The sequence below is a fragment of the Pedobacter sp. UYP1 genome, from assembly GCF_040547305.1.
Taxonomy (GTDB): Bacteria; Bacteroidota; Bacteroidia; order Sphingobacteriales; family Sphingobacteriaceae; genus Pedobacter.
This window is the reverse complement of the sequence record NZ_JBEPPL010000001.1, coordinates 288,358-346,028: the sequence shown is the minus strand read 5'-3', so window position 1 is coordinate 346,028 and position 57,671 is coordinate 288,358. Positions and strand designations below refer to the sequence as shown.

At 39.2% G+C, this 57,671-nt stretch carries 53 protein-coding genes (1 of these 53 running past the window's edge); 32 read left to right on the top strand and 21 right to left on the bottom strand.

The features are described from left to right. A protein-coding gene (locus ABIB30_RS01475; RefSeq protein WP_354298972.1) for an aminotransferase-like domain-containing protein crosses the window boundary here: on the bottom strand, positions 1–568 show its 5' end (the start). Its footprint begins 851 nt before the window's first position; only the first 568 of its 1,419 coding nucleotides appear in the window; its start codon is at positions 566–568; its stop codon lies off the left edge, out of view. Between the two features lie 93 nt (positions 569–661). Between ABIB30_RS01475 and ABIB30_RS01470 the strand changes: the two genes are divergently transcribed. Beyond that, positions 662–1,558, top strand: a complete 897-nt coding sequence (locus ABIB30_RS01470) for a DMT family transporter (RefSeq protein ID WP_354298971.1) — start codon at positions 662–664, stop codon at positions 1,556–1,558. Between the two features lies 1 nt (position 1,559). On the opposite strand, the gene ABIB30_RS01465 is transcribed toward ABIB30_RS01470, so the two are convergent. Continuing rightward, the gene (locus ABIB30_RS01465; RefSeq protein ID WP_354298970.1) at positions 1,560–2,285 is read right to left on the bottom strand and encodes a LytR/AlgR family response regulator transcription factor; all 726 of its coding nucleotides are present in this window, start codon (positions 2,283–2,285) and stop codon (positions 1,560–1,562) included. After that, positions 2,282–3,325: a sensor histidine kinase gene (locus tag ABIB30_RS01460; RefSeq protein WP_354298969.1), complete on the bottom strand. Its 1,044-nt coding sequence runs from the start codon at positions 3,323–3,325 to the stop codon at positions 2,282–2,284. Before ABIB30_RS01460 ends, ABIB30_RS01465 begins: the two co-directional genes overlap by 4 nt. Positions 3,326–3,512: 187 nt before the next feature. Here ABIB30_RS01460 and ABIB30_RS01455 point away from each other — a divergent pair, with 187 nt between their 5' ends. The 4 genes from ABIB30_RS01455 (at position 3,513) to ABIB30_RS01440 (ending at position 7,635) form a co-directional block, all read left to right on the top strand. Next, positions 3,513–5,375 (top strand): M1 family metallopeptidase, encoded by a 1,863-nt coding sequence (locus ABIB30_RS01455; RefSeq protein WP_354298968.1) that lies wholly within the window; start codon positions 3,513–3,515, stop codon positions 5,373–5,375. Further along, on the top strand, positions 5,372–6,874 hold the full coding sequence (gene mqo, locus ABIB30_RS01450) for a malate dehydrogenase (quinone) (RefSeq protein ID WP_354298967.1): 1,503 nt from the start codon (positions 5,372–5,374) through the stop codon (positions 6,872–6,874). The genes ABIB30_RS01455 and mqo overlap by 4 nt, the downstream gene beginning before the upstream one ends. Continuing rightward, a complete protein-coding gene (locus tag ABIB30_RS01445; protein WP_354298966.1) occupies positions 6,871–7,233 on the top strand; it encodes a cupin domain-containing protein in 363 nt (120 codons plus the stop codon). Before mqo ends, ABIB30_RS01445 begins: the two co-directional genes overlap by 4 nt. A gap of 138 nt (positions 7,234–7,371) precedes the next feature. After that, the gene (locus ABIB30_RS01440; protein ID WP_354298965.1) at positions 7,372–7,635 is read left to right on the top strand and encodes a GNAT family N-acetyltransferase; all 264 of its coding nucleotides are present in this window, start codon (positions 7,372–7,374) and stop codon (positions 7,633–7,635) included. Here the strand turns inward: ABIB30_RS01440 and ABIB30_RS01435 are convergent. Both ABIB30_RS01435 and ABIB30_RS01430 read right to left on the bottom strand, forming a co-directional pair. Further along, positions 7,603–8,238 carry a Crp/Fnr family transcriptional regulator gene (locus tag ABIB30_RS01435; RefSeq protein WP_354298964.1) on the bottom strand — a complete coding sequence of 212 codons (636 nt, stop codon included), beginning with the start codon at positions 8,236–8,238 and terminating at the stop codon, positions 7,603–7,605. The genes ABIB30_RS01440 and ABIB30_RS01435 overlap by 33 nt on opposite strands. A gap of 108 nt (positions 8,239–8,346) precedes the next feature. Continuing rightward, a complete protein-coding gene (locus tag ABIB30_RS01430) occupies positions 8,347–9,366 on the bottom strand; it encodes a DUF4236 domain-containing protein (RefSeq protein WP_354298963.1) in 1,020 nt (339 codons plus the stop codon). Positions 9,367–9,569: 203 nt separating this feature from the next. Between ABIB30_RS01430 and ABIB30_RS01425 the strand changes: the two genes are divergently transcribed. Next, on the top strand, positions 9,570–9,938 hold the full coding sequence (locus tag ABIB30_RS01425; protein ID WP_354298962.1) for a hypothetical protein: 369 nt from the start codon (positions 9,570–9,572) through the stop codon (positions 9,936–9,938). A gap of 7 nt (positions 9,939–9,945) precedes the next feature. Here the strand turns inward: ABIB30_RS01425 and ABIB30_RS01420 are convergent, their stop codons facing one another. Further along, positions 9,946–12,150 (bottom strand): hypothetical protein, encoded by a 2,205-nt coding sequence (locus ABIB30_RS01420; protein WP_354298961.1) that lies wholly within the window; start codon positions 12,148–12,150, stop codon positions 9,946–9,948. A gap of 145 nt (positions 12,151–12,295) precedes the next feature. Here ABIB30_RS01420 and ABIB30_RS01415 point away from each other — a divergent pair, with 145 nt between their 5' ends. The 3 genes from ABIB30_RS01415 (at position 12,296) to ABIB30_RS01405 (ending at position 16,216) form a co-directional block, all read left to right on the top strand. Further along, positions 12,296–13,189: a DMT family transporter gene (locus ABIB30_RS01415; RefSeq protein WP_354298960.1), complete on the top strand. Its 894-nt coding sequence runs from the start codon at positions 12,296–12,298 to the stop codon at positions 13,187–13,189. Positions 13,190–13,194: 5 nt separating this feature from the next. After that, positions 13,195–14,253: a glycoside hydrolase family 130 protein gene (locus ABIB30_RS01410; RefSeq protein ID WP_354298959.1), complete on the top strand. Its 1,059-nt coding sequence runs from the start codon at positions 13,195–13,197 to the stop codon at positions 14,251–14,253. Between the two features lie 82 nt (positions 14,254–14,335). Next, positions 14,336–16,216 (top strand): PAS domain S-box protein, encoded by a 1,881-nt coding sequence (locus ABIB30_RS01405; protein ID WP_354298958.1) that lies wholly within the window; start codon positions 14,336–14,338, stop codon positions 16,214–16,216. On the opposite strand, the gene ABIB30_RS01400 is transcribed toward ABIB30_RS01405, so the two are convergent. After that, the gene (locus ABIB30_RS01400) at positions 16,209–18,170 is read right to left on the bottom strand and encodes an ATP-binding protein (RefSeq protein ID WP_354298957.1); all 1,962 of its coding nucleotides are present in this window, start codon (positions 18,168–18,170) and stop codon (positions 16,209–16,211) included. The two genes, ABIB30_RS01405 and ABIB30_RS01400, sit on opposite strands and share 8 nt — an antisense overlap. A gap of 248 nt (positions 18,171–18,418) precedes the next feature. Here ABIB30_RS01400 and ABIB30_RS01395 point away from each other — a divergent pair, with 248 nt between their 5' ends. Further along, entirely contained in the window at positions 18,419–19,027 is a 609-nt protein-coding gene (locus tag ABIB30_RS01395) for an alpha-ketoglutarate-dependent dioxygenase AlkB family protein (RefSeq protein ID WP_354298956.1), read from the top strand. Between the two features lie 25 nt (positions 19,028–19,052). Here the strand turns inward: ABIB30_RS01395 and ABIB30_RS01390 are convergent, their stop codons facing one another. Continuing rightward, on the bottom strand, positions 19,053–19,481 hold the full coding sequence (locus tag ABIB30_RS01390) for a DUF1810 domain-containing protein (protein ID WP_354298955.1): 429 nt from the start codon (positions 19,479–19,481) through the stop codon (positions 19,053–19,055). 142 nt (positions 19,482–19,623) lie between these two features. On the opposite strand from ABIB30_RS01390, the gene ABIB30_RS01385 reads away from it, so the two are divergent. Beyond that, positions 19,624–20,550, top strand: coding sequence for an SDR family oxidoreductase (locus ABIB30_RS01385; protein WP_354298954.1), 927 nt, complete (start codon positions 19,624–19,626; stop codon positions 20,548–20,550). Positions 20,551–20,595: 45 nt separating this feature from the next. On the opposite strand, the gene ABIB30_RS01380 is transcribed toward ABIB30_RS01385, so the two are convergent. Further along, complete coding sequence (locus tag ABIB30_RS01380) at positions 20,596–21,471, bottom strand: alpha/beta fold hydrolase (RefSeq protein WP_354298953.1); 876 nt, start codon at positions 21,469–21,471, stop codon at positions 20,596–20,598. Positions 21,472–21,583: 112 nt separating this feature from the next. On the opposite strand from ABIB30_RS01380, the gene ABIB30_RS01375 reads away from it, so the two are divergent. The 7 genes from ABIB30_RS01375 to ABIB30_RS01345 all read left to right on the top strand — a co-directional run bounded on the left by ABIB30_RS01375 (position 21,584) and on the right by ABIB30_RS01345 (position 27,134). Beyond that, entirely contained in the window at positions 21,584–21,961 is a 378-nt protein-coding gene (locus tag ABIB30_RS01375; RefSeq protein WP_354298952.1) for a MerR family transcriptional regulator, read from the top strand. A gap of 205 nt (positions 21,962–22,166) precedes the next feature. Further along, positions 22,167–23,306 (top strand): epoxide hydrolase family protein, encoded by a 1,140-nt coding sequence (locus ABIB30_RS01370; protein ID WP_354298951.1) that lies wholly within the window; start codon positions 22,167–22,169, stop codon positions 23,304–23,306. Positions 23,307–23,335: 29 nt separating this feature from the next. After that, entirely contained in the window at positions 23,336–24,289 is a 954-nt protein-coding gene (locus ABIB30_RS01365) for a helix-turn-helix transcriptional regulator (RefSeq protein WP_354298950.1), read from the top strand. 70 nt (positions 24,290–24,359) lie between these two features. After that, complete coding sequence (locus ABIB30_RS01360; RefSeq protein WP_354298949.1) at positions 24,360–25,286, top strand: alpha/beta fold hydrolase; 927 nt, start codon at positions 24,360–24,362, stop codon at positions 25,284–25,286. Between the two features lie 85 nt (positions 25,287–25,371). Beyond that, on the top strand, positions 25,372–26,583 hold the full coding sequence (locus ABIB30_RS01355) for a TCR/Tet family MFS transporter (protein ID WP_354298948.1): 1,212 nt from the start codon (positions 25,372–25,374) through the stop codon (positions 26,581–26,583). 95 nt (positions 26,584–26,678) lie between these two features. Then, a complete protein-coding gene (locus ABIB30_RS01350; RefSeq protein WP_354298947.1) occupies positions 26,679–26,828 on the top strand; it encodes a hypothetical protein in 150 nt (49 codons plus the stop codon). 63 nt (positions 26,829–26,891) lie between these two features. Beyond that, positions 26,892–27,134, top strand: coding sequence for a cyclic nucleotide-binding domain-containing protein (locus tag ABIB30_RS01345; RefSeq protein WP_354298946.1), 243 nt, complete (start codon positions 26,892–26,894; stop codon positions 27,132–27,134). 361 nt (positions 27,135–27,495) lie between these two features. Here the strand turns inward: ABIB30_RS01345 and ABIB30_RS01340 are convergent, their stop codons facing one another. Continuing rightward, on the bottom strand, positions 27,496–27,921 hold the full coding sequence (locus ABIB30_RS01340) for a hypothetical protein (RefSeq protein WP_354298945.1): 426 nt from the start codon (positions 27,919–27,921) through the stop codon (positions 27,496–27,498). Between the two features lie 94 nt (positions 27,922–28,015). Beyond that, positions 28,016–28,840, bottom strand: a complete 825-nt coding sequence (locus ABIB30_RS01335; RefSeq protein ID WP_354298944.1) for a hypothetical protein — start codon at positions 28,838–28,840, stop codon at positions 28,016–28,018. Positions 28,841–29,268: 428 nt separating this feature from the next. Between ABIB30_RS01335 and ABIB30_RS01330 the strand changes: the two genes are divergently transcribed. From ABIB30_RS01330 to ABIB30_RS01320, 3 genes are all read left to right on the top strand, one after another. Next, positions 29,269–29,841 carry an HmuY family protein gene (locus ABIB30_RS01330; RefSeq protein ID WP_354298943.1) on the top strand — a complete coding sequence of 191 codons (573 nt, stop codon included), beginning with the start codon at positions 29,269–29,271 and terminating at the stop codon, positions 29,839–29,841. Between the two features lie 17 nt (positions 29,842–29,858). Continuing rightward, the gene (locus tag ABIB30_RS01325; RefSeq protein ID WP_354298942.1) at positions 29,859–30,818 is read left to right on the top strand and encodes an SGBP N-terminal domain-containing protein; all 960 of its coding nucleotides are present in this window, start codon (positions 29,859–29,861) and stop codon (positions 30,816–30,818) included. A 154-nt stretch (positions 30,819–30,972) separates the two neighbouring features. Next, on the top strand, positions 30,973–31,602 hold the full coding sequence (locus ABIB30_RS01320; protein WP_354298941.1) for an SGBP N-terminal domain-containing protein: 630 nt from the start codon (positions 30,973–30,975) through the stop codon (positions 31,600–31,602). A gap of 64 nt (positions 31,603–31,666) precedes the next feature. Here ABIB30_RS01320 and ABIB30_RS01315 read toward each other — a convergent pair whose 3' ends face one another. The 4 genes from ABIB30_RS01315 to ABIB30_RS01300 all read right to left on the bottom strand — a co-directional run bounded on the left by ABIB30_RS01315 (position 31,667) and on the right by ABIB30_RS01300 (position 34,916). Then, positions 31,667–32,434 carry a LytR/AlgR family response regulator transcription factor gene (locus ABIB30_RS01315; RefSeq protein WP_354298940.1) on the bottom strand — a complete coding sequence of 256 codons (768 nt, stop codon included), beginning with the start codon at positions 32,432–32,434 and terminating at the stop codon, positions 31,667–31,669. Further along, on the bottom strand, positions 32,431–33,375 hold the full coding sequence (locus ABIB30_RS01310) for a sensor histidine kinase (protein WP_354298939.1): 945 nt from the start codon (positions 33,373–33,375) through the stop codon (positions 32,431–32,433). Before ABIB30_RS01310 ends, ABIB30_RS01315 begins: the two co-directional genes overlap by 4 nt. Before the next feature lie 110 nt (positions 33,376–33,485). Next, positions 33,486–33,962, bottom strand: coding sequence for a hypothetical protein (locus ABIB30_RS01305; RefSeq protein WP_354298938.1), 477 nt, complete (start codon positions 33,960–33,962; stop codon positions 33,486–33,488). A gap of 3 nt (positions 33,963–33,965) precedes the next feature. Continuing rightward, entirely contained in the window at positions 33,966–34,916 is a 951-nt protein-coding gene (locus ABIB30_RS01300) for a heme-binding domain-containing protein (protein WP_354298937.1), read from the bottom strand. Between the two features lie 206 nt (positions 34,917–35,122). Here ABIB30_RS01300 and treZ point away from each other — a divergent pair, with 206 nt between their 5' ends. From treZ to ABIB30_RS01275, 5 genes are all read left to right on the top strand, one after another. Further along, entirely contained in the window at positions 35,123–36,949 is a 1,827-nt protein-coding gene (treZ, locus tag ABIB30_RS01295; RefSeq protein ID WP_354298936.1) for a malto-oligosyltrehalose trehalohydrolase, read from the top strand. Continuing rightward, a complete protein-coding gene (gene treY / locus ABIB30_RS01290; protein WP_354298935.1) occupies positions 36,942–40,901 on the top strand; it encodes a malto-oligosyltrehalose synthase in 3,960 nt (1,319 codons plus the stop codon). Before treZ ends, treY begins: the two co-directional genes overlap by 8 nt. Positions 40,902–40,904: 3 nt before the next feature. Further along, entirely contained in the window at positions 40,905–41,429 is a 525-nt protein-coding gene (locus tag ABIB30_RS01285) for a hypothetical protein (protein WP_354298934.1), read from the top strand. 174 nt (positions 41,430–41,603) lie between these two features. Next, complete coding sequence (locus ABIB30_RS01280) at positions 41,604–42,368, top strand: SDR family NAD(P)-dependent oxidoreductase (RefSeq protein WP_354298933.1); 765 nt, start codon at positions 41,604–41,606, stop codon at positions 42,366–42,368. A 52-nt stretch (positions 42,369–42,420) separates the two neighbouring features. Beyond that, on the top strand, positions 42,421–43,347 hold the full coding sequence (locus ABIB30_RS01275) for a helix-turn-helix domain-containing protein (RefSeq protein WP_354298932.1): 927 nt from the start codon (positions 42,421–42,423) through the stop codon (positions 43,345–43,347). 2 nt (positions 43,348–43,349) lie between these two features. Here ABIB30_RS01275 and ABIB30_RS01270 read toward each other — a convergent pair whose 3' ends face one another. The 4 genes from ABIB30_RS01270 to ABIB30_RS01255 form a co-directional block, all read right to left on the bottom strand. Further along, positions 43,350–43,643, bottom strand: coding sequence for a hypothetical protein (locus ABIB30_RS01270; RefSeq protein WP_354298931.1), 294 nt, complete (start codon positions 43,641–43,643; stop codon positions 43,350–43,352). 111 nt (positions 43,644–43,754) lie between these two features. Continuing rightward, complete coding sequence (locus tag ABIB30_RS01265) at positions 43,755–44,648, bottom strand: helix-turn-helix domain-containing protein (RefSeq protein ID WP_354298930.1); 894 nt, start codon at positions 44,646–44,648, stop codon at positions 43,755–43,757. Positions 44,649–44,708: 60 nt separating this feature from the next. Continuing rightward, positions 44,709–45,527, bottom strand: a complete 819-nt coding sequence (locus tag ABIB30_RS01260) for an SDR family NAD(P)-dependent oxidoreductase (protein WP_354298929.1) — start codon at positions 45,525–45,527, stop codon at positions 44,709–44,711. A 136-nt stretch (positions 45,528–45,663) separates the two neighbouring features. Next, positions 45,664–46,731, bottom strand: a complete 1,068-nt coding sequence (locus tag ABIB30_RS01255; protein WP_354298928.1) for a DUF6588 family protein — start codon at positions 46,729–46,731, stop codon at positions 45,664–45,666. A gap of 378 nt (positions 46,732–47,109) precedes the next feature. Here ABIB30_RS01255 and ABIB30_RS01250 point away from each other — a divergent pair, with 378 nt between their 5' ends. The 6 genes from ABIB30_RS01250 to ABIB30_RS01225 all read left to right on the top strand — a co-directional run bounded on the left by ABIB30_RS01250 (position 47,110) and on the right by ABIB30_RS01225 (position 55,666). Continuing rightward, positions 47,110–48,123: a sensor histidine kinase gene (locus ABIB30_RS01250; RefSeq protein WP_354298927.1), complete on the top strand. Its 1,014-nt coding sequence runs from the start codon at positions 47,110–47,112 to the stop codon at positions 48,121–48,123. After that, complete coding sequence (locus tag ABIB30_RS01245; protein WP_354298926.1) at positions 48,120–48,881, top strand: LytR/AlgR family response regulator transcription factor; 762 nt, start codon at positions 48,120–48,122, stop codon at positions 48,879–48,881. Before ABIB30_RS01250 ends, ABIB30_RS01245 begins: the two co-directional genes overlap by 4 nt. 162 nt (positions 48,882–49,043) lie before the next feature. Further along, complete coding sequence (locus tag ABIB30_RS01240) at positions 49,044–50,381, top strand: TolC family protein (RefSeq protein WP_354298925.1); 1,338 nt, start codon at positions 49,044–49,046, stop codon at positions 50,379–50,381. 52 nt (positions 50,382–50,433) lie between these two features. Further along, positions 50,434–51,498: an efflux RND transporter periplasmic adaptor subunit gene (locus tag ABIB30_RS01235; RefSeq protein WP_354298924.1), complete on the top strand. Its 1,065-nt coding sequence runs from the start codon at positions 50,434–50,436 to the stop codon at positions 51,496–51,498. A 9-nt stretch (positions 51,499–51,507) separates the two neighbouring features. Continuing rightward, complete coding sequence (locus tag ABIB30_RS01230; RefSeq protein ID WP_354298923.1) at positions 51,508–54,636, top strand: efflux RND transporter permease subunit; 3,129 nt, start codon at positions 51,508–51,510, stop codon at positions 54,634–54,636. 7 nt (positions 54,637–54,643) lie between these two features. Then, complete coding sequence (locus tag ABIB30_RS01225; protein WP_354298922.1) at positions 54,644–55,666, top strand: hypothetical protein; 1,023 nt, start codon at positions 54,644–54,646, stop codon at positions 55,664–55,666. Positions 55,667–55,670: 4 nt separating this feature from the next. Here the strand turns inward: ABIB30_RS01225 and ABIB30_RS01220 are convergent, their stop codons facing one another. Then, a complete protein-coding gene (locus ABIB30_RS01220) occupies positions 55,671–56,537 on the bottom strand; it encodes a cation diffusion facilitator family transporter (protein WP_354298921.1) in 867 nt (288 codons plus the stop codon). Between the two features lie 175 nt (positions 56,538–56,712). Next, positions 56,713–57,624, bottom strand: coding sequence for a metallophosphoesterase family protein (locus ABIB30_RS01215; RefSeq protein ID WP_354298920.1), 912 nt, complete (start codon positions 57,622–57,624; stop codon positions 56,713–56,715). Positions 57,625–57,671 lie beyond the last annotated feature (47 nt).

The following is a 57,671-nucleotide window of genomic DNA, read 5'->3' as shown; positions in this document are numbered from 1 at the left end:
TTAGACAAAGGGATACCGCGTTCATTGCACCATTGGTAGTGATCAACTCATTTTCATGTAGATTCCCTCCCCAGGACAGGGAGCGGATGGCGACCATTCTTCTTAACTTTATATTGCCCTGTAAAGGCTCGTATCCCGTACCACCTTCTTTTAGCTCTCTTGTAGCCATCATGATTTCCTTTTTTAGTTTAGCCAATGGCAGCAGGTCACCAGAGGGCGCACTGATAGAAAAAAGCGTAAGGTCATCATTACCCATATTGGCATAGACCTGACTGATCAATTCGTCTGGTTCATTGTCATTAGCAAGGGCTGATGGCTGGCTAACCTCCGGAAGCGGAAGCTTTAAATAAGCTACCCGGCTTACAAAATAGCCTGATTGTGGTTTTGAGTCAATTAACGATTGTGCCTCCAGTTCCAGAAATACTCTCTTTGCAGTATTCATGCTGATGGTATGTTCTTTACATAACATTCTTACAGAAGGTAATTTGTCTCCGGGTTTTAAAACCCCACCCGTAATTTGTCTGGCAATTCTTTTCGCGATGTCACTATAGAGAAAATCTTTACTCATGTCACAAATATAACTGTGTCCATTGAAATACACAAAACTGAGACTGTGTTTATAATTCCACCTTCTCTACTTTTGTCTTATAACCTCAACAGCATGAATACTAGTAAATCAATTTTTGACAAATCAACCGAAAATACCAGGAGTGGATGGATAAACGGAGCAATCGGCGTATTGATCTTCAGTGGTTCAATGCCAGCGACAAAAGTGGCAGTACTGGACTTTGGGCCCATTTTCGTAACCGTTGCCCGGGCAACTATTGCGGGAATCCTTGCCCTTTGTATATTGTTGATTTTTAAAGAAAAACGACCAGAAAAGGAGCATTTTTTCTCCTTAACTATTGTAGCCATAGGTGTTGTAATTGGATTCCCATTACTTTCAGCACTCGCCTTACAATACATGACTTCAGCACATTCGATGGTCTTTCTGGGTATGCTTCCATTAGCCACAGCGATATTTGGTGTAATTCGTGGAGGTGAACATCCCCATCCCTTATTCTGGCTCTTTTCGGGTTTAGGAAGCTTATTGGTTATCGCTTTTGCAATTGCCCAGGGCGTTTCAGCCTCACCCATAGGTGACCTACTTATGTTGCTTTCCATAATCTTATGCGGACTCGGTTATGCAGAAGGAGCGAAGTTATCAAAAACTCTGGGAGGGTGGCAGGTGATCTGCTGGGCACTGCTGCTGTCGCTACCCTTAATGGTTCCTATATTGTTTTTTCAGCTTCCTGCTACATTTGATGGGATCGGTACACCAGCCTGGACAGGTCTGGCTTATATCTCGATCTTCAGCATGCTGGTTGGTTTTATATTCTGGTATCGTGGATTAGCGCAGGGAGGTATAGCGGCTGTAGGTCAATTACAACTCTTACAACCATTTTTTGGCTTAACATTGGCGGCTACCTTACTTCATGAACAGGTGAGTTTAGGAATGCTAGCTGTTACAGTTGGTGTAATTCTCTGTGTTGCAGGGTCAAAGAAATTTGCGAAATAACTTAGCTCAAGTTTAATTTTCGCAAAACATCCTTTAAATAAGTTCTGCCTATCGGGATAATTGCTGTACCCATCCGAAGTTCCGAACCAGAGAAAGAGCTAATATGATCAAAAGCCACAATAAATGAGCGGTGAACCCGGGTAAACCGGTTATCTGCTAATTTCTCTTCAAAGTAAGTTAAAGTCTGATAGGTAATAATTTGCTGCGCTGTAGTATTTATCTTGACATAATCTTTCAGCCCTTCTAAATAAAGAATATTTTTCAACAAGATTTTTACCATTCTTTTTTCAGATTTCACATAAATAAAAGGCTCAGCTGAACTTAAACTTCCTTGTGGAGAATGCTGTAACTGAGGGAGAAGCTCAGGATTCATCCAATTCTCATACTTATCGACGGCCTTTAAAAAACGCTCGAATGCTATAGGCTTTAACAAATAGTCAATCACATTCAGTTCATAACCTCCTACCGCATATTCACTATAGGCAGTTGTAATAATTACTGCAGGAGGCTTTTTTAGCGTCCTTAGTAGTTCAATTCCGGAAAGGTGCGGCATTTGTATATCCAGGAAAATCAGATCTGCATTGGTTTCCTTAATTGCTTTGTAAACCTCTATGCCATCTTTGCATAAGGCAACTACATTCAGTTGTGGTAATTTAAACGCATAATTTCTGATCCCATTCCGGGCAATCGGTTCGTCGTCGGCAATAATGCAATTAATCTTCCTCATAAATCTATTTTCAGGTCTACCTGATAAACGTTATTATCCAGTTTTATAGTCAGCTCATGGCGCGAAGGATATATTAACTTCATTCTTCTTTTTACATTTTTCAGCCCTATCCCTTGATGTTCCTGATCAGAGATCTCCACAAAACTATTTTCCACCTTTAAATATAAACGTTTTTCACTAACCTTAAGGTCGATGGTTACCCAACCACCATTGCTTTCAATTCCATGTTTAAATGCATTTTCTACGAAAGGGAGTAACAGTAGCGGAGCAATCCACTGGCCATCAATCTCTCCAGAGTACTGAAAAGACAATTCCATACGTTCGCCAAAACGTATTTGTTCAATTGCAATATAATTTTCCAGATGTGCTAACTCATCTTTTAATAAAACCTGGCTGGTGCTGGTTTCATAAAGCATGTAGCGCATTAATTTAGACAAATGCATAATCAGCTCCGGTGATTTAGAAGAACCTGCTATTGTCAAAAAATAGAGGCTGTTCAGTGTATTAAAAAAGAAATGAGGATTGATTTGTCCTTTTAATAAACCGATTTCAGCTTTAAACTTTTCTCTTTCAAGAGCCCTTAACCTTCTTTCCTGGCGGTAGGTATTGCTCATTAATTTAAACATCATAGTCACAGCGACTACTGGAAATATTCTGGAAAGGCCTTTTATTATTCTTGCCAGAATCCAGAAAGCAGTAGGGTGCAAGTTGGCTGGGTTATTCAGGTGGTCCAGAGGAAGCCAGACCCAAAATGCAAAGAAACGTTTTGCAAGTGCCCCTGCTAAGAGTAATAAAAACAAACAGCAAATATACGCCCCGTACTTACGTTTGCTATAAAGTGCCGGCATCAGCACGTAAAGGTTGAGATATACAACTGGTATAATGATTAGCATATCCGTTGCAAGCTGTGGATATAGGCAGAGTGTCCAGGAGTCGGTTTCAGTCCATCCATCATTTATAACGGTATACAGGATATACGAAAACCAAAAAAGCAGGTGTCTGCCAACAGACTTATAATTCTTTTGAACCAGGGCGCTCATCCTATAAAGTTGCTTATTTTACTGCTTTTCTGCTAATTTTTACGACGAATAACTGCTAACTTACCGTAGACAACACAATTCGCCGCTAAAGCTGCAAATCGCTGCCAGAGTTTGTTTTTCAAGGTCCATAAAGCTATGGTAGTCTAATAAAGATAAGACAAACTGAAATAATTCATCTTATTGTAGCATGAAGATTTTAAGTATAGTTCTGTTGACCTGGTTTTCAATTCAATTTTGTTGCGCACAAGAATTACCTGTTGCACGCAGTTTCGAAAAAGCTTATCTCCAACAAACCAGGAATATTAAAGGTCCGCCAGGCCCTTTATATTGGCAAAATACAGCCAACTATGAAATCAAAGTCGATTTTAATCCCGGCTCAAGACAGCTCACCGGAATTGTTGATATCAACTATAAGAATAACAGTCCGGATACCTTAAAAAGCTTGTTGTTTAAGCTCTATCCAAATTTATATAAAACAGATGCAGTTCGTAATCAATACATTGCGGCAGCCGATATGACTACAGGTGTTCACATTAATTCATGCACCATCGATAACAATAAATTAGATAGTACAAAATTGCTGATCCGGGAAACTAATATGAATGTAAAGGGAAAACCTATTTTACCGGGTCAGCAAGTACATATCCGGATCAGCTATAATTATGTACTGAATAAAACCTCTTTTATTCGCACAGGACAGATAGACAGTGGTGCTTTTTTTATTGCTTATTTCTTTCCAAGAATTGCAGTTTATGATGATATCGATGGCTGGAATAAATACCCCTATGCTGGTAAAGAAGAATTTTACAACGATTACGGAAACTTTCATGCTGAAATAACAGTACCTGGTGATTACCAGATCTGGGCGACAGGAGAGCTGAAAAATGGACAGGAAGTTTATGAACCCAAAATTCTGCGAAGAATTGAAAAGGCAGAAAACAATGATGAAGCGGTTGATATTATAACAAATGATGACCTTAAAAAAGGAAAGTATACTACAACAAACACCTGGAAATTTGAAGCTGACCATGTCATTGATTTCGCGTTCGCTATCAGCAACCATTATTTATGGAAATCTACCAGTGTATTAGTTGATTCTGTGACTAAAAGGCGAACTAGAGTAGATGCTGTTTTTAATCCGGATCACAACGCTTATTTGCCCATAATTGATTATGCAAGGAAAACTGTGGACCTGATTAGTCATTACTTTCCCAAAGTGCCGTTTCCATATTCGCATGAAACTATATTTGACGGCCTTGATGCCATGGAATACCCGATGATGGTTAACAATCTCCCATTTCCAGATAAAAAAGAAGCTATTCAGTTGACCGCTCATGAGATTTTTCATACCCTTTTTCCCTTTTATGTAGGAACGAATGAAACTAAATACTCTTTTATGGACGAAGGGTGGGCAACCATGGCAGAGTTTTATCTATATCCCAAAATTGATACGGCTTCAGCTGCAGTAAACTATGATTTGAGCAGTTTCAATAACAGTGCAGGTACAGCTGAGGAAGTTCCTGTAATGACACTTACCCCACAATTATATGGACGGGATGCACGTTATACTGAAAAAGATCTTAAACCAGCATTAGCAATGTTATATCTGAAGGAAATGTTGGGCGATAAATTATTCCTGCAGGCCATGCACTATTACATGGACAACTGGAAAGGAAAACATCCTTCACCTTACGACTTTTTTAACAGTATGAACACTGGCAGTGGTATTAATTTGAACTGGTTCTGGAAAAACTGGTTCTTTGAAAAGAATGCCCCAGACCTTGCGATCAGCAAAATTACCCATCAGCAGCTTAATTATACCATCGCTATTTCCAGTCCCGGCAGCCTGGCTGTTCCGATACACCTTATCCTAAAGTATCATGACGGCAGCAAGCAAACAATTCATAGAAATATCAGTTGTTGGAAGAAGGGAAACAAGTTTGTAAAGCTTTTTTTTAAAGCTAAAAAGCCAATCAAAGAACTGGTTCTGGGCAACACATCAGACGTAGATATCCATCCCGAAAATAATAGCAAAAATTTAACACCATGAAAGAAACAATTCATCAAGGAAACACAGACGTCATTCTCATCGGAGCAGGAATTATGAGCGCTACCCTTGCAGTTATGTTAAACGAACTTGACCCCACGCTCCAGATTAAAATTTATGAAGTTCTGGATCAGCCTGCCCAAGAAAGCTCTAATGCCTGGAACAACGCAGGTACAGGCCACGCCGCGCTGTGTGAACTTAATTATACTCCCGAAAAAGAAGATGGGAGTATTGACATTTCTAAAGCGCTCGAAGTGAATACGGAATTCGATTTGTCGCGTCAGTTCTGGTCTTATCTAACTGGGAAAAATATCATTAAAAATCCTCAGTCCTTTATAAACTCTGTACCACATTTTAGTTTTGTGCGCGGTGAGGAAAATGTTCAATTCCTTAAAAAGCGTTTTGATGCGCTTTCTGCGAGTCCATTCTATTACGGGATGGAATATACAGCCGACAAGGACGTTATCGCACAATGGCTGCCTATAGTTATGGAAGGCCGTGATCCGTTAGAAGTGGTTGGTGCAACAAGAATGCTTACCGGAACCGATGTGGACTATGGAGCACTGACAAACATATTCCTGGACTCGCTTAAAGAAAAATCCAACGTTTCTATACATTATCATCACCGTGTACAGGATCTTAAAAGAGAAGGTACCGGGTGGGAAGCTAAAATCAGAAATGAAGAAACAGGCCATCACCATTTTATCAACTCAGGTTTTGTCTTTATTGGTGCAGGCGGCGGTTCATTAGCACTGCTTCAAAAATCAGACATTCCAGAGGCTGAAGGTTATGCCGGCTTTCCTGTCAGTGGTATTTGGTTACGCTGCGACAAACAGGAAATAGCAGAAAGGCATCATGCAAAAGTTTATGGAAAAGCAGCCGTTGGTTCACCACCGATGTCAGTACCACACCTCGATCAAAGACATGTTGACGGAAAAACCTCCTTACTTTTCGGCCCTTATGCAGGCTTTTCTTCCAAGTTTTTAAAACACGGTTCCTACCTCGATCTATTCAGCTCGATCGATCCGCATAACATCTTGCCCTTGCTTGCAGTGGGCAGAGATAATATGGCACTCACCAAATATTTAATAGGGCAGGTGCTTGAATCTAAAGAAGAGCGTTTCGCTGCACTACGTGAGTTCTTTCCCGAAGCTAATGAAGAAGACTGGCGGCTGGAAACTGCAGGGCAGCGCGTTCAGATTATCAAAAAAGATCCCGTACATGGTGGAATACTTGAGTTTGGTACAGAACTGGTCGGCTCAGCTGATCAAAGTATTATTGCTATGCTAGGTGCATCACCTGGTGCATCTACAGCAGTCTGGATTATGGTCGATGTCCTGGAGCGTTGTTTCAGTGAAAAGATGAAAAATGGGGGATGGGCTGCAAAACTGAAAGAAATGATCCCTTCTTACGGTCAATCATTGAAAAACAATTCAGCATTATGCCTGGAGCTCAGAAAGAAAACGGCCGAAACACTTCATCTTCAAAATATAAAATCATGATCAAAGCCTATTTAATGTATACCGGCAACGACGGTGACTCTCATTTTAAAACCGGTAGTATAGCAGAAGGGGCCCTTGTCAAAGCCGATCACGTCCTTTTTAAAGAAACTCCGGCCCATTCTTCCTTTGACTGGCATAATGATCCAATACCACAATATGTGATCACTTTATCTGGTATACTTGAGTTTACCATGAAAAATGGAGAAACCTTTGTCCTTCATCCTGGAGATATCCTTTTAGCTACTGACCATACCGGAACTGGGCATAAATGGAGACTACTCAATGATGAGCCTTGGAAACGTGTTTATGCCGTATTTGAGCAAGATGCAGCAACTCATTTTATCCCTGACAACGGCTAATTATATTTGTAGCTTTAGGCATCGTGTAGAACTAACCGAAAATAAACAGATCAGAAAAATAGAAGTCTTAAAATCGGACATACCTGGATTACCGCCTCCTGGCAACGAACAGTTGTCAATACAGAGATCAAATATCTGATGCTGAAGTACGCATTTGAAAAGCTGAAATTTAACCGTGTCCAGTTTACGACTGATGTGATCAACGAAAGTTTCCGTGCAGCAATTCTCAGATTAAGAGCTAAAGAAGAAGGTATTATTCGTTATGAACGGATTATGCCCGATGGCAGAAAAAGAAATTCAGTGAGATATAGTATTATTGAGGATGAATGGCCTGTGGTTAAACAATTATTACTAAAAAGATGCAAATCATTACGGATTCAAACATATAGTTCTTCCCGCTAAGGTAACTTTATTCGCTTTCTCCATTTTTTTTAACAAACGGGTTATCACTTCTCTGGAGCTGGCCAAATCTTCAGCTATATTTTTATGTGTAATCTTTAACCTATTTGATCCGGATATTTCTGCTCTATGTTTTAAATAGGTTAATACCCTTTCTTCGAGGCTATAACAGATTAATTGTTTGGCAGTGTTCAGCAGGTCATCACAATGTTTTTGATACCCTTTCAACAAAATAGTATTAAACACCGGATATTTAGACAACCAGAATTCAGCCTTTTCCAGTGGGATTAATAATACCTTTGAAGAGCGCTCGGCAATGCCACTAAAACCTGATTGTTTACGACTAAAAAGATGTGAAAAACTAAATAGACAGGTTTCACCACGCTTTAAGTAATAGAGTAAAAACTGTACTTTGTTTTCTTCACTATAAACCTTAACGGCACCATCAAGAATAATGGGTAAATATTTAATGTATTGCCCTTCCCGTACAAGATACTCTCCATCATTCAACTGCTTGATTACCGCGTTTTTAGTAATCTCGTCAATAAGCTCTTTACCTAAACCAGCAAAACATTCCTGTATTTCTAAACGGGTATTTTCATTCATAAGTAGTTGAGGTAAAAAATATTTTTCGTTAAATTTATGAATACCTTCAGTAACTATCGGTGACTTTTATCACCAATTTAGACATTTCTTTTACAAGACGAAAAATAATTATAAAACACCTTTGCCACTCATACTATAAGTCTTTGACCGCTTAATTGCGATTTGATACTCCTTAAATACATTGCCGAATTCTTCGGCAGACTCATCATTACTGAATTCATATTCTTCATTTAATCCGGTAGGTGTTGATAATCTGATTTCACCATAACGAACTATCGGAATTTGATAATTACCATTAAATCTTTTGTCCGGCGTACCATTTTTATTGACTTTGGCCCATGTCTTATCAATTACTTTTGAGTCCGCAGGAACGGCTTCTGTTTCTGTAAACCGTACAGCGCGTTGCTGTAAATTGATCTCATCAATACCAATAATAGCGAAATCTGTCTCATTGGAATACACGATGATAAAACTCGGATAACAATACAAATCTGCTCCATTTGCATTCTGGAAATAAAGCGCTTCATAATTTGATCTCATATCAGGAATTGAACGGAGTGAGAACTTTACTTCTTGCTTATTGACGATGGTGCTTGCTGAAGAACGTGCGATTACCCGATCCTGAAAATGTGCACTTGTAATGTCCCAGATTTTATGACTGGTCGCCAATTTCTTAAAGGCGTTAACCAGGTTATCATACTTTCCCTTAATTTCTGAGTCAAAATCAACCTCCAGGCTTACATAGCAATTTTCAAGAGCTGCTTTTGTCTGGTTAATTGCATCTTCTTGCGCAGCTATGTCTGCGGTTAAATTCTTAGGAACGTGCTTAAAAATCAGTCCGTAAAGCAATAGATAGCTGAGAATACGTTTGAATTTCGAAGTTCCTAAAGCGGTGTGAAAACTTAATATGTCATGCTTTAACTCTTTTCTTTGTTGGTGAGCCAGGATGATTGCTTCTTTTACGCCTTGCAAATTCTGGTTGGTTATCTTATGAACTTCTGCACTGAAAATACGACCAAAAGTCATACTAGCATCTTTAATAGCTATAGCGGTAGATAGGCCACTTTTGTTTAAGTTCAGCTGTACACCAGGGATAATTTTTATCTTTTTTGAAAAACTCCAGGCCATTATTTTAAAATTAGAGGTTGATTTACTGCTCAAAAATATGCGCAGCCCAGTGTGTTTTTTACGGGAAACCATAAAATTCAAAACTATTTATCAAATACTTTTGCTGCTGTTTAAATGTGTGTTTTGTTTTGAAATACCAGGTACTGTGTATGATGTATTGCACAATACCTGTGTATTTTAATCAAAAACCTTAGCTTTACCCCATGCAAGCCACTGAACTAAGGATAGGAAATTACGTTAAAACTTTATCAAGCAATGATCCGCTAAAAGTAGAGTCTGTCAACGCCAGGCAGATTAACACCAACATTGACCTGGAAGAAATTCGTCCGGTTCTTATCACTGAAGATTGGCTGGTTAACCATTTTGGTTTTAAAAACAATGGGCAAGGTTACTACCAGCATACTGAATTTAATTTCTTTTTATACTATGTAAAAGAGGATGAATATTTCGACTGTTACAAGCAAGTACCCGCTAATGATGAAACAGGAGATTTTAAGACATTACAGCATATCCATAAATTACAAAACTTATTTTTTGAACTTTTTGAGGAAGAGTTAATCACTAATATTTGATTCCAGTTTACCAAACAATATTGAGCTGTTGATTTCCGGAAATAAGGTATTCAAGATGTCCCTGTTTTGTTTGTCGTCCTTTCAAAGGTTTTGTTTTTCCTTTAACAGTCACTGTGAAATCTGGTAACTTTGAAGCAGCATCTTTAATGAACATCATTCTGCAATATAGCCGTTCATCTCCAAGGGTATAGAAATGTATGTTTTTTCCTTTGATAGCTTTGAAACCAGAAGTTGGGTAATCTACATAAATTAAAAAAGACTCATTCGGTACCCGAAGATAATGTCTTGGCAAGATACCAAACGCGTTTCCAGCTCCATAAACCTCCTGACCAACTGTACCTGATTTTTGCCACCCGTCCTGCAAATCCTCTAACGCAATCCAGAGCTTAGGGGCAACTTCGCCAATTTTCGGCTTTTCTGCCAGCATCTCTTCAGGCAGCATACCCGGGTAATAATAAACTGCCCGGTCAACCAGGTAGCGGATATATTCTGCAATCAATAATTTTACGGAAGGAAGGATTTCAACACCCTCAGCATGTTTCAGGTAATCATGTAAAGCACAAAATACTTCCTGCTCTTCGTATGCCGCAGTATAAGGCGCATCATTTAATGGAAACAGCGCAAAGAATTTTGGAAAATTCTTACCATATCCATAATTACAGTCCCAGATTTGTGTATTGCGGAAAATTCCAGCCAAACACAGATAACTAAGGTTTAAATAAAGTTCATTTTGAGTGATCTTGAAAAGACGAATTAATGCACCGGCAGCAAATGCGGTATTGTTCGCCTGATAAAACACTTCAAATCCATATCTTTGCAGGGTTTTTGCGGCCTTTTCAGCTTCGTTTAAAAAGCGCTTTTCTTGCGTAAGCTCCCAAGCCTGAAGCATCACATGTGCATAAATCCCAGCCACATCTTTTTCTCCGCCTTTACCTTCGGCTGTCTCCGCTTTGAGTACTTCAAGGGTATCCATTTTGTAAAAAACAGGCCATTGATATTTGAAATGATGCGCTACCTTGATTGCAAAATCCAATGAATCCAGAAAGAGTTTTTCAGCTACTTTATCTCCCTTTAACGCAAGTCGTGATAAATTGAGCAGAGGATGGTGCAAATACCAGGAATCCATGACACCTGGCTGCTTTTGTTCTTCTTCCCCTTCGAGTTTATCTTCCGCGGCAGGTAACCATCGCATGATCGAACCTATTTTCGGATCATAAAATTCAGGTAAGCCATCTTTAATATTTTTAATCACTTCAAGCTCGGTTTTGCTCCATTCCACATAATCCAATAGTGGAAGCAGAACCGCTAATTGAACCATGATTTCTGGTGGCGTATTATAATCGCTCACATAAGCGTTAAAATATTTATGTCCCGCTACCTGGCTCCAGCAGCCCGGACTTTCTATCAGGTCTTTTAAACCTTTATCCAGAATATCGGGCCAATGCTGATAATTGGTTTCCGGCCTTGGAAGCAGCAGGTAAATTCTTGCCAGTAACTCAAGAAATTGTCTGGTAATTTGGAATTCTTCTGTAGCGTGCTGTTTATCGAAAGCTACAAATGCGTCCGAAATCGTTAACTCTTTTCCCGCTATCAATGCATGCTCCATTGTTACAGGCATTGCAAACCCAAGTTCTGGCCAGCTGCCGCCAATAACATTTGCACAAGAAGTCTGAGTTTGCTCACAATAATCAGCTAATGCAGTAAGGTTTTGTAAATAAAGAATAGCCGAAGAATCTGGTCTGGTTTCAGTCAGATAGATCAGCCCCGTCCGGGTACCTTCCTGACTTAAATGTATTTTTCCTGTTGTATTTTCAGGATTGCCCTTATTACTGGTTATCAGGATGTCCCTTGGCCAGAATGGAATAAAAAGATCCTTTGCCGGGATCAGTGTTGTGGTATAACGTAATACGGGGATCTCTGTTTGCCCGTCTATACTAAGCGTAACTTGTTGCCTTCCAATATCACTATCCAGTTTAAACCGGATACCTTTACTATTTTCATTTACTTTTTTGACAATATGGAATCCTTCAGGACTATATGCCGCCCGAAAGGCCGTTCTTCCACCACCCGGTATTTCAGCTACAATCCAGATAGAATCTTTAGTTTGATAAACATTAAATTCAAAACCACCTGCAGATTTAGTATAAAGTGCTGGTGTAGTTTCTGATAATTCAGCGCATGCGGATAATGCCCAGGGTGATAATGCATTCATGGTAAGTAATATTTAATTTCGATGAACACTCAACAGCGCGGCAGTTGCTTTGTTTTAAATAGATGTTTCCAGATTATCTAAACAAACTTGTAATACAACCTGTTAACTATGCGTCATTGTAACCCGTCAATCTGAAATGCCCTGAATGAAAAATAAACAAACCTCTGCCATATTATGGTTGATTTTTATCATGTCCGTATGGGGGAGTACTTATGCAGTAACCAAGTCTGTAGTAGATATATTGCCGCCTGGTTGCTTTGCCTTTATACGTTTTATGATTGCATTGCTATGTCTATTGCCTGTTTATCTATCAGACCATAAAGCTATAGCTGCTCAACAATTTAAGAAAGCTGATTATTGGTGGTTATTCTTCATGGGAATAACAGGTATATCAGGGTATTATGTTTTCTTTAATTATTCATTAATATATACATCGGCCTCCAGTGGAGCGTTAATCCAGGGTTTTATTCCAATCTGTATTGCTTTAGCCGGCGTTTTTTTTCTCAAAGAGCGTTTGTCAAAATTGCAGATAACCGGAATCTGTCTGTCCTTTATTGGGGTAATCCTGGTTGGTTTAATTGCTGCAGATGCCAAAGGAGAGAAGAGCAGTTTAATAGGAAATCTTTTAATGATCGTTGCTGTATTTTGCTGGTCAGCTTATACCTTGATTTCCCGTAAGCTTAACCATTTAAATCCAATTATAATTACCTTTTGGAGCGGCTGCATAGGCACGGCTTTATTGCTTCCATTAGCTATATACGAATTTAGCCAACTCAGTCAGCACGTTCAGATTGGACTTAAAGGATGGATGGCTTTGATTTATCTGGGCGCAATTTCCTCTGCTTTTTGTTACCTGATGTATAACAAAGCATTGGAACAACTCCCAGCTGCGATGGTTGGCAATTTTCTTAATCTGGATATTTTGATTGGTGTATTAATCGCAGTACTATTTTTGCATGAACAGGTCAGTGTCACTCAGGTAGCTGGTGGCGTGTTCATTCTTTCAGGATTAATATTAAGTTCACGAAAAAACAATTAACTAAGATGAAGGATCTTGCCAAACGTTTTCCCGAAAACCCACTTTTGATGCCTAAAGATATTCTGCCAAGCGCTGATGGGCTTCAAGTCATTTGTTTACTTAACCCTGGTGTATTTATTTTCGGGGGGAAAACCTGGCTGCTGGTTAGAGTAGCCGAAAGTATAAAACAAATTGAGGGTTGGGCCTTTATTCCTGTACTCAACGAACAGGGTAAAATAGAAATCATGGAAGTACCGTTAAATGATCCTGATCTGATTGCAACAGATGCCAGAATATTTAATTATAAAGGATTAGACTACCTGACCACAATTTCGCATCTGCGGTTGCTTAGCAGCCATGATGGGATTAATTTTTCAGAAGAAGTAAACTACCCGGGCTTATTTGGAAAAGGTAAACTTGAACGTTACGGTATTGAAGACTGCAGAGTTGCACTACTAGAGGGAGTATATCACCTCACCTATACCGCGGTTTCAGACAATGGGGTTGGAGTAGGTTTACAAACTACCCGAAACTGGCAGCAATTCGAGCGGAAAGGAATGATTCTGCCTCCACACAACAAAGATGTGGCTATTTTTGAGGAAAAAATCAGTGGTATGTTTTATGCATTACACAGACCTAGCAGTAAAGATATTGGCGGTAATTATATTTGGGTAGCGGAATCTCCGGATGGCCTGCATTGGGGGAATCATAAATGTATTTTGAAAACCCGTCCTGGAATGTGGGATAGTGCAAGAGTTGGGGGTGGAGCTTCACCCATTAAAACAGAGCAGGGGTGGCTGGAGATTTATCACGGTGCCACTGCCGAACACCGTTATTGTCTGGGAGCATTTTTAATGGATTCTGCTGATCCTTCAATCGTAATTGCCAGAAGTGAGGAGCCTATTATGGTACCTGCAGAAAGTTATGAACTCAGTGGTTTTTTTGGCTTTGTTGTCTTTACCAACGGTCATATCGTAAAGGGAGATCAATTGACTATTTATTATGGGGCTGCTGATGAATTTGTATGTGGTGCTGATTTCTCTATCCAGGAGATTCTGCAATCGTTAAAGCCAATACCACGGTAGAATTATCTTAAAAAGACAGTAATTTTGTTTACCTTTCCTGCGAAAATACTGTAACAATAGTTAGTTTTGTTACAGACTAACTATGGAAGATTTTAAAGAACTTCAGGCGAAGATTACTCAATATGAGAATGAAAACAAAGATTTAAAACTTCGTTTGGAAGAATTGAATGACTTCGTTGAAAATGCCTCATTACCACTTCATTGGGTTAATGCCGAAGGGATAATAATATGGGCTAATGAAGCTGAATTTGTTTCTCTTGGTTATACACGTGAAGAATATATCGGATTCCCGATCAGTAATTTTCATGCAGACCAGGAAGTTATAGCAGATATTCTTTTTCGGCTGACCAACAATCAGACACTTCTTAACTATCCGGCAAGATTGCGTTGCAAGAACGGTGATATTAAACATGTGCTCATTAATTCAAGTGTTTTATGGAAAGATGGTCAGTTTATTCATACCCGTTGTTTTACCAGAGATATTACACCGCTGATCAAAGAACAAGAAAGAAAGGCAGAAATACTGTACGATCTGGAGCAAAGTGAAACAAAGTTAAAAATAGCGATAGAGTCTACCAATCTGGGTACATGGGAATGGGATCCGAAAAGTAATAGCTTATTCTGGTCAGCAGAGTGCAAATATGTTTTCGGTTATCCCGATGCTGAACAAATAACTTTTGATGCATTTATTGAACTGGTTCATCCGGAAGATAAATCCCGCGTAATCAAAGCTATGCAGAACTCCGTCGAATTAAATAGTGAAAATACCCATAGCCTTATTTACAGAATTCACCGGTTTAATGACCGTGAAATACGCTGGATTAAAGTACAGTGGAGAACGAGTTATAAAACAGACCGTTATGCCAGTCTGCTGCTTATCGGTACTACTCTTGATATTACAGACGTTAAATATGCAGAAGAGAAAAGTGCAAAATTAGCTGCTATTATTGATTCCAGTAATGACGCTGTAATCAGTAAAACTTTAAGCGGGATCATTACCAGTTGGAACGACTCTGCAGAACGGACTTTTGGCTACAGCGCTGATGAAATAATTGGTCAGCCGATATTGACATTAATACCGCCAGACCTTCGGGAAGAAGAGGCTCAAATCCTTTCCCGTTTAAGTAAAGGCGAAAGAGTAGATCATTTTGAAACCAGGAGAATTACCAAAACCGGAAAGCTGATTGATGTGTCTCTGACTATATCACCAGTTAAAGACAGAGATGGTCATATTATTGGTTTATCAAAAATTGCCAGAGATATCACAGAGCGGAAACAAGAAGAGCAGCGGAAAAACGATTTTGTTGCGATGGTGAGTCACGAACTGAAAACGCCTTTAACTGCACTTACCGGTTATCTCCAGCTATTACTGATGCGCGCGAAAAAAGCAGGAGATGAATTCGGTGTTAAATCATTGATCAGAGCGGAAGCCCAGACCAAAAAAATGGTTTCCATGATTCACGACTTTTTAAGTTTGGCAAGAATGGAAGAAGGAAAGTTGCAGATAGAAAGAAGGGAAGTCGAATTACACCCTTTAATTGTTGAAATTGCGGAGGATGCTAAATTTTTAACTTCACAACATACTATAAAACTAATAGATTGTGAAGATGTTGCCATCTTTGCCGATAGAGATAAAATTGCGCAGGTACTGATGAACCTGGTCAGTAATGCCATTAAATATTCTCCCGAAGGAGGCTTAATTACCCTGGGTTGTGAAAAACAAACCGGAAAAGTGAAAATATATGTCAGTGATCAGGGCATAGGAATAAGCCCTCAAGATCAAAAAAGGTTATTCGAGCGTTTTTACAGGGTAAATAACAATGGCATAAAAACTGTTCCCGGATTCGGTATAGGTTTATACCTGGTCTCAGAGATTCTGCGTTATCATGATAGTGAAATTGTAGTCGAAAGCGAAGAAAACGCAGGGTCAGTATTCTACTTTTATCTACAAACCCTTAACTAGCCAATTTAAACCAAAATATACTTCCTTTGCCGATTTCGCTATCTACACCTATTTCTCCGCCATGTTTCCCGATAATCTCTGAACAAATATAAAGCCCAAGTCCCAAGCCTGAATATTGACTTCCGGTACTGTCAACGCGATAATAGCGGTCAAATATATGGGGTATTTTTTCCTGCGCAATTCCAGGCCCATGGTCTTCAACAGAAAGTTTAACATGATTACTTACCCTGGCAATATTAATCGTTATCTCTTTTGATTCAGGGGCATACTTTATCGCATTATTAATGAAATTGGTAATGATCTGCCCAATTCGCTCTGCATCAGCATAAACCTCTAAATCAGGATTGCCAGTAATTTTAAGCGTATGTGTTCTTTCGTAATTGATATGCTCACAGCATTCAGCAATCACTTCAGATAGCTTAAATGTGGTCTTGTTCAGGTGAATCTGCCCGTGATTATATTTACTTGTGTTCAATAGATCTTCGATTAAGCTACCCACTTTGTCCATACTTTTATTGGCCTTTTCAATCAAATTGCTCATCATTTCTGTGGATGGATTGTTAATCATCCGCTTCATCAGTTGTAAAGAAACCTTTAAAGTGGTCACGGGAGTTTTTAACTCATGACTGGCAATACTGATAAAATCATCTTTTTGCTCTTGTAATAATTTCTGTTCATGAATGTCAGTACATGTCCCAAACCACTTCACTATTTTTCCCTCCGAGTTATAAAAAGGAGCTGCCCGGCCAAGCACCCAAACATATTCGCCCGTATATTTTTTTAACCGGTATTCAATCTCGTAATGCTCGCCCGTTTTTAATGAATGCGCCCATTTTTCACTTGCTCTTTCTCTGTCATCAGGATGAAACATCTGATTCCAGCCTGTACCCTTAGTATGTTCAAAGTTTGACCCCGTAAAGTCGTACCATCTTTGATTATAGTATTCATGCATTCCGCCTGCATCAGTTACCCAAACCATTTGGATGATAGAATCGGCCAATTGCCGGAATTGTAAGAAATTTTCCTCGATAACCTGTCTGGCCTCTACTTGTTCTGTTAAATCTGTTGCAACTACAAGGATGCTGTCTGTTTCACCGGACTGACCTGAAATAGGCTGATAAAGAACGTCGAAATAGTATTTTTTTAAGATTCCTTTATTTTCCAGCATGGCGGGAACCTCATATTTAGCATATGGCAAGCCAGAAGTGTAAACATCGTCTAATATTTTTAAAAAGGGTTGTCCTTCAAGCTCAGGTAAAGCAGTAGCTAAAGGCTGGCCGATAACGTTTGCTGATTTTCCCCAATATTGTAAAAGTTTATTGTTAGCTGTCTCAATGATTAGCGCTTTTGATTTAAGAACACCAATAGCTACAGGAGCCAGTACAATTAAATTATTTGACCTGGACTCACTTTCAGCGAGGTCAATTAAAGTCTGCTCGATTTGTTGTGTTGTTTTTACCTTATGGGTAGTTTCGTAACAGGTTACCAGCACGCCACCAATTTCTCCATGCACATCGATTACCCGGCTGTAACAGAACGTCCAGTACACATCTTCTATACCGTTATTTCTATAAATCGGGATCAGCTGATCCTCATTCCATGTGGCCTCGCCGCCAGCCATCACCTGATCAATTAAAGGATTGATAACCAGCCATATCTCCGGCCAGCAATCTTCTCCCTTTTGACCCAGTGCATTTGGGTGTTTCCCATCGTTTCCTAAACTAGGCCTGTAAGCGTCATTATAAAATTGAATCAGGTCCGGGCCCCACCACAGAAACATCGGGAATTTGGAATGAAGAATAATACTTATTGTAGTTAATAAATTTTGTGACCATTGATCGGGAGTGCCCAGCGCAGTTTCAGACCAATTAAATGAGCGGGTCAGCGCACCCATTTCACCACCACCCTCTAAATATAAAGCGTAGGATGATTGTTGCCTTTCTTTTAAGGACATAATAGTTTAATTCAGAGAATTGTTAAAGTAGAAAATGTAACTTATTAAAGATAAAGAATTATTAATAATATCTGGCAATTAACAGTTTTGTATGAGACACAATAACACATATATATGTGTATAAAGCAGATTGTCTTTATTTTTTTAGTAATCCAAATTACCAAACCTATTGAAATACTAACTATTTTAGTATAAATTTGTACTTGCTTAAGCTTTCATCAAGGAAATTGGCGTTAATAGCATAGTATATGGAACAATTGAGTTTTTTCGCCGAAGCAGGGCAGAGTCCACAGCTTCCTGCAGAACTTTTAACCTATCACCCCGGAATATTTACGGAGCAGGAATCTTACAATTTACTCCAAAAATTTATTGCCGAAACTCCCTGGAAGCAAAAAGTAGTGAGGATGTACGATAAAGAAGTAGTCACTCCAAGACTTACTGCCTGGTATGCTGATCAGGAAACCTATGATTATACTTCGCTGCGCAGGGCTGAACCCTTGCTATGGACACCAGAACTCCTGCGCATTAAAAAACGTGCAGAAGAAATTGCAGGAGTAACTTTCAATAGTGTACTGCTGAATTATTACCGGGATGGAAATGATTCTGTAGCCTGGCACAGTGACAATGAAAAAGCTTTAGGTACGCATCCGGTCATCGCTTCAGTGAGTTTCGGACAGGTCAGGTCTTTTGATATCAGAAATAAACAGGATCATTCCCATAAATACTCAATCCGGCTGGAAAGCGCTGCACTGATGATTATGAAAGGTAATTTACAAACAGACTGGGAACATAGAGTCCCTAAATCGGCAAGACCAATGCGGCCTAGAGTGAACTTAACTTTCAGAGTGGTAATTTAATAACTTAAGCGATTAAAAATAAAAATTAACGGTGGAGGTTAAGGATTTTTAACGTGATGTGATCTTTTAAACCATTGAAAAATTTCTTCAGTACTTTGTCAAACACAGGATTACTGTCCGGAATTTCCGAAAATAAAGTCATACAAGATTTTAGCTTCAGGTCATCGGGGCTACTAAATACCTGGTGCGCATCATTGGTTTCCAGTGAAAGTAATGTATTACAAGTCAAAATCAGTCTGGGGCCAAGCACCCGGTGCTGCAAAAATTCAGTTGCCTCCTGCAGATCTTTTATTCCATAATATTTGGAATTTTCAGTAAAACCAAGACCCTGGATTTGCGGGAAAATATACCACATCCAGTGGGTTATTTTCTTTCCATTTTGAATTTCGCCAAGCGCAGTTTGGAATACTCCTTTTTGAGCAGTTATAAATCTTTCCAGATCGTGTGGTTTCATGTTAGTAAATAATATAGTTGATTTTTGAACGCTTTAGCTCCGCTTACCTGGTTTACTGAAGGTATTAAGGTAAACATTTTTTTCTAAAAACTTTTGTTAAATTACGGTGTTCACGCCTAGATAAACATTAAATCTTATCCCTATGAAAAAAGAAAGTAAAAGCACGAATCCTAATGAAACCAGCAGATCACCACTCGAAGATCCAACAAAAAAATATTTCAAACCACCATTTAAAGAACAAACGCAGCCCTGGCCAGGATTAGCATCAAAAATGTCTCCTGTACCGGACCACGGGGAGCAAAGCTATGTTGGTTCTGGCAGACTCACAGGACGTAAAGCACTCCTGACCGGTGGTGACTCTGGTATAGGAAGAGCCGCTGCTATTGCCTATGCAAGAGAAGGAGCAGATGTTGCCATTAACTATTTGCCTGAAGAAGAATCAGACGCTAAAGAAGTTATTGAACTGATCAAAAAAGAAGGTCGTAAAGCGATAGCCATTCCTGGCGATATAAGAGACGAGAACTTTTGTACGAAACTTATTAAAGACGCTGTAAAGGGACTTGGAGGATTAGATATTCTAGTCAACAATGCGGGCAGGCAACAAAGCCATGCATCTATTCTGGATCTCAGTACGGAAGAATTTGACTGGACGATGAAAACTAATATTTACGCGCCGTTCTGGATTACAAAAGCCGCCTTACCTCATCTTAAACCCGGATCCTCTATTATTGTTACTACCTCGGTTCAGGCTACAGATCCTTCTGCAGATCTCTTTGATTATGCGCAAAGTAAGGCTGCGAATACAAGTTTCGTGAGGTCAATGGCAAAACAGCTTGGCCCTAAAGGTATCCGTGTTAATGGTGTTGCACCAGGACCAATCTGGACAGTACTGCAGGTTACCGGAGGTTCTACTGTAGAGAAAGTAAAGCAATTCGGTAAAGAGACCCCTCTGGGCAGACCTGGCCAGCCTGCAGAGCTAGCTTCTATCTATGTACAGCTGGCAGTCAATGATGCCAGTTATTCAACCGGACAGATTTACGGCGCAGCAGGAGGGAGTGGCCAACCTTAACTATTCCGGGCAATCCAAAGCAGGATTGCCCGGCTATTTCTAAAATCAATTCAAAAAATCCCTGATCGCATTGACGAGTTCTTCTGGTTTTTCAGCAAGCATAAAATGTCCACTATCTTCGACCTTAACTAACTTTAGATTTGTTGCATACCCAGGCAGGGAATTTTTTAACAGTTCATATCCACTGGCACCTATTGCCAGTACAGGCATGTCAAGTTTCTGATATGACTTGCTATCTTCTATATCTTGTGGAAAAGCTTGATACCAAGCATTTGACGCTCTTATACCGGCATTACTATCATAAGCAAACGCATATACAGCTTTGTCAAACTCACTGATGCTGGTCTGATCCTCCAGTAAGGTTTTGAAAATCCAGTCCAGTACGATAAACATCCGGCCTGCAAGTAATTGTTCAGGTAATTCTTTGATTTGATTGAAAGCCAGCCACCAAGGATAAACATAACTTGCTCCTAAGATCGGAACCATAGGAAGCTGGTACATTTGCGGGTCTGGATGTGGTGTATCTAAAATAATCAATTTTGAAGTTAGCTCAGGAAAATTGACGGCAAAGCTAAAAGCAACATGAGCTCCAATATCATGGCCACCAATATTAACTTTTTCATAACCTAGCTTTTTGACAAGTTCACAGATATCTTTGGCCATACTCTTTTTATCATAGCCAGCTGTTGGTTTCTCAGAACTACCCATTCCCCGGATGTCTACTACAATAACGTGATAATTTGCGGCAAGCACCGGCATTATTTTATGATAAGCCCACCAAGTCTCCGGCCAGCCAGGAAATAATACCAGCGGCTGTCCTTCTCCACCTTCTACATAATGCAGATTTATTCCGTTTACCTCCAGATAATGGTTTTGAAATCCCGGAAGCGATTTTATAAGTTCGTCGTCTGAATATTGCATTTTAATAAATTATTGATGTTTTCAATTGTGAATACAATAGTAAAAACTATTTTTGTAAGCTGCAAGTATGTAGTATACTACATGGTTCGCATTTATTTTTATATTCAAGAACATGAAATTAATTAATCAGCTCTCTAAAGAAACAGGAATACCTATTGGTACCATCAGATTTTATGAAAAATCGGGTTTATTTAGCGGTGAAAAGAAGCAGGAAGTGACAACCAATAATTATGTTTATTATGGAGATGATGTTGTTGAAAAATTAAGATTTATACAGATGGCGAAAGCGGTAGGCTTTACACTGGCTGAAATCAAAGAAGTTGTTGATGCCTGGTATAAAAAACAAATCAGCAAAAAAGCAAAACTTGAAGTTCTGGACAGAAAATTAGTACAAATAGATGATAAAATCAAAGAGTTAAAAGCCGTAAAAAAGCAAATTGCACTATGTAAGTTTAATATTGAAAACGGAATTGGCCCGGATAATAATTAAGATTGATTTTCAAAGCTTCCGCAATAGACACATTTTGAAACCTCATCGCTCATGACATCTTTAAAGACTATAAATACCTCTGAAAGGTGTCAGAATAATGTCTGAACAAGATAACGAAAAAAAACACTGATAGTCAATAGGTTACACTAAGCTAAATTCGCCCGTTTTTAGGGTGTATTCTCCGTCTTTTTCTTACCTTCCCACCATGATAAAACCTTTCACGGCAGACGTTTCCCAACAAGTTCTGGATGATTTAAAACAAAGACTAAATTTGACCCGATGGCCGGATGAAATAATAGCATCTGACTGGAATTATGGGGCTAATCTCTCTTATATGAAAGAATTGATAGCCTATTGGAGGGATACATTTGACTGGCGAAAAGTTGAAAATGAGATTAATACTTATCCAAATTTCATAGCTGATATTGATGGGCATCAGGTACATTTTATGCATATTAAAGGTAAAGGAAAGCAATCAGTTCCATTAATTATTACCCACGGATGGCCAGGATCATTTCTGGAGATGATGAAACTGATACCTCTGCTGACAGAAAATCCTGACAACTCTTTTGATCTGGTTATTCCTTCCATTCCAGGCTTTGGTTTTTCAAGTAAAGCAGTTCATCCGGGTTGTAACAGCGAATTTGTAGCAGATCTCTGGCATCAACTCATGACAGGGCTGGGCTATCAGCATTATGGCGCTCAGGGTGGTGACATTGGTGCTGGTGTGAGTTCCTGGTTGTCTTTAAAATATCCTGAGCATGTAATTGGCTTACATCTAAACTATATCTCCGGCTCTTATAAAGCTTATCTACGAGAAGGAGAACAGCTTTCTGAAGAAGTTGTGGCTTTTCAGAAAACAGGAGCAGAGTGGTCGGCTAAAGAAGGTGCATATGTTCAAATCCATAGCACAAAACCTCTGACTGCGGCCTATGGTTTAAATGATTCTCCGGCTGGGTTGTGCGCATGGATCATTGAAAAATTTAATAGCTGGAGCGATAATAACGGGAATATTGAAAATGTTTTCACTAAAGATGAACTGCTTGCAAATGTCACTTTATACTGGATCACGCAAACTATCCATTCCTCTATGCGGATTTATAATGAAAACAGTAAAAAACCATTGGCTTTTGGCAAGAATGACTTTATAAAAGTACCAGTTGGGTTTGCTGAATTCCCAAAAGAATTGCCTACACCGCCGCGTGCTTATGTTGAAAAAAGCTTTAACATTCAGCACTGGACTTCTATGCCAGCAGGTGGACATTTTGCAGCAGCAGAACAACCCGTATTATTAGCAGATGATCTGATAAGTTTCTTCTCAAAATTGGATAAAAAGCTGTTTTAAATAGTATAATTAATGTTCTAAATTGCGCAATGAATCGAATAGACCGTCTTTCTGCTATCCTTATTCAATTACAGTCGCGTAGAATTGTGAGGGCCAGGGATATTGCGGACCGCTACCTCATTAGTTTACGAACTGTCTATAGAGATATCAGCTCTTTGGAAGAAGCAGGAATTCCTATCATAGGAGAATCCGGGATTGGTTACTCTTTGGAAGCAGGTTACAGATTACCTCCTGTCATGTTTACGCGCGAAGAAGCAACAGCACTGATTACTGCAGAAAAATTAGTAGCCCAGGTTACCGAAGCCACACATGCCAGTTTATTTTCTACTGCATTAGATAAAATCCGGGCTGTACTTGAACCCGCAGATAAAGATTACCTGAGCCGTATGGAGGGCAAAATAGAGGTCGTACAGCAAACTTTTCCTCAGGAAGGCGTGACACAAAATGATATTTTGAAAATTGTACTGGCCGGTCTTGGAAATCATCTGGTCATGAAGATGAATTATTTTACACAGGCTAAACAAGAGGAAACAAAGCGGACCATAGAGCCTGTAGGCATATTTTATGTGAATCGTTACTGGCATTTATTTGCTTTCTGCAGGGAGAAAAACGATTACAGGGATTTTAGATTTGACCGGATCAGGCAGGTCTCCTTAACTGACGTTAAATTTAAAACACAGCATCCTGATTTAAAGAGTCTTTTAAATGCGCAGTATGAAGCTATCAAACTTGAAGAAGTAACTTTGCTGGTTTCCCCACAAGGTGCCTTGCAAATCAGCGATTCAAAGTACTATTTTGGTTACGTAGCTGAGCGCAATACAACTGCTGGAATAGAAATGGAATTTTTAACAATGTCTGTTGAAGGATTTGCACGCTGGTATATTTCCATTGCTGACTATGCAACAATTCTTCATTCCGATCCCTTAAAAATAAGCGTGAAATCATTATTTGCTTCCATCACCGAAACCGTGAAAACTATTTAAAAACTTGCTGACACAAGGCTGTCACAGCTTGAATGTTTCTTTGCAGTATTAAAATTAAAAGAAACACAAGATGAAAACAGCATTAAATGCGAACTACAGTCAAGATGCAACCAGGGATGAAGAACTGGTCAAATTAATCCCAGGATTTACAAATAGAAACGCAATTGTTAACGGGATCAATCTGCATTATGTGGAAGGTGGACAGGGGCACCCACTAGTCTTGATTCCAGGATGGCCGCAAACCTGGTGGGCATTTCATCATATGATGCCTGCCTTAGCAGAGAAATTTCATGTGATTGTTGTGGACATCAGAGGAATGGGAAGCAGTGATAAACCAGAAACTGGTTATGATAAGAAAACAATGGCTAAGGACATCTTTGAACTCGTTCAAAAATTAGGTTATGATGAAGTTAATATTGGAGGACATGATATCGGAGCTCAGGTAGCTTTTAGTTTTGCCGCGAATCATCCTGAAGCAACTACTAAACTGATTGTCCTTGATACACCACACCCGAATGCTGGTATGTATTATATCCCATTGATCCCGTCTCAGAATAATTCGTTGACTAGTGATCAGCCTCAAAATCACATGTGGTGGATGGCCTTTAATCAAATAAAGGGCTTACCAGAAGAACTTCTGATTGGCCGTTCAAACCTAGTTCATAATTATGTTTTTAAATATGCTGCTGTGGATGAAAGTACGATTAGTGAATTTGACCGTGCGGTTTATCTGGCAGCTTATGACAATGCAGACGGTATCCGTGCGGGTAACGGATGGTACCAGACTTTTGCACAAGACATTGAAGACAATAAGGAATACGCCGCTTTAGCTATGCCGGTAATCGGTATTGGTGGCAGTGGTTATGAATTACTGGCCAGAGAATTACCTCCCTTTGCAATTGATTTGAAATTGGCAAAAGTTGAAGGAAGCGGGCATTTCATTATGGAAGAAAATCCTGAGAAAACTACAAAGCTGATCCTGGAATTCCTAAAATAGGGCCTTTATGCAACCCTTTCTTTTTTAAGAAAGGGTTGTTTTATCAACATTCAATTATTTAAACTACAAATAGTATTCAATTCAAATGACTTCAAAAAAAAATACCGCAATGGTATTTATTTTGGTAACTCTCCTTATAGATTTTACCGGATTTGGAATTATTATTCCCGTTTTACCCAGATTAATCCAGAACCTGACTGGTGGGGATATCAGTGTTGCTGCAGATTACGGCGGATATTTAATGGCCGCTTACGCTCTTGCTCAATTTATCTTTTCGCCTGTTCTGGGCGGACTAAGTGATAAATTTGGAAGGCGCCCCATCTTATTAATCTCTTTATTTGGCCTGGGCATAGATTATATTTTTCTTTCTTTCGCACCTTCCGTGTTTTGGTTATTTGCTGGACGTATCATAGCGGGCATTGCCGGTGCCAGTGTCAGTACTGCATTGGCTTACATTGCAGATATTTCGGAACCCGCACAAAAATCCAGAAACTTCGGACTGGTAGGGGCTGTTTTTGGAATTGGTTTTATCCTGGGGCCAGTTATAGGCGGGCTCTTTAGTATTTTTGGATTGAGGGTTCCTTTTATGATTTCGGCTGGCCTGGCTTTGGTCAACTGGTTATATGGTTATTTTTTATTGCCAGAATCTTTATCAGCAGAAAATAGAAGAGACTTTTCCTGGAAAAGGGCAAATCCTGTTGGCGCATTTGCAAATATTGCCAAATATAAGGCGATAGTGGGGCTGCTGATCACGTTATTTTTACTTTATATTGCTAACCATTCAGTTAATTCCAACTGGTCTTATTATGTCATTGAGAAATTCCACTGGGATTCAACGATGATAGGCTATTCATTAGGAGTGGTTGGCTTGCTTCTTGCACTCGTTCAAGGCCTGTTAATCAGATTTGTTGTCTCAGAAAGTCAGCAAAAACTGGCCATTTACTATGGACTTATCTTATATAGTATGGTGTTTCTTTGTTTTGCATTTGCAGCCAGTGGGACCTGGTTCATGCTCTTTATTTTACCTTATGGGCTGGCCGGAATTGGTGGCCCCGCGATGCAGAGTTTAATTTCAAATCAGGCCGCTCCAAATTCCCAGGGAGAATTACAAGGGATTATAACTGGTTTACAAAGCCTGGCCGCAATTATTGGCCCCTGGATTGTCAGTCACATCTTTGTTTATTTCATCGGATCAGCTGCGCCTGTATATTTTCCTGGTGCACCTTTTATTTTTAGTGCTGTTTTAACCTTGATCGGATTAATTATTGCTTTCAAAACGATTAGAAAGCATTACTAAATCTCACTTTCGAAGCAACCTATACTGATCCGAATTATGAAAACGTAAAAGGAGTTGATGGGCTTGCAGCGCTGGCTTACAGTTCATTGGAAACTATGCCTTCAAGAAAATTTTATATTGAAGCTTTACCAGACTACCACCACCATGTTGGACGTTATAGCTGGAAAGTTAATTTGGCCGGAGAGACCAGAACAGGGTTCGATTATTTTGAATTCAATGAAGATTATCAAATACACGTCTGGTAAGTTTCTTTGGGCCGTTGGGATAAAGCTTCAGGAGCCGTAAATTTGAATTCAATCTATTATTAAATGTACGAGCTCTTTTTTGAAAACCTCGACAAACATATCAAACTTGAAAATTCAGAAATACTGCAGATCACGAGTAAACTTAGGTCAAGTAAGCTGAAGAAAAACGAGAGTTTACTGAAAGCGGGTGAGGTTTGTAAACATATCTATTTTGTAAATAAAGGGTGTTTTAGCTTGTTCTATCATACTGAGGCGGGAGAAGAGCATAACATTATTTTTTTGTCCGGAGAATTGGTGGTGCGCTGATTTGAGCATTTTTGCATCAGGTCAAAAGTCATTTTATGCGATCGCTTTGCTGGAGGAAACTGAAGTGTTTTTTCTAGCGCAGGAGGTATTGGAGAATTTATATACAGCGGTTCCAAAACTCGAAAAGTTCTTCCGGATATTATATCAAAACGGTTTTAGTTTATACCAGCGGAGGATTACTAAAATCCTTTCAAAGCCAGCAAATAAACGCTACATGGTTTTTAAAAAACAGTACCCCGGATTAGAACAGGATTTCTCAAAAGCAGATTGCATCTTATTTGGGGATTACACCGGTTTTTTTAGCATGATCAGAGGAAATAATATGATAAGCGAAAAGAACATAATCAGGAAAAAGAAATAACTAGATTTTGTAAACCCAGAGTTCTTCAAAAATGAAGTCGGGAGAGAAGGTATCAGTAAGCTGTTCAAAATCATCTTGTTCTTCTGGCATTGAAAGGCCAATTCCCTGGATGCCATCAACTTGAACAAAGCCGGACCAGGCAATTTGTGTGGATGAATTTCTGGTGACATCGGTCACATTCATTCCTGGCCAGAGTTTACCTGCATAGGTTCCTGTAAATAATTTATTACAGGATATTGCCGTAATCAACTCTTTTTTAGGTGTATAATAAATTGTAATAAGACCTTGATTAAGAATAACCGCCGTATCAGTTTCCATTATAATTTCATCATTTGATTCTAATCGATCAAGGAAAGAACCAGCAGTCGCGCCTAAACAAACACCTCCGATTGACTGACCAGGTATGATTAAGTTATTTAATTTCATTTTTATTTTGACATAGGGGTTTTGATCCGGTTATCTATTAATACATTTCTCTACAACCCGGGGTACCGTAATACCCTGGGTTAATCAGTCCATGTTATGGTTTCGCTTTTGGCATCCGCAATATTTCTTCTTTAAATTCTTTAGTCAAAATTGGCTGTAAGTCTTCAAATTCCCAAAGTCGCATAGGTGTAATTTGGAGATGCTCTACCGGATACCAGATTTTCACATAGTTCCTGATTGCCGTTTTTGCTTTTTCGACCTCACCAGTTAATAGCAAAAGTCTTGCTGCAGACAAATGGTCATCTTCATTAGTGAGTTCTTCTGCATACTGTTCGTAGTAAGCTAAACTTTCGTCCGTATTACCTTCTTCGAACCTAAAACTCAACAGATATGCTGCTCCTTTTGGGCTATCATAGGCTAATTTGGGTTTGTATTTTTTCAACTGGGCAATAAAGCAGGGCGTATCTTTGCCATTTTTAATTATTTTTAATGGTGCCGGATCAATGGTTAAGTTTTTTTTTCCTTTGAGTTTTGCCAAATGCTGGCTCACTTGGTGTTTATAGATAGCGAGGCGATAGTCTTCCAAACCCGGTTTTTTCTTTTCAGCGAGGTATGTTTTATAGAATTTTTCTGCTCTTTGTTGAGCATTACTGCTGATGGCGGCACTGGTGTAAGCAAAGAAATGTTCAGATAATATATTCCCTGCATACCATTGTTCGTCAAATGGTAAAGCCTTTTCATCATTTGCCATTGCCAATTCGTAATTCCCTCTGAAATAGTTTATTTCAGCTAGCACAAGAGCATTCTGTGGTTCAAAGTCTTTAAATTCCTCCAGCTGTGCTAATCCGGATTCTATTTGACCACTTCTTAAAGTGTCCAGTATGTCGCGTAATTTCTTCGGTATTTTAACGATTTCCATAAAATGTCGGCTATTTCTTCCTGAGATAAATAATTCACGCAATATATTAAGAAATACGGATTGAATAAAAGATAATACAGATAGCACAAAAGATAATACACATTGAATAAAAGATAATACAGATTGAACAAATATTTACAGAAGTCTTTGTATAGGTTTGCGGCACATTAATTAGAATCGTTTTAAATAGCATTCTAAATCTTGTATAAAGCCCTTAAAAAGGGCATTTTTTCACGCATACAAACCATCATATGAAAAGAGTAATTATCAATAGGATAACTAAACTATCTGCAATGGCTCTGCTTATTTTTATATTTTCTTCTTGTGCTAAAGAATATGATATTCAACCAGATGCCCCACAAAAGCCGGTTACTTAAGAACCTTTTAAAGGAACCGTCCCTTTCAATACACTGACACGTACAACTAATTTGCAGATCACTAAAGAGGATGCGCTATATGCAGGAGTGACGCCTCCTTTCTATTACAGCCTGGAAAACAATAAAGCGATCAATCCTGACCAGGCGAAAACTGCAGATTGGGATATCGCATTTGATGGTATTTTCAACAGTTTTCTGGAAGGAAATAGCAGCACTGATAAAAGTAATAAAGGATTCAGAGGGGGAGGCAATGGCGGAATTATGATTCTCCCAATCCCTTTTGATCAGGTGACTGCTATTCCCGCTGATTCCGAATTTAAAACAAAAAGCCGTGCAGTAGGATCTGATGATGCTGGTGCATTTGGAGAAGGTGTTGGATGGTATCTCTATGATTATGGAGGAACGATCAGAGGGGGTGGTGCAATTGATAAGAAGCATGTAGCTTATGCAATGCCAGAAACCCGCACAATAATCCTGCGTACCGCAAAAGGGAATTATGCTAAAATAAAGATTATAAGCTGCTATAAGGATGTTTTAACAGTAGACAAGATGTTTAAAGATACCCCTAAAATGTTGTTGACATTCGACTTCATTCTATTGCCAAAAGGCAGCACCAAATTCTAATGATTACAATTAAAAAAATGAAACCAAATTACCTGATCTCTACATTCTGCGCCATAATAGTCTTACTGACTTCGGCCTGCACTAAATCTAATGACCCTACACCAGAGCCTGACAATAAAATTCTGGCCTATACCATAGCGTTACCTGAAAATGATATCCATGGGGTTGTTGATGACCTGGAAAAAACGATTACCGTTTGTATCCCTTTACAATATGGTTTGACATTTATTGAACCGAAGATTACGCTTTCAGCTGGCGCCAGTATTAAAACTACTGCACAACGTGTAGATATACAAGATGAGAAAACAACTTATGAGGTAACTGGTAGCGATAAAAGTGTGACCACTTACAAACTGATTATTGTTGTACAGCAGAAAACGCCGCTGGTTGTAGAGGAGCTTTCAACTGATGACATCGCAAAAATTAGCATTGGCAGTTCAATAGCTATCAGCGGAAACTTTGAAAGAACGTTATTTGATGAAGTAAAAATGACCCTGATTGCGGCAGACGGAAAAGAAACGGTGCTCTCCAAGGGTGGTGAATACGTATCTTCTGTGATCAAAAAGGACGGAAAAGTTTTTTATGCTATAGACAGGCAAATGCCGCTGGATATGCAGCCTGGTATTTATAAAGTAAGAGTGAAGTTCCTGAAGCTGGAAATAGAAATGAAAAAGCCGGTAGAACTGGTGTTCGGAAGACCAGGTTGGTTATTAGGGAATAAAATTGTGAATCAGGGGGAGACTTTTATCATTGAACGCTCTTACAGTGCCGTATTCAGGAATTTCACTGAGTTCAGTATTATGGTAAACGGGGTGAAAACATTATTGCCTATTGTGTCCTATACTTTGAGCGAAGCTGTAATCCGTGTTCCGGAAAATGTACCTCCGGGAGATTATATTCCTACTGCGTTATTTGAAGGGTTTCCGCCTAAAACAGGTTTCTCTTATGTCACAGTCAGAGCAAAAGTTGAAAATTAGAATTAACCAGCACTTGCATTTAAATCACTAATAAAATCATGAAATTTATATATAGTAAATTAAGAGTACACCAATTGTATTCAGTTTATGGATACTCTTAACTATCTTTTCCTCTTGTAAAAAAGAGGACAGTAAAATTTATACCACAGCTATCTTGAGTTTTGTCACTAAGGATGCGACAGGAGAGGCTATCAAAGGGGCCATTACAGCAAGTAATGAAATTTATTTCTATTGGCCACCAGAACAAAAGCTGCCGGATAGTATTGCCCCGATCATCAAGCTATCCGAAGGAAGCACGGTGATACCAGCTTCTGGAACAAAGGTTTTGTTCAATGAAAAAACTTCTTTCAGCGTCACAGGACATGATGGAAGTGTTGAAACTTATAAGCTTAAAATTTCACCTTACGATCCTGAACCATTTATTAAATCGGTAGGTTTTTCGGCCAATAATCTATTCATTTATCCTGCGTCTGAATTTTATGAATATAACTTAATTGAGATCGAAAATGCAGGTATCAATGAAGGAATCACAGCTGTGAACCAAAAAATCGAACTTTTTCTGGTTGATGCAAATAATGTGGATGTTCCACTGAAGATGATTAATAAGGAAGATGTACCTGAGAAACAGCTGAAAAGCTACTTAAGCTGGTTGGATAGTCAGAAAGGGACTTTCTTTGTCTCTGTGAACAAGGTTGAAGCCGGAGTTTATAAAAAGATCAAACAGAAGTATAATAATCACGTGGTATACTTTGATAAAAATATCAATGTTAAAGTGAGGAAATAGGTTAAAAGCTTCAGGTGCTAAGAGCCTCCCATTTTTGAGTTGCGGGGGGCTTTTGCTGTTTAATTTACCGGTTATCCAGCCAGTTCAGGAACAAAGTCGCTTTATCTTTACCAATGATCAGCTGTTCGGTGGTAGAGATAGTCAGTTTAACGACCAGTTTGCGGGCAAAGTAATGTTCTACTTCTTTAACAGCAGTATAGCTGATCAGATATTGCCGGTTAATGCGGAAGAATTGCTTTGGATTCAGCACTTTATAGAGTTCTTCCAATGATTGTGAAATTCCATATTCTTCACCGGTAATAGTGACCAGTGTTGTACTTTCATCGCGGATATAAAAGCAAGCAATATCATGAGTTTGTATAGTGTTGTATTTATTGTTTTTAAAGACCAGAAATCCTGTTTTACCAGTCGGATCCGGAGCACTTAATAAGTTATTAATTTGAATGGAAGCTTTTTCATTGACCTGGAAAAAGTTTTGCAACATAGTTACCTTTTCAAATGCACTTTGCAGACTATCCGCAGAGAAAGGTTTTAAAATGTAATCAATACCGTTTGCCTTAAAAGCATCCATTGCATACTCATCAAAAGCTGTACAAAATATCACAGGCGCAAGCACCTGTGTTTGCTTAAAGATCTCGAAACAATTTCCATCGGCCAGTTGAATATCCATGAAAATAAGATCTGGAGTGGCATGCACTGAAAGATAAGCAACCGCTGTTTTAACACTTTGGATGGTTGCTGCAATTTGAGCAGTGGGCTTGATGGACAAGATCATTTTAGCCAATGCTTTGGCCGTCTTGATCTCATCTTCTATAATTACAATGGACATCATAGCAATGGAAGTTTAACAGTAAATGAATTGGCTGTTTCATCTATTCCTATGTTTTTATGCATTAAATGCTGATAGCGCTGGTTTATGTTTTCCAGTCCCATTTTTAATGAAGGTTCAGTATTTGTTTTTAACTGCAAATTGTTTTTAACGCAAAGCATATCTTGTTTGATATACAAAGAGATAGTTAATGGTTGTTCAAGTGAAACTACGTTATGTTTGATGCAATTTTCTATCAATAGCTGCAGGGTGAAAGGTGGAATTAAGGAGGTTGCATAGGCTATAGGTATCTGATCCTCAAAATCAATTCCTTCTTCAAATCTGGCACTTAACAGAAACATATAGGAGCGTAAAATGCTTAATTCTTCTGCCAATGGAATCAGGTCTTGTTTGCGTTTTTCGAGGGTAAATCTATAAAAATCTGAGAGATTTAAAATAAACTCTGTACTATGCTTGTCCTCCATTTCAACCATTGATTTTAGCGTATTCAGGCTGTTAAAAAGGAAGTGTGGATTAACCTGCTGTTTCAATGATTCATATTGCGCACTCAGGTGGTCGGCTTTAACATGCTCCAGCTCCAGCTCGATTTTATGATGTCTATAAGTTTGATATAAAAAATAGAGGAACATGTATATAGTCAGATTAATTAGTATCCCCCTGAATTGATACATTAAAATCATCGCCTGAAAATGATACTTTGGGAATAATAACTGATGAAGAATCACAAGGATCAGCATCAGGACTATTCCGAAAGAAACACTATAAAGAAGCCTGAGATTAAAAAATCTGTTGGTTACGCGTATACTTGAAAATTTAGGGAGTCCATAAATATTATAGTACCAGATAGCCAGAGAAAATAAAAAAGCTATAACGGCATCGACCGCCAATTCTACAGGCGTTACATGCAGCTGCAGGATTTTTGGTATGGAGGCTAGTATGCCCATAAATAAGGAGCTAAACCAAATGATTTTTGCGGAAACAAAGAAAACTGATTTATTAAGGAGACCTGATTTATTACCTGAATAGTTGATTTTATTTGCTGGCATAAACTGATTTAAGGCATTACTGAAGCTTTTTGTGCTAAGATATATTTTATCCTTGTTTTTTCGGTCAGCGGATCTGTCTGCCATTTGTCTTTATAAATTTTATAGGAAGTATCGAACGTCTTCCCATTAGCCTTTGTAGCGATCATCTCGACACTTTGAAATTGTCCGGGAATTTTTGCGCCGAACCATCTTTCATCGTCTTGTTGTTTCCAGCTGACCAAGGCAAACACCATACCTCCAATGACGCTGTCTCCTTTGGATTTTGTATAGTTCAAGGCCCGCTCATTACCATATAGAGTTGACATGGTTGCTTCTTTTTTGTTGCTCATGGAGGTAATTACCTTCAGGCCCATTTGATTGAAGTTTAGTTTTTGCGGCAGTGTTGCCGCATCATTTAACTCACCTGCATGGTTGTTTTGTTGTTTGCAGCCCATTGCAATTAGCAAGAGCAGGATAAAAGCTGAATATTGAGGTTTAAATCGCATAACTTAATGTTTAACTGGAAGGGTGAATACGAAATCATTGTTAGCTACAGGGCGGTGACAGTTGACACATTCTGTTGCGTATCCTATGTTTTTACCATAAGGCAGCAATTTCATTGTTTTAAATCTTGCCCAGCCCCAACCTTTTGTGGTCTTATATTTATCGCTGTCTTTGATCATGTATTCGACTTGTTTGAATGCGCCAGCTTTAACACTCCCATCGGCATCTTGTAATTTATCCCAGGCAACTTTAGCGAAAACAGTTCCTTCTGGCCAGGGATTAATGTGATGTTCAGCTATCGCTTTAATGGCAATAGGATTTCCAAAGATCACGCGCATCGTGTTGTTATCAATCCGGTCTGTTGTACTAACTACTTGCCAGTTTTTATAGTCCGGTTGATAAGGAATGCCGGTCAGGGTTTTGGGTATTTCTTCTGCTTTAAGGTGCTGTGCATTCCAGCTGTTGAATTGTTTAGCTGCAGTATTGAGCAGGGCAGTATCAGCAGGGTGATCTTTAATCATAGCAGCTACATAGTTCTTGACGATGGCTATCTCAGCAGGATTCAGGTTAGCCGGACGATGCAGGAGCTGATAGCTTTTTAAGGGCATAGTCCCGGTAGTTATCTGGTTAAGGATTTCAAAAAGCTTTGCCTTTTGATCTCCGGGAGCCATATTACCCCATTGGGAAAAGTTAAGTCCTGCTTTACCTTCTTTAATATCTGCCAGGGCAATACTATAGGCTGGTTGAAGATGATCAAACCACTTCAGGTCTGTTTCATTAGAATGGCAGTCATAGCAGGCTGCTTTTAAGATGGCCTTTACATTTTCGGGCCCGTCAAAATCTGCGCTTACTGGTTCTTTTTTTAATTCAGGCCTGAAGAGTTGAAGGATACCAAAACAAAGCAGCAGGATAACTAATACCTGCGTTGTTCTTCTTTTATAAAAGGGTTGATTCATGGTTTCTATTGTTTCTACTATATAAATCTACCTAAATGTGAAGCTTTATAAAAGGGGAAAATGGGGACGTTGGCGAAATCGTCCGGGAACCGGACAAATGCTGTCGTCATGAATTAAACGCAACAATAAAATCTGCATTAAAATCTTAAAACTCTTTTTGGGGGATACTGTTCTTAAATCAATTAAAAAGGAGAAATCATCTGTATATGGAAATATTAAAAAGGAGCATTGGTGTGAATTTTAACGCTGATAACGGGGCAGTAATTAAAGTTTGGGCGCCGGACGCGACTCAGGTTTCCATTGATACCGGAACATTACAACTGGAGCTTAAGCCTGCTCTGGGCGGATATTGGTCGCTCAGCACCACACTGATTAAACCTGGTGATTTGTACTGGTTTATAATAGATAAAGAGCAGCGTTTGGCTGATCCGGCATCTTTAGGTCAGCCTTATGGCGTACATGGTGGTTCTCTCGCGATTAACGCTGCTTATAACTGGACAGACTCTTCCTGGGAGAACATTCCTTTAAAGAACTATATTTTTTACGAAATACATACTGCTGCTTTCAGTGATGAGGGTACTTTTAAGGGGATTATAAATCAAATTGATCATTTAGTTGAACTGGGAATTACAGCGATTGAGCTTATGCCGGTTGCTTCGTTTCCGGGAAAGAGGAATTGGGGATATGATGGTGTTTTCGCTTTTTCGGTACAGGAATCTTATGGGGGAGCGGCCGGATTGCAGGAATTAGTTAATGTATGCCATCAAAAAGGTCTTGCAGTTGTTTTGGATGTGGTCTATAACCATGTGGGGCCTGAGGGAAATTATCTAAGCGCTTTCGGACCATATTTTACGGATAAATATAAGACACCATGGGGCAATGCCATCAACTTTGACGATCGGGGAAGTGATGGGGTCAGAAATTACTTTATAGAAAACGTACTCATGTGGTTTCGTGATTTTCACATTGATGCAGTAAGGCTAGATGCGGTTCATGCAATTAAAGATTTTGGTGCGCTGCATATTCTGGAAGAAATCAGGTGCCATACGAGTTTTCTGCTGGAGAAAACGGGGCGTAAACATTATCTGATTGCTGAATGTGATTTGAATGATCCACGCTATATTACGGCGATTGGTGAGAATGGACTGGGGATGGATGCACAGTGGGCAGATGAATTTCATCATGCTTTGCGCGTAACTGCTGGCGAGCCTGCTAAAGGTTATTATGAAGATTTTTCCGGTATACAGCATCTTGCCAAGTCCTATGCGGATGCCTATGTTTATACAGGTATGTATTCTGTGGTGCGTGAAAAAACATTCGGACGTAAACCTTTTGGAAAGACTGATGATCAGTTTGTCGTGTTTTCTCAGAATCATGATCAGATCGGCAACAGGATGCTTGGCGAACGCACCAGTACACTATTTAGTTTCGAAATGTATAAACTAATGGCTGGCGCGGTACTGTTTTCTCCTTTTTTACCTTTATTATTTATGGGAGAGGAATGGGGCGAAACTAATCCATTTCTTTACTTTGTTGACCATTCAGATCCGGAGTTGATCAAGCAGGTTAGAAATGGCAGAAAGGAAGAGTTTGCAGCCATGTTTGATCAGGGAGAAACTCCTGATCCGCAAGATGAAGCTACTTTCAATCAATCCCGGTTAAATTGGAAACTGATTGGTGAACATCGGCATGCTTGTATTTTCAATTATTATAAAAAGCTGATCAGTCTACGTCAAGAATATTTGACTTTTACTGCTCATGAAGCGCCAAAAGTCACTGTGCTGGAGGCCCGGAATTCTTTGCTGCTGGAAAGAAAATGTGCTGATCCAACTCGCCTGATCTGGTGTGTGCTTAATTTTTCAGCTGAACAATTTGAGCTCGATATCCCGGATCATATGACGCTGACCGACGAGCTCGTTAACTCCGGATCCTCAGTATGGCTTGGCCTCAGCGAACTTTCATCAGCCAATTTTAATCAACAAATTAGTGTATCTCCAGAATCTTTTATAGCTTATTCCGCTAAATATGTTTAACCCGATCTCTTCTTACCGCATTCAATTTCATGCTGGTTTTACCTTTAATGATTTTCGTAAATTAATTCCTTATTTACATCAATTAGGTGTGAAGACAATATATGCTTCACCAATTTTTACCGCTGTTCCTGGTAGCATGCACGGTTATGATGGTATTAATCCAATACAGATTAATCCCGAAATTGGTTCGGTAGCTGAGCTCAAGTTAATTGCTAAAGAGCTGGCTGCTTTGAAGATGGGATGGATACAGGATATTGTGCCAAACCATATGGCTTATGATTATCGGAATCCCTGGTTAATGGATGTGTTAAAGAAAGGCGAGAATTCAAAATATAGAAATCATTTCGATATTATCTCACCAGATTTAGCAAAAGAACCTTTAATGGCTCCTTTTCTGGGAGCTGATTTGGAGCAAGAGATTGCAGACGACAAATTTTTGTTAGTTCAGCAAAAGAAAGAATGGTTTTTAAAGTATAATGAGAGCTACTGGCCATTGCGAAACGGCACCGACTTAAAAGGTTCGATCAAGGAGATTGCTGATCAGCAATTTTACCGGTTATGTTCTTATCAGGAGAGTAATGAACGTATAAATTACCGCCGCTTTTTTACCGTGAATAGCCTGATCTGCCTGAATATGCAATCGAGGAATACTTTTGACGATTTTCATGTTTTGATCAGGACGCTTGTGGAGCAGAAGATATTCCAGGGATTACGGATTGATCATATCGACGGATTGTTTGACCCGCTTCAATATCTGGAAAATTTAAGAGCGCTTTGTGGGAAGGATGTTTATATCGTTGCGGAGAAAATTTTGGAACCAGGGGAGGTCCTTCCTCCAGTCTGGCCGATTGAGGGAACTACGGGCTATGATTATCTTGGTCTGGCTAATCAATTGTATACAAACGAGCAGGCAGAGAAAAAGTTTAATAACTTTTATGAAAGCCTGACTGAAGATAACACTTCTGTTGAAGAACAAATTCATGAAAAGAAACGTAAGATATTAAGTACTGCGATGCAGGGGGAGCTTGAAAATCTCTTCCAGCTTTTACTGGATATTATGCCAGAAGGATCAGAGCGCTTGTTAGTTGAAGATTTTGAGGCATTTAAATATATTATCTCTGAACTTTTAATCCTATGTCCGGTTTACCGTTTTTATGGAAACGCCTATCCGCTGGCTCAGGAAGAAATGGAGGCTATGGAGAAGCTATTTGCCCTATTGGAAAAAGATAAGGAGTTATTAAGGCCAGTCAAATTGATTAAAAAGGCAATGCTTTATGACAACATATATTTTTATCAAAGGATTATGCAATTCTCCGGGCCATTAATGGCCAAGGGTGTGGAGGATACTTTAATGTATACTTACAACAGACATCTGGGGAATAATGAAGTTGGGGATTCTCCAACGGTTTTTGGGCTGAAGGCGTCAGATTTTCATGAGGCTATTTTGGATAGAGCTGAAAACTGGCCATTGACCATGAATGCAACAGCCACGCATGATACAAAGCGTGGGGAAGATGCAAGAGCAAGGTTGAGCATTCTGACTGATCTGAAAGGGGAATGGCTCCAGCAGGTGAGGGATTGGAGGGCGCTCAATGTAACACATGGGGCTGCGCCTGATGAAAATGATGAATATTTTATTTATCAGACTTTGGTTTCTACCTACGATGAGCGGGAAGATCGTGAAGTATATCAAAGTAGATTTCTCGACTATATTGAAAAGGCTTTGCGTGAGGCTAAAGAGAAATCCGGCTGGGAAAATCCGGATGAGGATTATGAAGCTGCAACAATGGCATTTGTGATCAGAATATTGGATACCACAAGTGAATTCTGGACTGTATTCAGCAATTTTTTCAGAAGGCTCGCTAATTTGGGTATGGTAAAATCACTGTCTTCTTTAATTCTTAAACATGGAGTTCCGGGGATTCCTGACACTTACCAGGGTACGGAGCTTTGGGATTTCAGTATGGTAGATCCTGATAACCGAAGGGCTGTTGATTATGGATTACGCCAACAGTATATGGATGCTTTTTTAAAGAAATCATTTAGTCTCAAATTATTGTGGCAGGAAAGTTCGGCGGGAGAAATCAAGCTGTTGATTTTGCAGAAATTACTAAAATTCAGAGCAGATTATGCTGAATTATTCAGGTTTGGATTATATGTTCCTTTAAAGATTACGGGTTTGCATGCTGCTGATTTTATTGCTTTTGCACGCAGATATAAAACAGAATGGGCCATATTTGTTGTGCCTGTAAATGTAGTATCCTTATTAAATGACCGGAAGAGTTTACATTTTGAGTTAGGTGATACTCAGGTTGTTTTACCTGCGGATGCCCCTTGTTCGTACATAGAGTTGATTGAAAGCCAACCTTGTAAAGTCGGGAATAATGTTCTTTTATTACAGGATATTTTTAAATCAGTACCGTTTGGGGTGCTGCATCAAAAAGCTGAGCATCAGGAAAGGGGAGCTGGGGTGTTAATGCATATTACTTCCTTACCTTCTGCATTTGGTATTGGTGACATCGGACCGGAAGCCGTTAATTTTCTGGATTTTCTAGCGTCTTGTGGTCAAAAATATTGGCAGATATTACCTTTAAATCCTGTTTTAGCTTCGCAGGCTTACTCTCCTTATGCCTCCAGCTCAGTAATGGCTGCGAATCCTATTTTAATTAGTCCGGAGCTGTTGATGAAAGATGGTTTACTGGAGCAGGGAGATTGGAAAGCAAAGCAACCAAAGGTCAAAAGAAATGTCAAGTTTGTTTCAGCTGTTCACGAGAAAAAGATTTTGCTAAACTTGGCTTATCAGCGGTTTAAACAAAAATCTGAGGTCGAAGATCAGGAATTTTTAGATTTTTCTTCGAATGAAGCTTATTGGCTGGAAGATTATGCGCTATATGAAGTATTAAAAAACCTGAATGCCGATAGGCCATGGTATGAATGGCCAAAGGGATTAAAAAATAAGGAGTTGCCTGCCTTATCGGAAGTTAAAGATCAGTATGCAGACGAAATAAATGAGGTGAAATGGTATCAATTTATATTTTTCAAACAGTGGAATGAGTTGAAGATACACGCGGTTAGCTTAAATATTAAGTTGATTGGGGATCTGCCGTTTTATGCGGCGCTGGATTCTGCTGATGTGTGGTCAAATCAGGGTTTATTTGAAATTAGTTCTTCAGGAGAGATGAAGGCAGTTGCAGGAGTTCCGCCAGATTATTTTAATGCTGATGGACAACTTTGGGGCATGCCAATCTACAATTGGAAAGCAATGGAAAGGTCCAAGTATGATTGGTGGGTACAAAGGATCAGAAGGAATATTGATTTATATGATTTAATTCGTCTGGATCATTTCCGCGCATTTTCGTCCTATTGGGAAGTTCCCGAAGGAAGTAGTTCTGCAAAGTTTGGCAGCTGGAAAAAAGGGCCGGGCAGACTTCTTTTTGATGCTTTAGTAGCAGAGTTTGGAACTATACCAATTATCGCAGAAGATCTGGGAGAAATTGATGCTGAAGTTGTATCACTTCGTGATCATTATCAGCTGCCTGGTATGAAGGTATTACAGTTTGCTTTTGGGGAAGATAGTTCAGCGTCTGTTCATGCACCTCATAATTTCACCTCGGTAAATTGCCTGGTCTATACGGGAACACATGATAACAATACAACCAGAAACTGGTATGAAAAAGATATTGACAAGGACGATAAAGCGAGAATTGCAAGTTATACCGGGTTGAAGGTTTTTAAGGGAAACATCACGCAGGTATTGATCAGGTTAGCTTATGCATCAACAGCCAATGTCGCAATTGTTCCGATACAGGATATTTTGAATAAAGGCGCGAAAGCAAGGATGAACGTTCCTGCATCGGTTAAGCGGAACTGGGTATGGAGAGTTAAATCAAAAGAATTAAATGATACTGTACGTGTTTACTTGCATGATTTGATTAAATTATACGGACGTTAGTATATGGAATTAAGAAGTGAAATAGAACCACAATTGGATATTGCTGAAAAACATTATCCAGAGATCCTGAAGCTTATTTTAGCTTATATTGGTTTTTGTGATGAAAATGGCGATGAAGATACTAGTGAATACAAAAAGCTGGAAGAAAAATTACATCAGCTTACGCAAAAGGATATGGCCCAGTTTAACCTGAGCGAGTGGTGGGAGGAAGAGGGAGCGGAAGTTTTATCATTTAGAATTAGCTTGCCCGATCCTTTGCTTGTTAAAGATATAAAAAAAGAGGAATTGGCAGAGATTCTTAATCGGATTGCGGATTTTAAACAACCTGATAAGAATGCTGATGACCTCACGTTTAAAGATCAGTTCAGTTTTTATCTGGACAGTTATTATCATCGGTTTTTAGCCTTGAATTTTAAAGCTTATAACTATAATAAGCTATTTACAAAGCAAAAGGACAACGAGAAAAAGGAATTTTGGTATACTAAAAATGAAAAGACAGCACTGCTTTGGAATGGTGGAAAGCATTAGCTATTCCAAAGCTGCAGTTGCTTCGACTTCAAACAAAATATATCTTTGTCCATAAGAATAATCAATCCAATGTTTGAAATTCTCAAACATTGGATTGATTTTGTTAAATTAATGCGCTGGGAAACAGCATACTTTTGTATCATAATATGTTATTCACAACTGAAAACAAATAAGATGACAACAACAGCAATTAAAATCGCATTAATAACAGGTGGTAGCCGTGGACTCGGCCGTAATACAGTGCTTAATCTGGCTAAAAGGGGTGTTCATGCTATCTTCACTTATAATTCTGCTAAAGATGAGGCAGCTGAGGTAGTAGCGCTTGCTCAACAAAATGGAGTTAAAGCAATTGCTTTGAAATTGGACACTGGCAATTCCGGATCATTTGATAGTTTCGTAGCCCAGGTACAAGCAGCATTAAAAGAGATGGGGGCGGAAAGGTTTGATTACTTAGTCAACAATGCCGGAATATCTCACCATAATTCTATCGCTAAAACTACGGAGGATGAGCTTGATTTACTCTATAATGTTAATTTTAAGGGTGTTTTCTTTTTGACTCAAAAACTCTTACCGCTAATTAATGATGGAGGAAGTATCGTAAATTTATCAACAGGCCTGACCCGTTTTTGTGTCCCTGACAGTGGTCCGTATGCCTCACTTAAAGGTGCAATTGAGGTACATACACGTTACCTTGCTAAGGAATTAGGCCCACGTGGGATCAAAGTTAACGCGGTAGCTCCCGGCGCAATTCAAACTGATTTTAGTGGCGGTATGGTCCGGGACAATCCGGAAGTTAATCAATTCGTTTCCAGTATTACGGCGCTTGGACGTGCAGGATTACCTGAGGATATAGGACCTATGATTGCCTCTTTATTATCTGATGATAACCGTTGGGTTACCGGGCAGCGTATTGAGGTTTCAGGTGGTACGCTCTTATAGAACATCCCCACATAACTATTTACTATATTTGAAATTGTAAAATGCGATGACCATGGATACTTCACTGGATGATTTTTATAAAAGGAACGGAGCGCCTCTTCCAGAAGGTATTACACGTGAAATCGGGCATTTTAATGTTTTTGAAAGTGAGAAGCTTTTTAATAAAAGTGATGGCACCCGTATCATGCCCTATAGTCGTCGGGCTTATTACAAGATAAGCTGGCTTCGGGGTAAGAGCAGGGCAGAATATGCCGATAAGGTAATTGATGTTCAGGGGAGTGCCTTATTATTTGCTACTCCAAAAATCCCATACCACTGGGTTCCTGAAAACGCAGACCAAACTGGTATGTTCTGCATTTTTACACCAGATTTCTTTTCGGGAGGAAAAAGTGGGGTGCTACTGGACGAGTTGCCAATCTTTCAGCCTGGTTATACGCCTGTTTTTCAACTTTCAGCAGAGGCAATAACGGAGATCGAATATATTTTCCGGAAGATTTACCGGGAAATGGGAACTGATTATAAATATAAGTACGATTTGTTACGCAACCTCGTGCTGGAATTGATCCACTACGGTCAGAAATTACAGCCGATGTCGGCACTTAGCAATTCTCAAAATGCTTCGGAACGCATTTCTTCTTTATTTATAGAACTGTTGGAAAGACAGTTTCCACTTGAATCTATACATCAGAGGTTAAGTCTGCGCACGGCAAAAGATTACGCTGATCGTTTAGCTGTGCATGTTAATCACCTGAACAAGGTATTAAAGGAGGTTACAGGAAATACAACGACAAATTTAATCAGTAAAAGAGTAACTCAGGAAGCAAAAATCTTACTGAAACAAACGAATTGGAACATTGCAGAGATTTCTTATGTGCTGGGGTTTGATGATCTTGGACAATTTTCTAACTACTTTAAAAAACAAACCTCTTTTTCACCGACGTCCTTCAGGGTCGACCCAATACTTGTAGAAAAGCTATGAATTTAAACTGATGCGAGGTTAATTGTCTCCAGTTTATCAAAAAGATTTTCGAAAGCAGGTTCGCTATTCCCTGTCCCTGATTGGTTACCATTCATCGCGTCCTGAAGTCTTTCACTCAACAAGGGAAGGTTATCCGCTAAGTTTTGATAGATTAGTATGAGAGGTAATGGTAAAATATCAGGTGGTGGTATAAATTGACTATGTGTGTTGTGAAGTATAGCTAATACATCTTTTAAGGCACTATCAAAGCTTCCAAAGTTTGATGAGGTGTTTAAAGTATCAGCTGATATTGACATACCACCTTGTTTTAATTCCTTTAACATATCAAGATATGGAATGCGGGATCTTAGTGTTAAAGATGTTTGTATGTTCTGAAGTAATCTATTTGCGAAATCTGTTCCTGTCATCTAATTGGTCATTTGCTTTTTAAAGCTATTTGGACTCACGCCAACTTCTTTTTTAAATAATCGTGAAAAATAAGATAAATTTTCAAAACCCAGGGCATAAGCAATTTCAGATATATTTTGATCTTTAGCAATCAGTCTGTTTTTTGCCTCAGAAATCAGGTAAATATGAATATGCTCCAATGCGGTTTTTCCGCTTTCTACTTTTAACAGGTTACTTAAATAACCTGGTGATATGTTTAGTTTTTCTGCGATAGAATTGACTGAGGGCAGTCCTTTACTATCTAAAAATCCATTTGCAACATAATGCTCTAGTTCTTCATTGAATTTTGTGACTGTTCTTGCCGAAATATCAGTACGATTGATAAACTGTCTTTTATAAAAACGTTGCGCATATTTTAACATGGTATCAATATTCGCCAGAATGATCTCCCTGCTATATTCATCCTGGTTATCACAATATTCATTTTCAATTTTGTGATACAATTCCCAGACAGTTTTTTCTTCCCTGGGAGAGAGGTGTAGCGCTTCATTGATTTCGTAATCGAAGTAGTGATATTTCTTGATTTCCTGATGAAGGGAATGACCATTTAAAAAATCTTCATGGATAAATATAAGGAAAGCTTCTTCTTCGAGTTCAAGATCCCGCATTTCGATTACTTGCCGTGGTTTAAAAAACAGCATTGAACCGCATTCATGGTCATATTTTGTGCGCCCGTATTTAATCACACCAGCCAGAACTTTCTTCAGACCTATTACATAAAAGTCAGTCGTAAATTCCCGGTCACCAATGGTACAAAGCTGACTATTACATTCGTAAATGCTGAATAGTGGATTTTCAGGTGGTGGAAATCCGTTTTCTTTATGTAATTCACTAAGGACTTTATAATGTTTCATGGCTGAAATAATAAAGCACAATCTACAAAATTATGGTTGTAGATTGTGCAGGTGTACTGATTAGTGTCCGTGAGCGGCTACAGCCACATCTTTCCAAGTTTCAAATTCGGCAAGACGTTGTGTGTAGACTTGTTGAACTGCTGGATATGCGATTTTACCAAGCAAGAAATGTAATGGTGGGTTTTCACTATCAATTAATTTAAGAAATGCTGGTGTGGTTGTTTCCGGATTGCCCCAGCTTTCTGGTGTTGCTCCTTCTGAAAAGGCCTTTTTAAGCGGATTATAAACTTCATTAGCTTCAGTTTGAATGGCTGATGCTCCTGACCAGTCTGTAGAAAAACCATTAGGTTCAATCAGGCTTACGTTTATTCCAAAGCTTTTGACTTCGGTTGCCAGAGTTTCACTCAGACCGTTGACAGCGTATTTTGAGGCATTATAAAGACCTAAAACAGGCAAGGTAATTAAACCCAGGAAGCTGGAAACTTGAATAATATGTCCGCTGTGTTGTGCTCTCATGATTGGAAGAACAGCCTGACTAAGCCAAAGTACACCGAAAAAGTTGGTTTCCATTTGTGCACGTGCTTGTTGTTCTGTTGTTTCTTCAATAGCTCCGAACAAACCAAAGCCAGCGTTGTTAACCAATACATCGATCCTGCCAAAATGAGCTTTAACTTTTTGAACGGCTTCGAAACAAGCTTCTCTATCATCAACATTCAATTTAATTGGGAAAACTGAGCTTCCAAATTCTGAAACGAGATCGTTTAAGTCTTCAATATTTCTTGCAGTTGCAGCAACTTTATCGCCACGTTTTAAAAGGGCTTTAGCCCATAATTTACCAAAGCCGCGTGAGGCACCGGTGATTAAAATTATTTTTGACATCACTTATTTGTTTAATTAGTAGACCACAAATTTAGGAAGGGATGTCGGGCAGGATTTATACAAAACGTTGAATTACTAGCACAAAACAACGATTCTGATTTTTATATTTTGAATACGGTTTTGACCCATGTCTGGTTTATAAACCAATACCTATCCCTGCATTCACCATACGGTAATTTTCTGCCAGGCCATAAGATGCGAACAATGTCAGGACTGGGAATTTAAGTTGAAAGCCCATATCAGCACGGAAACCTTTAATATAAGTTGCATTTATATTGACCGGATCGGTGAAAGTAGTGTAAGATATTTGCGTCTCTGTTATGCCGTTTATAATCGGGTAATTTCCTTTTAAACCTACTTTTGTTTTAGAAATGTTATAGCCAGCAGACAGGTAAGGAGTGAAAATTGAAAGCTGTTTAGAAAGAATGACCTGGAATAGATAGTTGTCCAGATTTCCGAAAATCTCTTGCTTGGTAAAATCTTTTAATTGTTGCGGATCAGCTGGAACCAAAAAGTCATCTGGTTGCAGGTTTAGTTTTTTGGAGTAATGAAGTCTGCTATAATTGAATGCCATTGCAAAATCAAAGGGCACTGGATTTCCACCACTGGCAAAATCCTGAATAAAGTTATGCTTAATACCAAAACCGATCATACTTACAGAACCTATGCCTTTATTGAGTTTTATCTTTGGAATGGCCCGGACGGTTACATCAGTATTTTGGAAAAGCCCTACAGTAAGTTGTAATTGTGGGGTAGGAACTATATCTTCAAATAGACCTCCTGGCATATCAAATGAAGTAAGTTTATGGCCATTGGTGTCATAGATATCCATTGCAGGGCCGTTAACATGTTTATCACCGCTAAATGTCGGAGCTATCACCTGATTAGGATTAGCCGGACGAATATTACTGGAAAGGCCAATTTGAGTTACATTGAATGATCTTTCTGTGACAGGTACAACAACGGCTGTAGCAGTAGCTCTCAATTCGAAATGAAATAAATTAAGCGTTTTTGCCGTGTTTGTCCAGCCGCTGCTCATGCCCATGCCAAGTCCTTTCAAAAGTGGTCGGCCGTAAGCGTCAACAAGTTTAGCAGCATCATCAGGGCCGGCTTTGATCAATTGTTCGAAACCAGTTTGTGCTTTGATAGAAGTTACCGCTAATACTAACAGTAAGGTAATCGTTATTAAAAGTTCTTTTTTCATTATTGTGATGATCAGGTTCAGCGTTTCTTCCTCTGATTGATTTGGTGCAATTCTGAGGCTTCCTTAGCCAGGAATTTCTTAATTGCTAATATTATTCTCAAAATTCTAAGTTTCATAATCTAATTTGCAGGGTAGAGTATACCAATACTTACAAAGTTGAAGAAATTATGATGAATCAGACCTCTAAATGAAGTGAAACGTTCAAATGGTTAGTTGAAGTGTACATTTAATCAAATGAAACAATTACGAATTAGTCTCAGATTAAATATTCTGGTTTCTTGCCGCAGGATATTTGGTTTTATGTACAATTCAACACCGACTTTGGCCGTTCCATGGAAGAATATTATCTTAGTTTAGTTTTTTGAAATACATTTGCGGATGTTCAAGTCCTATCAGCTTAAATGGTTTTTTATCCTATCTGGTATTTTAGCAATCAGTACTCAGCTGCTGCGCAAAGAAAACTCCAGAGAAATAGAATACCGGGAATACTTAAATTATGTGTTTCAAACCTATGGGATGATCCTGATTTCATGGTTACCTTATGGATATTTCTTTACCCACAAATTCTCCTGGCTTAAAAGTTATACAAAGAATTTCCTGAGTATTGCGGTGTCCATGTTATTATGCTTTGGGGTGTCTTATGTCTTTTTCCTGTTATTACCTCCAAACACTTTAAATGATAAGGTTATAGGTTTCAATAGTTTGTCTGACTATAAGATACATTTTATGGGGTCATTTTTTATCAGCCTCATTTGTTATATAGTTTTCTACAGCACACATACCAATGCTGCTTTGCAACAGACAAAACTGGAGAATGAAATTCTTGAACAAGCACACCTTCGTGCACAGTTAATATCGTTACAACAGCAAATCAGCCCTCATTTTTTATTCAACTCTTTGAGTACGCTCAAAACTATTGCACCCGACTGGCCCACCAAAAATTACATCCTTCAGCTGGCGAGTGTATACCGGTATGTATTAAATTTCAATGAGCATCACCTTACCCCTTTAAGTGACGAAATTAATTTCATCAAGTCATATCTCTACATTATGAATGAACGCTTTGAAGACGGGCTGAAGATTAATATCAGCATCAAAGAAGAACATTTAAAATTGCTGATCCCATCACTTTCCTTACAGTTACTGGTGGAAAACGCGATTAAACACAATACAATTTCGGCAGAGAAACCGTTAGCACTGACAATTATTACTGATGATTCACCTGCACTTACCTTGGTTAACAATTTTCAACCAAAGAAAATACCTGCTGAGGGAACTGGGACGGGATTGAAAAACATTCGGGAACGTTATAAGTTGTTAGCGAATCAGTCTATAAAAATTTTAAATGAGAATGGAAAATTTGCGGTCACTATACCTTTGCTTACAAAATGAGAGTAGTAATAATTGAAGATGAATTGAAAACGGCAAACGAGCTTAAAAGTATGCTTCAGAGCCTCAATGATGAAATTATAGTCGAGGCTGTTTTAAATTCAGTAGCTACAGCAACAGAATGGTTAAAGAGGAACCCCGCTCCGGATCTCATTTTCTCCGATATTCAGTTAGGGGACGGGTTAAGTTTTGAGATTTTCAGGGAGGTACAAACAAATGCTCAGATTGTTTTCTGTACTGCATTTGATGAATATGCAATCAGGGCGTTTGAATCCAATAGTATAGACTATCTGCTAAAACCGGTAGAGGAATCTATGGTGATGAAAAGTCTTGAAAAATATCACAGGCTCAATGTTCATTCGATTAATAATCAGCAGCAAGCCCAGAATCTGAACAAGATCCTGGTACAGATGGATTCTGGTTATAAGCAAAATATACTCGTTCATTACCGGGAAAAAATAATTCCTGTCCGCGTGATGGATATTCAGTTTATCTATGCGTCAAATGGTGCGGTATACTTGTATACCTCCAATGATAAAAACTATGTTGTTCAACATACGATTGAGCAATTAGAATCCTTGTTAAATCCACAATTATTTTTCCGTGCCAACCGGAAGTTTATAATTAACCACGGATTCATCACAAATATCGAACACTATTTTAATCGTAAGCTTTTTGTCATGACAAAAAGTGAAGCTCCCGAAAAGATCATTATTGGCCGGGTTAAAGCACAAGCTTTCTTAAAGTGGGTTGAACAATAGTATTCATTTTACTTCCTATTTTCCATTTTGTTCATTTCATAGTTCATTTTGTCCGCTTCATGGTCAAAATCAAAATGTGAATGCTAAATCCGCATAGTTTTGCACAAAAAGATTGGATGATTTAGCCCTTTCAGGCCAGATACAAACGCTTTTGAGCAGGATATGAAAAAAAAGATAATATTGGCAGTGATGTGCTTGCTGCATCTCCACGTATTTGCACAACAGAAATGGGATCTTAAGGAATGCATTGACTACGGACTTAAGAATAACCGGAATACCGCTGTTTACGAAAATGAGAAGAAAGCAGCTGATGCAAAGGCCAAAGAGGCCCTTTCAGATTATTTACCTAAAGTTAGTGTTTCAGCAACTTTAGAAGACAACTTAAAGGTTCAGGAATCGGTTATCCCGGCTGGGGTATTTGGTCCGACAGACATCCGCGTAGCCTTTAGTCAAAAGTTCAATAGCAATGGTCTGGCACAACTAGATCAGACTATTTATGATCAGTCGCTGTTAAATGGATTGAAAGCTAACAAATACGCTAAAGAACAGGCAGGTCTGAATATCGTCAAAAACCAGGAAACAATCATTTATAATATTAGTAATGCTTATTACCAGATCTATGTTTACAGGGAGCAATTGCGCCTTCAGCAGGAAAATCTGGGAACCTACCAGAAGCAGATGGATATTTCTGCCTTACAGGTAAAAAAGGGGGTAACTCTTAAAAAAGATCTTGATAAGGTTACTGTCGATTATAATAACGCGGTCTCTCAGATCCGCGTTGCAGAAAGTAATCTGGCGCTTGCCGAAAATCAGCTTAAATATGAAATGGGATATCCAATGACTGACAAGCTACAGGTAGAAAATCCTTCTTCGCAAAATCTAAGCGCCGTGGTCAATCATGATCCTGAGAATAATGGATTTTTAGCTGGTAAGCGAACCGATTACCAGCTTTCATTAGTCAATGCTAAACTTCTCGAAATAGATCAGAAAAGGATCAAAGCAGGAGGGCTTCCTAAGCTTAGCGGCTATGCCAGGTATGGAGCAGTTGGTTTTGGCAACACACTCGGCCCGGCTTTTAAAGACTTAAGTCCATATTCAGTTATAGGATTGAAGCTCAGTATTCCATTGTTTGATTTCTTTAAGCGCAATGCGCAGTACAATCAGGCGAAGTATAAAAGCATGAATGCTGTTGAAAATTTAAAGCTGGACGAAGGAAAATATGAGATGGAATATCAAAATGCCAGCACCAAAATGATTAAGGCCGGGAGCAGTTTGGAAAGTGACAGGAGGAACATTGATCTGGCACAATCAGTTTTTAAGATAACAGACCTGCAATATAAAAAAGGCGTTGAAAATTTAACAGAATGGTTAAATGCACAAAACTCAATTAAAGAGGCACAAAATAATTATCTGAACTCACTTTATAGTTTCCTGCAGGCCAGACTGGATCTGGAAAAAGCTGCGGGGGGCCTTAAAACATTTTACACCTCAATTCAATAAGAAACGGGTACCAAAGTCTCCATCTTACAAAAAAAAACAATAGATAAAAAAGATGAAACGTAAACACATCATAATTCTGATCGTCGTGGTCAGTATCGGACTTATTATTTTTAAGCTTGCTGCGAATAAAAGCAAACTCAATGAAAAGGAGAATCCAAAGGAAGATACTTCTGTGGTCAGAATACCCGTAAAAGTTGCGACGGTTAAAGAACAATTACAAGAAATCAACTTGATAAAAACAGGAAGCCTTGCACCTTTTAAGGAAGCCAAAGTGCTTTCAACAGTGGGTGGAACAATAGTGCAGCTTAGGTTCAATCTCGGTGACTATGTTAACCAGGGACAGGTACTTGCGCTTATGGACACTAAATTGGTACAGCTTGATTTACAAAAAGCACAGACAAATGCAGCCAAATTACACCGGGATCTTCAGACTTATACTGAACTACTTGAAGGGCAGGCCGCAACACGGGAAAAAGTAAACGAAATCCGACAAAATTATTCGGATGCTGAAAATCAAGTTAATCAACTTAAAAAACAGATAGCTGATGCGTCTGTCAAAGCACCTACCAGTGGAACAATTTCAGCAAAATTGCTGGAACAAGGTGTCTTTGCCAATGCAGGGGCAGAGCTTGGAACGATTGTGAATCTTTCGCAAGTAAAAGTTCAGCTTAAACTTACGGAAAATGAAGTTTACCAGGCAAAGCTGGGGCAAATGATCAAGATCACGACAGATGTTTATCAAGGACAGGTTTTTAATGGTAAAATCACTTTTATCAGTCCTCAAGCAGATGAAACACATAATTACCTGGTAGAGATCATTGCTGATAATAAGGATGGATCACTGCTGCGCTCTGGAACTTTCGTTTATGCCGACTTCTCAAGGAAAACGAAGCAAAATATCCTGCTGATCCCAAGGGAAGCATTAACCGAAAGTATCAAAGATGCCAGTGTTTATGTGGTCGGCGGTAACAATGTGGTTCATCAAAAGTCAATTAAAACCGGTGTAGAAATGAATAACCTGATCCAGGTTACCAGTGGCCTGAATGCCGGTGAGGTTGTAGTTACTTCTGGACAAATCAATTTAAAAGAAGGCGCACTAGTCAGTGTCTCTAAATAATACATCATCATGTCAATAACCGAAATTGCCGTTAAGCGGCCCTTATTAATTATTGTAGTGTTTACCGTGCTGTTTATTTTCGGTACAAAGTCCTATTTTAGTTTAAATTATAACTTACTCCCGAAAATCGAAATACCGACAGTTTCTGTGAGTACTGTGTATCCGGGAGCGGCAGCTGCTGAAGTGGAAACCTCGGTAACTAAAAAACTTGAAGATGCTTTTTCTTCAGTGGAAGGACTCGATAAAATTACATCTACTTCGCAGGAAGGGGTCTCGAGCGTTGTCATACAATTGAAAAGCGGAACTGATATTGATCAGGCTGAGCGCAATATTCAGCGAAAAGCAGATCAGGTTCAGAATGACCTCCCTGATAATGCAGATAAACCTGTAGTCAATAAAATCAATTTAGAAGAAGTACCGGTTATTAAAGCTGGAGTTACCTCTACAAAATCTCCACGTGAGCTGTATGATTTCGTCGATAAGCAGCTGCTTCCAATCTTACAGAATGTAAAAGGTGTAGGAAGGGTAACGATTGTTGGTGGAGATGAACGTGAGATACAGGTTAATATAGATCAAAACAAGCTAAAATCTTATGGTTTAGGAATTGGCCAGATCTCTGATGTGCTAAGTAAAGCAAACCAGTCTTTCCCTGCTGGAAGTATAGAAACACGCGATCAGCAGTTGTCTATACATTTTGATGCCAGCGTTGTTTCTCTTGCACAGATCAGAGGTCTGATTGTTCAGCAGAGACCAGGGGCAGGCAGTATCTATTTAAAAGATGTGGCAGAAGTAGTAGATGCGACCGCTAAAACTACAGCGATCAATCACATTAATGGTATTCCATCGATTGGTGTTCAGATTATCAAGCAAAGTGATGCTAACGCGGTCGATGTGAGTGAGCAGGTTAAAAAGAAATTTGAAGATATACAGTCCACTTATAAAGACCAGGCTTTAAAGTTCAGTATCTCTTCTGATCAGAGTATCTATACGCTGCGCTCTGCTGATGGGGTAATGGAAGATCTGGGTCTTGCAGTAGTCATTGTAGGGGTAATTATGCTCGCCTTTTTGCACAGTTTCCGCAGCTCAATGTTCGTTCTTGTGGCACTTCCATCTTCTATCATCCCAACATTTATTGCAATGTACTTTTTTGGTTTTTCGCTCAACCTGATGACATTAATGGCGATGTCTTTAGTGGTAGGAATCCTGGTGGATGATTCTATTGTAGTACTGGAAAATATATACCGTCACCTGGAAATGGGTTCGGATAAAAAGACAGCTGCTTTGGAGGGAAGGAGCGAGATTGGTTTTACGGCACTGGCCATTACCGCAGTAGATGTGGTGGTATTTTTACCTATTGCTTTTGCAGGTGGAATTATTGGCGCATTGCTTCAGGAATTTTCATTGGTAGTTGTATTCTCCACGCTGATGAGTTTATTTGTTTCCTTTACAGTTACCCCAATGCTGGCGAGCAGATTCGGCAAGATTGAAAAATTAAATGAGAAAACCTTGTGGGGAAAACTCAATCTGGGCTTTGAACGCTTGCTTGATGGGCTGAAAGAAGATTATGGAAAATTGCTGACTATTGTAATCCATAAAAAAAGATGGTTGTTGTCTGGAGTCATTTTACTCATTATTGGAAGTATTTCTTTAGTGCCATTCGGTTTTATTGGTGCTGCGTTTATCCCGTCTGCAGATCAGGGGGAGTTGATGATCAATCTTGAGCTGGCACCTTCTACCACACTTTATCAGACGAACATGATTACACAACAGGCAGAAAAACTGATCATGAAGGAAAAGGTCGTCACAAATGTCTTTTCCAGCATTGGTTTTACGAGTGGAAGTGTTGCCGGAACTACGAATAACAGTAACCTGGCAGAAATTACGGTGTCTATGGTGGATAAAAACGACAGGAATGTGTCTGCGGAAGATTTTGGGATTCAGCTTCAGCAGAAGTTAAGTGCAGTAATTCCTGGTGCAAAGATTACCTCAGTTCCAACATCTGTGGGCGGGGGTGCTAACCAGGCACCTATTCAGATCGGAATTAAAGGTCTTGACCTTAAAGCGATCCGCAAAGTTGCAGAGGAGTATAAAAAGATTATAGCTACTGTACCCGGTACCAAATTCGTTGAACTTTCTGTTAAAAACCAGAAACAACAGGTCGAGGTAAATTTGAACCGTGAAAAGATGACATTGTTGGGAATCGATGCAAGTCAGGTTGGTGCAGCTTTACAAAATTCATTCAGCGGCAATAAGAAAAGCAAATTTAAGCAAGGTGGGAACGAGTATGATATCCTGGTTAGTTTGGATAGATATGATCGTTCTAATATCAATAATGTTAAGAACCTGTCTTTCACCAATAGCGATGGCCAGTCTTTTGTACTTAGCCAGTTTGCTGAAGTAAGTGAGGGCTTAGGGGAGAGTGTATTGGCAAGGAGTGACAGGTTAGGCTCTATTAGTGTGAATTCAAATGTAGCCGGAAGACCTACCGGATCAGTGAATGCGGATATCAAAAAGAAAATCAGCCAGGTAAAATTACCTGAAGGAGTTTCTGTAGAATTTCTGGGTGATGCCAAAAGTCAGGGCGACGCGTTTGGTAGTTTATTCTTCGCTCTTGGGGTTGCGATTGTGTTGGTTTACCTGATCATGGTGGCTTTATACGAAAATGCAATCTATCCTTTTGTAGTGCTTTTCTCTATCCCTGTAGCGCTGGTTGGTGCCTTACTGGCATTGGCGCTGACAATGGAAACCTTAAACATCTTCTCGCTCATTGGAATGATTATGCTGCTTGGCCTGGTCTCAAAAAATGCAATCCTGATTGTAGATTTTACCAATCAGCTGAAGGCTGAGGGATATACTGTGGAGAAAGCTTTAATAGAAGCGGGTAAGGAAAGGTTAAGACCAATCCTGATGACCACACTGGCCATGGTGTTTGGTATGTTGCCAATTGCACTAGCCAGTGGCGCTGGTGCAGAAATCAAAAATGGGATGGCCTGGGTAATTATCGGCGGATTAACCAGTTCAATGATCCTGACACTGTTTGTAGTGCCGTCTATGTACCTCATCATTGAAAATCTGATGTTGAAATTTAAAAAGAAGAAGACCAAAGAAGGCCAGTTGTTACTGGAAACTCATAATTAAATAACACATGAAATACAAAACTCTTTTTTATCTCCATATTTTAATCGCAGCTTGTTCTACGGCAAATGCGCAAACTGCGCGGAAAGCCGCCGCAATCAAAAGGATGACCGACTCTTTGACTATGGAAGGATTGTCGGCCTACGCGATGCGATACCCTCAATTGAGGCAGGCCTTTTTTGCAACTGATATCATCGGTAAAGCAAATGTTAAAGGCGAATTAAATGGAAAGGATCTGTATGAGGGTAAAATGAATATCACAAGGATCAGGTCTAATTTCAATGTACCGATTTCAAATTGGGGTAGAAATGTAGTTACCGGGACAATAGGGTACCAGCAACAGCAGTTGAAGACAACTGAGATTACCAGTTATGATCCTCGTTTTTCCAATGCAGATATCAGTACCACAAAATCGACTGTAAGCTTGTCGGCTACTTTTGGCCGCTCTGATTCGGTTTTCAATAAGCTGATATTTTATGGACTGGGTATTTCGGGAGTTACTGATGAGCTTTCTTCTATTAAAAGACTTAATTATATCGGTTCTATATCGATGCCCATCAGAAGAGATCAGAATTCTTCTTTAACCATAGGTCTGGTTGTGATTCTTGATCCTTCTGCAATTGTTCCTGCGATACCTATTGTGAGTTACTGGCATAAATACAAGAATTCGAACGTTGAACTATTTGTTGATTTTCCTTCAAGAATTGTTTTGAGAAAGCAGTTTTCTAAAAGGAGCTGGGCTACTGTTGGATCTGAATTGGGAGGGAGTTTACTGTTCTTTAATTTAGACAAGCCATCATTACCACAGAATAACATCTATACCAATGCGGAGGTACGTACAGGCTTAACCTTTGAGTATCTGGCAACTAAGAAACTGATTCTTGGTGTAAGTGGTGGGCTTTATAGTACCACAGCGTCAAGGATGTTTGACAGGAATGATAAACCGGATGATTACTTTTTTAAAGCGAAAACTGGTTCTGCTCCATACCTTACTTTCTCGGTTTCTTTCCTGCCGTTTCTGAAAAGGTTATAATTTATCAATTAGGCTCAATATGGATCAGGACATTTGCTAATTCCGGAAGCTTAGCGCGGAGTGTATCCTGCAGGCGATGTGAAATGTCATGTCCTTCTCTTACTGAAATATTTCCATTTACAATGGCATGCAGGTCTATATGATACTGCATGCCTGCTTTACGCACATAGCATTTCTCGGTATCAATGACGCCATTAACAGTAAGGGAAACCTCTCTGATACTAACTACAAGGTCATCGTACAAATGCTCATCCATAATTTCTCCTAAGGCAGGCCTGAAGATTTTATAACTGTTATAAAGGATGAAAGCGGCAGCGAACAGGGCTGCAATGTCATCTGCTGATTCGTAACCTTTGCCTAATATTAATGCAATTGATATTCCTATAAAAGCGGCAACTGATGTAATTGCATCACTGCGGTGGTGCCAGGCATCCGCTTTTAAAGAGGAACTATTTGTTTCTATTGCTTTTTTCATCACCTTGCGAAAAGAGATTTCTTTCCATACAATGAGTGCGGCCAATAGAATTAATGTCCATGGTTTTGGTAAAGCATGTGGTGTTCCTATATTCTGAATGCTTTCATAAGCGATAATTGTAGCAGAGGTAATCAAAAAACCAACCACCAGGAACGTTACCAATGGCTCTGCTCTTCCATGACCATAGGGATGATTTTCATCCGCTGGTCTGTTGGCGTATTTAAGTCCAAAAAGAACGAGTAGTGAAGAGAAGATATCGGCGGTTGATTCTATAGCATCAGCAATTAAAGCATAAGAATTTCCGAAAACACCTGCGATTCCTTTTAGGATTGCAAGTACTGTATTGCTTACAATACTGAAATATGTTGCACGTACTGCTGTTTGATGATTCGTCAATTGATTACTGTTTGGGCCTTTCACGGTGCAAAGTTAAAATAAATCAGGTTTATCAATCGATAATGTTTTTAGAATTAGTAAGAAGTCAGTGTTTACTTTTAAACTTCCTATCCGATAAAAGATACAGTGTAGATGAGATTTGAGTTAAGCACCCAAATCCCATTTTATGGTTGGTTTAATAATTTATATAATGTTCGTCAAAGCTTCCGTCTGAATACAGGTCTATTAAACCATATCCAGGAGCAGTTTGCCGTTTATTACCTTCCCACCATGCACCACTAACAGCTCCGTTGCAGATATAGGTAACTCCATTATAAACAACTTTATCACGCAGATGAATATGTCCGCTGAGGCATAGTTTTACATTGGGGTACTGGTAAAACAGGTTTATTATTTTTGAAGTATCAGTATGCATATCACCGCCAAGCATCTCCCATTTATTGACGATATTGTCTTCTACCATGAGTGTGGCCGTTAATATAGGGATATGTGACATCACCAGTACAGGGACATCGGCAGGTGTTTTTTTTAACTCGTTCTCCAGCCAGATAAATTGTGCTTCTCCAAGTTTACCGATATACCAGGTGCCGTCAATATCCAGATGAACGCTGTCCAGGATAATGAATTTCCAGCCATTTTTAATGAAACTATGATAGGGGCTGGAAAGCTTCAGCTGATCCATGGCGTATTGTTTACCATAAATAGCCTGACCTTTATTATTTTCGTTCCACCAGATGTCATGGTTACCTAAACAATATTGTACAGGGATATTACATTCCTGCGCCATGATTTCCTTCACTAATTTCCATTGTGCATTGATTGTAGACAGCTGTTCTTTATTCATATCGTATACAATATCACCTCCGTTAAGAATGAGATCCGGTTTTGGGTGTTGTTGCTGAACGTGGTGAAGACATTTAGCAAATTTTTTGGGTGCATCGAAATGATCTTTTAAATGGATGTCGGTCAGGTGGGCAATCCGCATGACTTTTGTTTTTGTCGTGATATTGTTGGCAAAGTTGATAGCGGGAGCTAATAACAAGCCACCCAGACCAGTCAGGCTTTTAAGAACAGATCTTCTTTTCATTTTTGTTTATCTATTTGAGTTAAAAGCAGCCCTGCATATGAAGCAGG

Excerpts from the sequence above, each read along its gene's own strand:
- ABIB30_RS01440 (WP_354298965.1), top strand. The coding sequence starts at position 7,372 with ATGCTGAAGTACGCATTTGAAAAGCTGAAATTTAACCGTGTCCAGTTT.
- ABIB30_RS01470 (WP_354298971.1), top strand. The coding sequence starts at position 662 with ATGAATACTAGTAAATCAATTTTTGACAAATCAACCGAAAATACCAGG.
- ABIB30_RS01435 (WP_354298964.1), bottom strand. The coding sequence starts at position 8,238 with ATGAATGAAAATACCCGTTTAGAAATACAGGAATGTTTTGCTGGTTTA.
- ABIB30_RS01265 (WP_354298930.1), bottom strand. The coding sequence starts at position 44,648 with ATGAAACATTATAAAGTCCTTAGTGAATTACATAAAGAAAACGGATTT.
- ABIB30_RS01270 (WP_354298931.1), bottom strand. The coding sequence starts at position 43,643 with ATGTCAATATCAGCTGATACTTTAAACACCTCATCAAACTTTGGAAGC.
- treZ (WP_354298936.1), top strand. The coding sequence starts at position 35,123 with ATGGAAATATTAAAAAGGAGCATTGGTGTGAATTTTAACGCTGATAAC.
- ABIB30_RS01415 (WP_354298960.1), top strand. The coding sequence starts at position 12,296 with ATGAAAAATAAACAAACCTCTGCCATATTATGGTTGATTTTTATCATG.
- ABIB30_RS01315 (WP_354298940.1), bottom strand. The coding sequence starts at position 32,434 with ATGATGTCCATTGTAATTATAGAAGATGAGATCAAGACGGCCAAAGCA.
- ABIB30_RS01305 (WP_354298938.1), bottom strand. The coding sequence starts at position 33,962 with ATGCGATTTAAACCTCAATATTCAGCTTTTATCCTGCTCTTGCTAATT.
- ABIB30_RS01240 (WP_354298925.1), top strand. The coding sequence starts at position 49,044 with ATGAAAAAAAAGATAATATTGGCAGTGATGTGCTTGCTGCATCTCCAC.
- ABIB30_RS01280 (WP_354298933.1), top strand. The coding sequence starts at position 41,604 with ATGACAACAACAGCAATTAAAATCGCATTAATAACAGGTGGTAGCCGT.
- ABIB30_RS01395 (WP_354298956.1), top strand. The coding sequence starts at position 18,419 with ATGGAACAATTGAGTTTTTTCGCCGAAGCAGGGCAGAGTCCACAGCTT.
- ABIB30_RS01420 (WP_354298961.1), bottom strand. The coding sequence starts at position 12,150 with ATGAATGCATTATCACCCTGGGCATTATCCGCATGCGCTGAATTATCA.
- ABIB30_RS01445 (WP_354298966.1), top strand. The coding sequence starts at position 6,871 with ATGATCAAAGCCTATTTAATGTATACCGGCAACGACGGTGACTCTCAT.
- ABIB30_RS01390 (WP_354298955.1), bottom strand. The coding sequence starts at position 19,481 with ATGAAACCACACGATCTGGAAAGATTTATAACTGCTCAAAAAGGAGTA.
- ABIB30_RS01380 (WP_354298953.1), bottom strand. The coding sequence starts at position 21,471 with ATGCAATATTCAGACGACGAACTTATAAAATCGCTTCCGGGATTTCAA.
- ABIB30_RS01215 (WP_354298920.1), bottom strand. The coding sequence starts at position 57,624 with ATGAAAAGAAGATCTGTTCTTAAAAGCCTGACTGGTCTGGGTGGCTTG.
- ABIB30_RS01410 (WP_354298959.1), top strand. The coding sequence starts at position 13,195 with ATGAAGGATCTTGCCAAACGTTTTCCCGAAAACCCACTTTTGATGCCT.
- ABIB30_RS01370 (WP_354298951.1), top strand. The coding sequence starts at position 22,167 with ATGATAAAACCTTTCACGGCAGACGTTTCCCAACAAGTTCTGGATGAT.
- ABIB30_RS01385 (WP_354298954.1), top strand. The coding sequence starts at position 19,624 with ATGAAAAAAGAAAGTAAAAGCACGAATCCTAATGAAACCAGCAGATCA.
- ABIB30_RS01405 (WP_354298958.1), top strand. The coding sequence starts at position 14,336 with ATGGAAGATTTTAAAGAACTTCAGGCGAAGATTACTCAATATGAGAAT.
- ABIB30_RS01455 (WP_354298968.1), top strand. The coding sequence starts at position 3,513 with ATGAAGATTTTAAGTATAGTTCTGTTGACCTGGTTTTCAATTCAATTT.
- ABIB30_RS01335 (WP_354298944.1), bottom strand. The coding sequence starts at position 28,840 with ATGGAAATCGTTAAAATACCGAAGAAATTACGCGACATACTGGACACT.
- ABIB30_RS01300 (WP_354298937.1), bottom strand. The coding sequence starts at position 34,916 with ATGAATCAACCCTTTTATAAAAGAAGAACAACGCAGGTATTAGTTATC.
- treY (WP_354298935.1), top strand. The coding sequence starts at position 36,942 with ATGTTTAACCCGATCTCTTCTTACCGCATTCAATTTCATGCTGGTTTT.
- ABIB30_RS01345 (WP_354298946.1), top strand. The coding sequence starts at position 26,892 with ATGTACGAGCTCTTTTTTGAAAACCTCGACAAACATATCAAACTTGAA.
- ABIB30_RS01225 (WP_354298922.1), top strand. The coding sequence starts at position 54,644 with ATGAAATACAAAACTCTTTTTTATCTCCATATTTTAATCGCAGCTTGT.
- ABIB30_RS01350 (WP_354298947.1), top strand. The coding sequence starts at position 26,679 with ATGCCTTCAAGAAAATTTTATATTGAAGCTTTACCAGACTACCACCAC.
- ABIB30_RS01360 (WP_354298949.1), top strand. The coding sequence starts at position 24,360 with ATGAAAACAGCATTAAATGCGAACTACAGTCAAGATGCAACCAGGGAT.
- ABIB30_RS01260 (WP_354298929.1), bottom strand. The coding sequence starts at position 45,527 with ATGTCAAAAATAATTTTAATCACCGGTGCCTCACGCGGCTTTGGTAAA.
- ABIB30_RS01400 (WP_354298957.1), bottom strand. The coding sequence starts at position 18,170 with ATGTCCTTAAAAGAAAGGCAACAATCATCCTACGCTTTATATTTAGAG.
- ABIB30_RS01275 (WP_354298932.1), top strand. The coding sequence starts at position 42,421 with ATGGATACTTCACTGGATGATTTTTATAAAAGGAACGGAGCGCCTCTT.
- ABIB30_RS01375 (WP_354298952.1), top strand. The coding sequence starts at position 21,584 with ATGAAATTAATTAATCAGCTCTCTAAAGAAACAGGAATACCTATTGGT.
- ABIB30_RS01245 (WP_354298926.1), top strand. The coding sequence starts at position 48,120 with ATGAGAGTAGTAATAATTGAAGATGAATTGAAAACGGCAAACGAGCTT.
- ABIB30_RS01230 (WP_354298923.1), top strand. The coding sequence starts at position 51,508 with ATGTCAATAACCGAAATTGCCGTTAAGCGGCCCTTATTAATTATTGTA.
- mqo (WP_354298967.1), top strand. The coding sequence starts at position 5,372 with ATGAAAGAAACAATTCATCAAGGAAACACAGACGTCATTCTCATCGGA.
- ABIB30_RS01365 (WP_354298950.1), top strand. The coding sequence starts at position 23,336 with ATGAATCGAATAGACCGTCTTTCTGCTATCCTTATTCAATTACAGTCG.
- ABIB30_RS01250 (WP_354298927.1), top strand. The coding sequence starts at position 47,110 with ATGTTCAAGTCCTATCAGCTTAAATGGTTTTTTATCCTATCTGGTATT.
- ABIB30_RS01255 (WP_354298928.1), bottom strand. The coding sequence starts at position 46,731 with ATGAAAAAAGAACTTTTAATAACGATTACCTTACTGTTAGTATTAGCG.
- ABIB30_RS01310 (WP_354298939.1), bottom strand. The coding sequence starts at position 33,375 with ATGGGCATACTAGCCTCCATACCAAAAATCCTGCAGCTGCATGTAACG.
- ABIB30_RS01340 (WP_354298945.1), bottom strand. The coding sequence starts at position 27,921 with ATGAAATTAAATAACTTAATCATACCTGGTCAGTCAATCGGAGGTGTT.
- ABIB30_RS01235 (WP_354298924.1), top strand. The coding sequence starts at position 50,434 with ATGAAACGTAAACACATCATAATTCTGATCGTCGTGGTCAGTATCGGA.
- ABIB30_RS01465 (WP_354298970.1), bottom strand. The coding sequence starts at position 2,285 with ATGAGGAAGATTAATTGCATTATTGCCGACGACGAACCGATTGCCCGG.
- ABIB30_RS01425 (WP_354298962.1), top strand. The coding sequence starts at position 9,570 with ATGCAAGCCACTGAACTAAGGATAGGAAATTACGTTAAAACTTTATCA.
- ABIB30_RS01430 (WP_354298963.1), bottom strand. The coding sequence starts at position 9,366 with ATGGCCTGGAGTTTTTCAAAAAAGATAAAAATTATCCCTGGTGTACAG.
- ABIB30_RS01325 (WP_354298942.1), top strand. The coding sequence starts at position 29,859 with ATGAAACCAAATTACCTGATCTCTACATTCTGCGCCATAATAGTCTTA.
- ABIB30_RS01460 (WP_354298969.1), bottom strand. The coding sequence starts at position 3,325 with ATGAGCGCCCTGGTTCAAAAGAATTATAAGTCTGTTGGCAGACACCTG.
- ABIB30_RS01285 (WP_354298934.1), top strand. The coding sequence starts at position 40,905 with ATGGAATTAAGAAGTGAAATAGAACCACAATTGGATATTGCTGAAAAA.
- ABIB30_RS01355 (WP_354298948.1), top strand. The coding sequence starts at position 25,372 with ATGACTTCAAAAAAAAATACCGCAATGGTATTTATTTTGGTAACTCTC.